The sequence below is a fragment of the Halomonas sp. DQ26W genome (genome assembly GCF_003339685.1).
Lineage (GTDB): Bacteria > Pseudomonadota > Gammaproteobacteria > Pseudomonadales > Halomonadaceae > Halomonas.
This window is the reverse complement of record NZ_QPKI01000001.1, coordinates 173015-229669: the sequence shown is the minus strand read 5'-3', so window position 1 is coordinate 229669 and position 56655 is coordinate 173015. Positions and strand designations below refer to the sequence as shown.

At 63.8% G+C, this 56655-nt stretch carries 55 protein-coding genes and 1 tRNA gene (2 of these 56 only partly in view); 40 read left to right on the top strand and 16 right to left on the bottom strand.

All coding sequences use genetic code 11. The features are described from left to right. Positions 1 to 420, bottom strand: partial view of a hypothetical protein gene (locus DU490_RS01040; protein WP_114572506.1) — the 5' portion only. It extends 15 nt beyond the left edge of the window; 420 of the gene's 435 nt are visible here — the first part of the coding sequence; it begins with the start codon at positions 418 to 420; its stop codon lies beyond the left edge, outside the window. Between the two features lie 37 nt (positions 421 to 457). Here DU490_RS01040 and DU490_RS01035 point away from each other — a divergent pair, with 37 nt between their 5' ends. Beyond that, positions 458 to 1651, top strand: a complete 1194-nt coding sequence (locus DU490_RS01035) for a MalY/PatB family protein (protein ID WP_114572477.1) — start codon at positions 458 to 460, stop codon at positions 1649 to 1651. Between the two features lie 81 nt (positions 1652 to 1732). Here the strand turns inward: DU490_RS01035 and DU490_RS01030 are convergent, their stop codons facing one another. Further along, positions 1733 to 2659: a tetratricopeptide repeat protein gene (locus tag DU490_RS01030; protein WP_114572505.1), complete on the bottom strand. Its 927-nt coding sequence runs from the start codon at positions 2657 to 2659 to the stop codon at positions 1733 to 1735. Between the two features lie 207 nt (positions 2660 to 2866). Between DU490_RS01030 and DU490_RS01025 the strand changes: the two genes are divergently transcribed. From DU490_RS01025 to DU490_RS01010, 4 genes are all read left to right on the top strand, one after another. Next, entirely contained in the window at positions 2867 to 3535 is a 669-nt protein-coding gene (locus DU490_RS01025; RefSeq protein WP_114572476.1) for a VWA domain-containing protein, read from the top strand. A gap of 55 nt (positions 3536 to 3590) precedes the next feature. Further along, positions 3591 to 4553, top strand: coding sequence for a kinase (locus DU490_RS01020; protein ID WP_258801087.1), 963 nt, complete (start codon positions 3591 to 3593; stop codon positions 4551 to 4553). Next, on the top strand, positions 4543 to 5436 hold the full coding sequence (locus DU490_RS01015; RefSeq protein WP_114572475.1) for a PP2C family serine/threonine-protein phosphatase: 894 nt from the start codon (positions 4543 to 4545) through the stop codon (positions 5434 to 5436). The genes DU490_RS01020 and DU490_RS01015 overlap by 11 nt, the downstream gene beginning before the upstream one ends. 355 nt (positions 5437 to 5791) lie before the next feature. After that, positions 5792 to 6835 (top strand): patatin-like phospholipase family protein, encoded by a 1044-nt coding sequence (locus tag DU490_RS01010; RefSeq protein ID WP_114572474.1) that lies wholly within the window; start codon positions 5792 to 5794, stop codon positions 6833 to 6835. Positions 6836 to 6884: 49 nt separating this feature from the next. Here DU490_RS01010 and DU490_RS01005 read toward each other — a convergent pair. Next, positions 6885 to 6961, bottom strand: a tRNA-Met gene (locus DU490_RS01005). A gap of 199 nt (positions 6962 to 7160) precedes the next feature. Here DU490_RS01005 and phbB point away from each other — a divergent pair. Next, positions 7161 to 7907 (top strand): acetoacetyl-CoA reductase, encoded by a 747-nt coding sequence (gene phbB, locus DU490_RS01000; RefSeq protein WP_114572473.1) that lies wholly within the window; start codon positions 7161 to 7163, stop codon positions 7905 to 7907. Between the two features lie 103 nt (positions 7908 to 8010). Here phbB and DU490_RS00995 read toward each other — a convergent pair whose 3' ends face one another. After that, a complete protein-coding gene (locus DU490_RS00995) occupies positions 8011 to 10791 on the bottom strand; it encodes a DUF349 domain-containing protein (RefSeq protein WP_114572472.1) in 2781 nt (926 codons plus the stop codon). 255 nt (positions 10792 to 11046) lie between these two features. Between DU490_RS00995 and minC the strand changes: the two genes are divergently transcribed. The 4 genes from minC (at position 11047) to sbcB (ending at position 14533) form a co-directional block, all read left to right on the top strand. After that, entirely contained in the window at positions 11047 to 11790 is a 744-nt protein-coding gene (minC, locus tag DU490_RS00990; RefSeq protein WP_114572471.1) for a septum site-determining protein MinC, read from the top strand. A 61-nt stretch (positions 11791 to 11851) separates the two neighbouring features. After that, the gene (gene minD, locus DU490_RS00985) at positions 11852 to 12670 is read left to right on the top strand and encodes a septum site-determining protein MinD (RefSeq protein ID WP_114572470.1); all 819 of its coding nucleotides are present in this window, start codon (positions 11852 to 11854) and stop codon (positions 12668 to 12670) included. Then, positions 12667 to 12921, top strand: a complete 255-nt coding sequence (minE, locus tag DU490_RS00980; protein ID WP_043512823.1) for a cell division topological specificity factor MinE — start codon at positions 12667 to 12669, stop codon at positions 12919 to 12921. Before minD ends, minE begins: the two co-directional genes overlap by 4 nt. A gap of 121 nt (positions 12922 to 13042) precedes the next feature. Then, positions 13043 to 14533, top strand: coding sequence for an exodeoxyribonuclease I (gene sbcB / locus DU490_RS00975; RefSeq protein WP_114572469.1), 1491 nt, complete (start codon positions 13043 to 13045; stop codon positions 14531 to 14533). 81 nt (positions 14534 to 14614) lie between these two features. Here sbcB and DU490_RS00970 read toward each other — a convergent pair whose 3' ends face one another. Together DU490_RS00970 and DU490_RS00965 are read right to left on the bottom strand one after the other, a co-directional pair. Further along, positions 14615 to 17485 (bottom strand): insulinase family protein, encoded by a 2871-nt coding sequence (locus tag DU490_RS00970; protein WP_181869917.1) that lies wholly within the window; start codon positions 17483 to 17485, stop codon positions 14615 to 14617. Continuing rightward, positions 17485 to 18168, bottom strand: coding sequence for an SOS response-associated peptidase (locus DU490_RS00965; RefSeq protein ID WP_114572467.1), 684 nt, complete (start codon positions 18166 to 18168; stop codon positions 17485 to 17487). Before DU490_RS00965 ends, DU490_RS00970 begins: the two co-directional genes overlap by 1 nt. A gap of 168 nt (positions 18169 to 18336) precedes the next feature. Between DU490_RS00965 and DU490_RS00960 the strand changes: the two genes are divergently transcribed. Together DU490_RS00960 and DU490_RS00955 are read left to right on the top strand one after the other, a co-directional pair. Next, positions 18337 to 18954, top strand: a complete 618-nt coding sequence (locus DU490_RS00960) for a TetR/AcrR family transcriptional regulator (RefSeq protein WP_114572466.1) — start codon at positions 18337 to 18339, stop codon at positions 18952 to 18954. A 32-nt stretch (positions 18955 to 18986) separates the two neighbouring features. Further along, positions 18987 to 19700 (top strand): 1-acyl-sn-glycerol-3-phosphate acyltransferase, encoded by a 714-nt coding sequence (locus DU490_RS00955; protein ID WP_114572503.1) that lies wholly within the window; start codon positions 18987 to 18989, stop codon positions 19698 to 19700. Here DU490_RS00955 and DU490_RS00950 read toward each other — a convergent pair whose 3' ends face one another. Both DU490_RS00950 and DU490_RS00945 read right to left on the bottom strand, forming a co-directional pair. Beyond that, the gene (locus tag DU490_RS00950) at positions 19701 to 20990 is read right to left on the bottom strand and encodes an HlyC/CorC family transporter (protein ID WP_114572465.1); all 1290 of its coding nucleotides are present in this window, start codon (positions 20988 to 20990) and stop codon (positions 19701 to 19703) included. It abuts the gene before it with no gap. 74 nt (positions 20991 to 21064) lie between these two features. After that, positions 21065 to 21865, bottom strand: a complete 801-nt coding sequence (locus DU490_RS00945; protein WP_114572464.1) for an inner membrane protein YpjD — start codon at positions 21863 to 21865, stop codon at positions 21065 to 21067. A 317-nt stretch (positions 21866 to 22182) separates the two neighbouring features. On the opposite strand from DU490_RS00945, the gene ffh reads away from it, so the two are divergent. The 11 genes from ffh to DU490_RS00890 all read left to right on the top strand — a co-directional run bounded on the left by ffh (position 22183) and on the right by DU490_RS00890 (position 33425). After that, positions 22183 to 23601 carry a signal recognition particle protein gene (gene ffh, locus DU490_RS00940; RefSeq protein ID WP_114572463.1) on the top strand — a complete coding sequence of 473 codons (1419 nt, stop codon included), beginning with the start codon at positions 22183 to 22185 and terminating at the stop codon, positions 23599 to 23601. Positions 23602 to 23858: 257 nt separating this feature from the next. Next, positions 23859 to 24107 carry a 30S ribosomal protein S16 gene (gene rpsP / locus DU490_RS00935; RefSeq protein WP_066451671.1) on the top strand — a complete coding sequence of 83 codons (249 nt, stop codon included), beginning with the start codon at positions 23859 to 23861 and terminating at the stop codon, positions 24105 to 24107. Between the two features lie 23 nt (positions 24108 to 24130). Next, entirely contained in the window at positions 24131 to 24688 is a 558-nt protein-coding gene (rimM, locus tag DU490_RS00930) for a ribosome maturation factor RimM (protein ID WP_114572462.1), read from the top strand. 29 nt (positions 24689 to 24717) lie between these two features. Then, a complete protein-coding gene (trmD, locus tag DU490_RS00925) occupies positions 24718 to 25479 on the top strand; it encodes a tRNA (guanosine(37)-N1)-methyltransferase TrmD (RefSeq protein WP_114572502.1) in 762 nt (253 codons plus the stop codon). 160 nt (positions 25480 to 25639) lie between these two features. After that, entirely contained in the window at positions 25640 to 25996 is a 357-nt protein-coding gene (gene rplS / locus DU490_RS00920) for a 50S ribosomal protein L19 (RefSeq protein ID WP_114572461.1), read from the top strand. Positions 25997 to 26153: 157 nt separating this feature from the next. Continuing rightward, positions 26154 to 27056 (top strand): site-specific tyrosine recombinase XerD, encoded by a 903-nt coding sequence (gene xerD / locus DU490_RS00915; protein ID WP_114572460.1) that lies wholly within the window; start codon positions 26154 to 26156, stop codon positions 27054 to 27056. 3 nt (positions 27057 to 27059) lie between these two features. Next, on the top strand, positions 27060 to 27815 hold the full coding sequence (locus tag DU490_RS00910) for a DsbC family protein (protein WP_114572459.1): 756 nt from the start codon (positions 27060 to 27062) through the stop codon (positions 27813 to 27815). Positions 27816 to 27865: 50 nt separating this feature from the next. Next, on the top strand, positions 27866 to 29182 hold the full coding sequence (locus tag DU490_RS00905; RefSeq protein WP_114572458.1) for a homoserine dehydrogenase: 1317 nt from the start codon (positions 27866 to 27868) through the stop codon (positions 29180 to 29182). 5 nt (positions 29183 to 29187) lie between these two features. Beyond that, positions 29188 to 30576 (top strand): threonine synthase, encoded by a 1389-nt coding sequence (gene thrC, locus DU490_RS00900; RefSeq protein ID WP_114572457.1) that lies wholly within the window; start codon positions 29188 to 29190, stop codon positions 30574 to 30576. 314 nt (positions 30577 to 30890) lie between these two features. Continuing rightward, positions 30891 to 32699, top strand: coding sequence for a DHH family phosphoesterase (locus DU490_RS00895; protein ID WP_114572456.1), 1809 nt, complete (start codon positions 30891 to 30893; stop codon positions 32697 to 32699). A 108-nt stretch (positions 32700 to 32807) separates the two neighbouring features. After that, positions 32808 to 33425, top strand: a complete 618-nt coding sequence (locus tag DU490_RS00890) for a YitT family protein (protein WP_114572455.1) — start codon at positions 32808 to 32810, stop codon at positions 33423 to 33425. Here the strand turns inward: DU490_RS00890 and DU490_RS00885 are convergent. After that, positions 33422 to 33841, bottom strand: a complete 420-nt coding sequence (locus DU490_RS00885) for a VOC family protein (protein ID WP_114572454.1) — start codon at positions 33839 to 33841, stop codon at positions 33422 to 33424. The genes DU490_RS00890 and DU490_RS00885 overlap by 4 nt on opposite strands. A 361-nt stretch (positions 33842 to 34202) precedes the next feature. On the opposite strand from DU490_RS00885, the gene DU490_RS00880 reads away from it, so the two are divergent. The 8 genes from DU490_RS00880 to DU490_RS00845 all read left to right on the top strand — a co-directional run bounded on the left by DU490_RS00880 (position 34203) and on the right by DU490_RS00845 (position 42374). Then, on the top strand, positions 34203 to 35534 hold the full coding sequence (locus tag DU490_RS00880; protein ID WP_114572453.1) for an OmpP1/FadL family transporter: 1332 nt from the start codon (positions 34203 to 34205) through the stop codon (positions 35532 to 35534). Between the two features lie 239 nt (positions 35535 to 35773). Beyond that, a protein-coding gene (gene prfB, locus DU490_RS00875) for a peptide chain release factor 2 (protein WP_114572452.1) occupies positions 35774 to 36872 on the top strand; the annotation gives its coding sequence in 2 pieces (ribosomal slippage) (positions 35774 to 35848 and positions 35850 to 36872; 1098 coding nt in all). Positions 36873 to 36944: 72 nt separating this feature from the next. Next, the gene (gene lysS, locus DU490_RS00870; RefSeq protein WP_114572451.1) at positions 36945 to 38495 is read left to right on the top strand and encodes a lysine--tRNA ligase; all 1551 of its coding nucleotides are present in this window, start codon (positions 36945 to 36947) and stop codon (positions 38493 to 38495) included. Positions 38496 to 38757: 262 nt separating this feature from the next. Next, complete coding sequence (locus tag DU490_RS00865) at positions 38758 to 39144, top strand: hypothetical protein (protein ID WP_114572450.1); 387 nt, start codon at positions 38758 to 38760, stop codon at positions 39142 to 39144. 81 nt (positions 39145 to 39225) lie between these two features. Further along, a complete protein-coding gene (locus DU490_RS00860; protein WP_114572449.1) occupies positions 39226 to 40635 on the top strand; it encodes an MFS transporter in 1410 nt (469 codons plus the stop codon). 35 nt (positions 40636 to 40670) lie between these two features. Next, the gene (locus tag DU490_RS00855) at positions 40671 to 40979 is read left to right on the top strand and encodes a BolA family transcriptional regulator (protein ID WP_114572448.1); all 309 of its coding nucleotides are present in this window, start codon (positions 40671 to 40673) and stop codon (positions 40977 to 40979) included. After that, a complete protein-coding gene (locus DU490_RS00850) occupies positions 40976 to 41830 on the top strand; it encodes a hypothetical protein (protein ID WP_181869916.1) in 855 nt (284 codons plus the stop codon). The genes DU490_RS00855 and DU490_RS00850 overlap by 4 nt, the downstream gene beginning before the upstream one ends. Then, on the top strand, positions 41823 to 42374 hold the full coding sequence (locus DU490_RS00845) for a GNAT family N-acetyltransferase (protein WP_114572447.1): 552 nt from the start codon (positions 41823 to 41825) through the stop codon (positions 42372 to 42374). The genes DU490_RS00850 and DU490_RS00845 overlap by 8 nt, the downstream gene beginning before the upstream one ends. Before the next feature lie 6 nt (positions 42375 to 42380). Here DU490_RS00845 and DU490_RS00840 read toward each other — a convergent pair whose 3' ends face one another. Then, complete coding sequence (locus DU490_RS00840) at positions 42381 to 42572, bottom strand: cell division protein ZapB (RefSeq protein WP_114572446.1); 192 nt, start codon at positions 42570 to 42572, stop codon at positions 42381 to 42383. Between the two features lie 120 nt (positions 42573 to 42692). Further along, on the bottom strand, positions 42693 to 43331 hold the full coding sequence (gene rsmD, locus DU490_RS00835) for a 16S rRNA (guanine(966)-N(2))-methyltransferase RsmD (RefSeq protein ID WP_114572445.1): 639 nt from the start codon (positions 43329 to 43331) through the stop codon (positions 42693 to 42695). 88 nt (positions 43332 to 43419) lie between these two features. On the opposite strand from rsmD, the gene ftsY reads away from it, so the two are divergent. The 4 genes from ftsY to rpoH all read left to right on the top strand — a co-directional run bounded on the left by ftsY (position 43420) and on the right by rpoH (position 47445). Further along, positions 43420 to 44745 (top strand): signal recognition particle-docking protein FtsY, encoded by a 1326-nt coding sequence (gene ftsY / locus DU490_RS00830; protein WP_114572444.1) that lies wholly within the window; start codon positions 43420 to 43422, stop codon positions 44743 to 44745. Continuing rightward, positions 44742 to 45410, top strand: coding sequence for a cell division ATP-binding protein FtsE (gene ftsE / locus DU490_RS00825; RefSeq protein WP_114572443.1), 669 nt, complete (start codon positions 44742 to 44744; stop codon positions 45408 to 45410). Before ftsY ends, ftsE begins: the two co-directional genes overlap by 4 nt. After that, a complete protein-coding gene (gene ftsX / locus DU490_RS00820) occupies positions 45407 to 46384 on the top strand; it encodes a permease-like cell division protein FtsX (RefSeq protein ID WP_114572442.1) in 978 nt (325 codons plus the stop codon). The genes ftsE and ftsX overlap by 4 nt, the downstream gene beginning before the upstream one ends. A 194-nt stretch (positions 46385 to 46578) precedes the next feature. Then, on the top strand, positions 46579 to 47445 hold the full coding sequence (rpoH, locus tag DU490_RS00815; protein WP_114572441.1) for an RNA polymerase sigma factor RpoH: 867 nt from the start codon (positions 46579 to 46581) through the stop codon (positions 47443 to 47445). An 85-nt stretch (positions 47446 to 47530) separates the two neighbouring features. Here the strand turns inward: rpoH and slmA are convergent, their stop codons facing one another. From slmA to coaBC, 5 genes are all read right to left on the bottom strand, one after another. Continuing rightward, positions 47531 to 48142, bottom strand: coding sequence for a nucleoid occlusion factor SlmA (gene slmA, locus DU490_RS00810; RefSeq protein ID WP_114572440.1), 612 nt, complete (start codon positions 48140 to 48142; stop codon positions 47531 to 47533). A 76-nt stretch (positions 48143 to 48218) separates the two neighbouring features. Continuing rightward, positions 48219 to 49139 carry an acetylglutamate kinase gene (gene argB, locus DU490_RS00805; protein ID WP_114572439.1) on the bottom strand — a complete coding sequence of 307 codons (921 nt, stop codon included), beginning with the start codon at positions 49137 to 49139 and terminating at the stop codon, positions 48219 to 48221. Between the two features lie 31 nt (positions 49140 to 49170). Continuing rightward, complete coding sequence (locus tag DU490_RS00800; RefSeq protein ID WP_114572438.1) at positions 49171 to 50556, bottom strand: phosphomannomutase/phosphoglucomutase; 1386 nt, start codon at positions 50554 to 50556, stop codon at positions 49171 to 49173. 118 nt (positions 50557 to 50674) lie between these two features. Further along, positions 50675 to 51169 (bottom strand): dUTP diphosphatase, encoded by a 495-nt coding sequence (dut, locus tag DU490_RS00795; protein WP_114572437.1) that lies wholly within the window; start codon positions 51167 to 51169, stop codon positions 50675 to 50677. Between the two features lie 46 nt (positions 51170 to 51215). Next, positions 51216 to 52541 carry a bifunctional phosphopantothenoylcysteine decarboxylase/phosphopantothenate--cysteine ligase CoaBC gene (gene coaBC / locus DU490_RS00790; protein WP_114572436.1) on the bottom strand — a complete coding sequence of 442 codons (1326 nt, stop codon included), beginning with the start codon at positions 52539 to 52541 and terminating at the stop codon, positions 51216 to 51218. 129 nt (positions 52542 to 52670) lie between these two features. Between coaBC and radC the strand changes: the two genes are divergently transcribed. The 5 genes from radC to DU490_RS00765 form a co-directional block, all read left to right on the top strand. After that, a complete protein-coding gene (radC, locus tag DU490_RS00785; RefSeq protein ID WP_114572435.1) occupies positions 52671 to 53345 on the top strand; it encodes a RadC family protein in 675 nt (224 codons plus the stop codon). 647 nt (positions 53346 to 53992) lie between these two features. Further along, on the top strand, positions 53993 to 54229 hold the full coding sequence (rpmB, locus tag DU490_RS00780) for a 50S ribosomal protein L28 (protein ID WP_066451038.1): 237 nt from the start codon (positions 53993 to 53995) through the stop codon (positions 54227 to 54229). 27 nt (positions 54230 to 54256) lie between these two features. Continuing rightward, positions 54257 to 54412: a 50S ribosomal protein L33 gene (rpmG, locus tag DU490_RS00775; RefSeq protein WP_021819788.1), complete on the top strand. Its 156-nt coding sequence runs from the start codon at positions 54257 to 54259 to the stop codon at positions 54410 to 54412. Positions 54413 to 54625: 213 nt separating this feature from the next. Then, complete coding sequence (gene mutM / locus DU490_RS00770; protein ID WP_114572434.1) at positions 54626 to 55477, top strand: bifunctional DNA-formamidopyrimidine glycosylase/DNA-(apurinic or apyrimidinic site) lyase; 852 nt, start codon at positions 54626 to 54628, stop codon at positions 55475 to 55477. Positions 55478 to 55559: 82 nt separating this feature from the next. Beyond that, a protein-coding gene (locus DU490_RS00765; RefSeq protein ID WP_309485725.1) for a class I SAM-dependent rRNA methyltransferase crosses the window boundary here: on the top strand, positions 55560 to 56655 show its 5' portion. It continues 107 nt past the right edge of the window; 1096 of the gene's 1203 nt are visible here — the first part of the coding sequence; its start codon is at positions 55560 to 55562; its stop codon lies beyond the right edge, outside the window.

Here is a 56655-nt window from a genome sequence, read left to right as displayed (position 1 = left end):
GCCCTGGCGATCGGCCCAGGCGGCGCCGACTGCATGGGTGAGTTTGTCATGAAGGTGCGCCGGCAGTGCGGCCCGAGAGGCTTCCACGTCGTCGAAGGTACGATTGAGCAGCCAGCAGTAGGCCCAGGCGCAGGCCTCGTCGTCACTGTGCGGTACGGGGCGCGCCGGCATCTGCATCAGCAGGAACGCTGCGGTACGCGCCGCCCAGAGCGGGATGAAATCGCCGGCCTCGGGTTGGCTCCAGGTCGCCAGCGTGTCGCCGTCGGGCGTCTCATCGGGCTGGCCCAGCTTCGCCACCCGGGCGGTTTCTGCAAGGATCAGTGCGAGCCTGTCCGGATCGCCGCTTCCCAGCCTGCGCCACTGTTCGAGCAGGGCGGGCATGCCGCGACGTACCTTGGCATAGAAGCCGCTTTGCGGCATGGTTTCGTTCATCGTCGCTGCTTCCCGAGGAAAGAACATGGAGTTCGATTTTGCCACGCCCGTCGAGCGTCGCCACCCCGAACAGGGAAAGAGACCGTCACAAAAGTGGCCTTCGCAGAAATGGCACCGCTATGACGACAGGGTGCTACCGCTGTGGGTGGCCGATATGGACTTTCACTCACCGCCAGCGGTCATCGAGGCGCTGCGGTCGCGCGTCGATCATGGCGTCTACGGCTATGGCATGGTACCCGACTCGCTACGCCAGACTCTATGCCAGTGGAGCGCCAGGGAGTACGGCTGGGCGATCGAACCCGAGTGGCAGCTGTGGCTCCCCGGCGCGGTGCCGGCCCTGCACCTGGCCAGCCTGGCATTGACCGAGCCGGGCGATGGGGTATTGACCATCACGCCGATCTATCCGCCCTTCCTCAAGCTGGCCGAGCGTACGGGACGGCTGTCCCAGCGCGCCGAGATGGCGCCCCCCGAGGCGCCGGGCGGGCAATGGCGCTTCGACACCGAAGCCCTGGAGGCGGCGATCACCCCACAGACTCGCTTGCTGTTGTGGTGCCATCCCCACAACCCCACCGGGCGGGTCTGGCGTCATGAGGAACTGGCCACCCTGGCGGAACTGGTGGAGCGCCACGACCTGCTGCTGGTCTCCGATGAGCTGCACTGCGACCTGCTGTTGGATGAGGGCGCCGAGCATCGTCCGCTGGCGACCTCCTTTCCCGAACTGGCTGCCCGCACGATCACCCTCTGGGCGCCCTCCAAGACCTTCAACCTCGCTGGCTTGACCACCGCCTGTGCCGTGATTGAGGACGCAGCGCTGCGACATCGCTTTGCTGCCGCCCTTCGCGGCCTGATGCCGGACGGTAACGTGCTCGGCCTGGTGGCCGCCGAGGCTGCCTATGCCCATGGCAATCCGTGGCGCCGGGCATTGATCGAGGTGCTGCGCGAGCATCGCCTTACCCTTGTCGAGCGGGTGGCCGCCTGGCCTGGCGTTGGCCTGAGTACACCCCAATCCACCTACCTGGCGTGGCTTGACCTGCGTGACGCCGAAGGGCTGGCAGGGCTAACGGGTTCACCTCAGAAGCTGCTGCTCGAGGAGGCCGGGGTGGCCCTCTCCGATGGCAGCGATTTCGGCTGGCCGGGGTTCGTGCGCCTCAACTTCGGCACCACCGCCGCTCAGCTCGATGAGGCCCTGACACGGCTGGATGGTGTGTTGAAGAGATGAGCCGAAAAAGAGGCGGCCCTTGGCGGGGGCCGCCTCCTGAATCGATCAATCGCGCACCAATGACGCTCGAAAACGTCGGGCTCAATAGAGCAGGGTGAAGAGCTGGCGGCGATAGGCCACGGTCAGGGGATGGTCGGCACCCAGGGCATCGAAGACCCGCAGCAGGGTCCTTCGGGCAGCATCGTCACCATAGGCGCGGTCCGCTTGCATCAGCTTCAGCAATGCTTCCAGGCCGGTCTCGTATTGGCCATCGGCCACCTGCCTCAGTGCGCGCTTGAACAGAGCTTCGCTGTCGTCGCGCCCAGCCAGGGCCTCCAGCTCCTCGCTGGTAGGCGCCTCCTCCCTGAATTCGACGCTGGCACGTACCCCTCTGGCCGGCGCGGCTTCGCGCTCCTCGGGTGGCAAGTTGTCGAGCAGCGCCAGGGCCTCCTCACTGCGCTCCTGGGCTACCATGGCCCGAGCCAGCTCCACCTGGTAGGCGTAATGCTCGGGATGTTGTTGCACCAGTGCCTCGTAGAGGGTGCAAGCCGTCTCGGCGTCGCCCTGGGCAAGGGCCTCGGCGGCCTGTTCCTCGGGACTCACCGGGGCGTCTTCCGGAGCGGGGAAATAGCGTTCCAGCCACTCGCGGATCTCCTTTTCGGGCAGCGCACCCTGGAAGTGGTCGACCAGGCCGCCCTGGCTGATCAGCTTGGCGTCAGGGACCGAACGCACGCCTAGCTGGGCGGCGATGTCCTGATTGTCTTCGATATTGAGCTTGGCCAGGATGAAGGTGCCGCTGTACTCCCGAGTGAGCTTTTCCAGGATGGGCATCAGCGCCTTGCAGGGCTCGCACCAGGGGGCCCAGCATTCGAGCAGTACCGGCACCTGGGTGGAGAACTCCAGCACCTGCTGGATGTTGTTGCGATCGACATCGATGATCAGTTGCTCATCGCTCGGGGCCGCTTCAGGTGACGGGACGGGCTCCGGGGGTGTCAGGGGAGCACCGCTGCGGGGATCGACAATGGACATGGGCACGGGCCTTTCATAAGTTGAATTTGTCCGATAGATGCGGGTGACGAGCCCAGGATTCAAGGGTAGGGTGCGAATCATGGCATGTCGATTCAGCCTGGCGTTGGCGAACTTGCCAAGCTGGCGGGGCATCCCGGCATGCGCTGTGGTAGTCTCGGATTCGTCTGGCCGGAACGGTGCCAGGCGTCACGATACGAGGAGCCGTCGATGGCGACATACCAACTCAACAGCAGTAGCGACCTGATCGAGAACCCCTCTCCTCGCTGTGCCTGCATGCTGGTGCTGGATACCTCTGCCTCGATGTTCGGCCAGCCGATACGTGAGCTGAATTCGGGTGTTCAGGCCTTCATCTCCGCGATCAAGGAGGATGACATGGCGGCCTGCTCGGTCGAGCTTGGCGTCATCACGGCGGGGGGCAAGGTCACCGAGCAGTTACCGTTCACCACCGCCATGAATATCTCCCAGTGTCGTCGCTTCGTCGCATCCGGGCTTACCCCCCTGGGGGCGGCCATGGACCTGGCACTGGACCGGCTGGAGGAGCGCACGGCAGCCTACCGCAAGGCGGGTGTCGCCTATTACCAGCCCTGGCTGGTGGTAATCAGTGACGGCGTGCCCACCGACCAGTGGCAGGCAGCGTCGGCCAGGGCTCGTTCCCTGGCGCAGCAGCGCAAGATGGTGGTGATGCCGGTGGGGGTCGAGGAGGCCGACCTTGATGCGCTCGGCGCGTTCTCCACGCGCCCGGCCAAGCGGCTCGACGGCCTGAAGTTTCGCGAGTTCTTCCTCTGGCTGTCGGCCAGCATGAGTCGTGTCTCGGCCTCGGCGTCTACCACCGAACAGGTCCGGCTGCCGCCGACCGACAGCTGGGACAGTATCTAGGTATGCTCCGTGGCGTCGATGGGAGGGGGATCTAGTGGCATTGCGGGCTAGGGTCGTGACCGACTCGCTTGGCAAGACGCGCCGGCTCGGCAAGCGCCTGGAGCGCGGCGGGGAAGGGGAAATATTCGCCCTGCAGGAACGCCCCGACGTGATCGTCAAGTGGTACTACCCCGAGGTGCTCGATAAGCGCGGGGACGAGCTGCGCCGCAAGGTGGAGGCGATGCGCGAGCTTCGCGATGCGCACATGACCCGCGATGTCTGCTGGCCCTTGATCCGCGTCTTCGACGACGAGCACCGCTGGATCGGCTTCGCCATGTACCGGGCGCGGGGAGTCAGGATGGGCTTCCTGGCCCATGCCTTGCTCTATCAGCGTTACTTTCCCGGACTGGATCGTCGGCACATCGTCGGCTATCTGCTTCGCTTCATCGAGGTCGTCCAGCAGCTGCATCGCGCCGGGGTCTGCATCGGCGACTACAACCTCAACAATATCTTTTGTGTCCCCTCGACCCAGGAAGTCACGCTGATCGACTGTGACAGCTATCAGCTGCGCATGGGCGGCACCTTCTACCCCTGCCCGGTGGGCAGCCCGGACATGACCCCCAAGGAGCATCAGGGGGTGGCTTTTCGCGATATCGTGCGCTCGCCTCGCAGTGAGGCGTTCTCGCTCGCCATCGTGCTCTTCAAATGCCTGATGCTGGGTCGCCACCCCTACGACATCGTCGGCGGCGACGACCCGGTCCGCAATCTCCGGCGTGGCAACTTCGCCTACGGTCGTGGTCAGCGCGATGTGCCCCAGGGGGCCTGGTACGCCCTCTGGCGCGAGCTGCCCGAGTCGATTCGCGACATGTTCGTCACCACCTTTACCGTGGGCGCCAACGCACCGAGCCGTCGCGCGACAACCGCGCAGTGGCATGCCGCGCTGACGGATTATCGTCAGCGACTGGAAGACGGCAAATGCTCCCGCGAACTCACCAGACCCAGTGCACAGCAGACAACGCAGGTACTGCATGCCCGATGAGTTGAACCACGCCGAACCGGAGCGGCAGGAGGGGGCCTGGGCGGCTCTGGCCACGGCGGTGCCGGGGCTGGCGCACCTGGAGGCGGCTGTGCCGCTGCCCTGCCAGGACGCCGCCGCTGCTGCCGGTGGTCGACGCCCCGTAGTGATAGTGGCCGATGGCGCCGGCAGCTCGCCGGCCTCCGACCGTGGCGCCCAGGTCGTGGTCACGGCCATGCTGCGCCTGCTGGATACCCTGGAGGCCCAGGTGGGGCAGTTGCTGGACAGCGTGGCGCCCCCCGAGTCGGCGGACGGCCAGGCGTTCGCGAGGATGCTGGTCAAGCACGCCCAGGGAGTGTTGCAGGACCAGGCGACTGTTCAACGACGCCCGGCTCGCGACCTGCGCTGTACCCTACTGCTCGTTGTCGTGGGCCATTCTCGATTGCTGTGGCTCAAGGTCGGTGATGGTGCCCTCGTGGTGGAGCAAGCCGTACCGGCCGAGACCAGCGTAGATGCGGGCGAGCCCGGCCTGATGCCCGGCCTGATGCCCGATCTGAGCACGCTGGGCGAGCCCGGCAAGGGAGAATTCGCCAACCAGACCGTTTTCGTCGACGAGAAGCTGGCACCCGAGCAGGTGCAATGGGGCTGCCGAGGAGTCACGCAGGTGACCGGCGTGGTGGCCATGAGCGACGGCGCCGCCGAGAAGTTGGTCTCGCTCGACGGCGATAGGGTATCGGGCCAGCTCAGCCACTGGCTCGACGACCTGCGCAGGAGCCGGTTGCGTCAGCGTGACCTAGTCCGGCTCTTCTACAGCGATACCTTCTGTCGCGGCACCAACGGCGACGACCGCAGCATCGCGCTCGCCTCCCGCGACCTGCCGCCCTACGAGATAGTCCAGCCAGGCTGACAGTAACCCCTTCAGCGCTTCTCAAGATCTCTTGCTCGCGTCTACAGCTGGAGCAGCCGGCTGCCGTTGACGCTGGGCGGCTGTGTACGTCACCGAACAGAAGGTTCTTTCGCCCTGTTTTATGCTGCGGAAAGCTCATGCTTCCAGGCATTTCCATGACTTTCTTGTCGGCCTCGACGCCCAGGTCATCCACCCAGCGATTCATGACATTGAAGAAGCCACGCCCCCAAGTGGTTGACACGATGGCGTCTCATCCCCGGCAGCCTTGTACACGGCATCCACATCAGTGCGTCTAATGGCTCCAGCGCCTTCATTACGCTTGCCGGCCCACTCACTACCCAATAGGACCGATCACATGACACAGAAACCCAAGCTCATTAACCTCGCCCTGCAGGGTGGAGGTGCGCACGGGGCATTCACGTGGGGGGTTCTGGATCGGATTCTCGAGGACGGGCGGTTGCAGATCGCCGGGATCTCGGGCACATCGGCGGGAGCGATGAACGCGGTGGCGCTGGCCGATGGATTCACCCGCGATGGCCCTGAGGGCGGACGCGCGGCCCTCGAGCACTTCTGGCGACGCATGGGCGAGGGAGCGAAGAACAGCCCGCTGAAACGCACGCCCTACGACGTTCTAACGGGCCGCTGGGGGCTGCAGAACAACCCCATGTATCACGCCATGGATGCACTCTCCCGAGTGGCTTCGCCCTATCAGCTTAATCCTATGAACATCAATCCATTGCGTGATCTGGTAGAAAAGAGCATCGATTTTGACAGGGTGCGACAATGCACAGCGTTCAAACTGTACATTTCGGCCACCAACGTGGAGAGCGGCAATGTCAAGGTTTTCCCGCGCGAGGAGATAACGTTGGATATGTTGATGGCCTCGGCCTGTCTTCCGCATATCTATCAGGCGGTCGAGATCGACGGCGTGCCCTACTGGGATGGCGGCTACATGGGTAATCCGTCGCTGTTTCCCTTTCACGGCGAGACCGGTACCAACGATATCGTGGTGATCCAGATCAATCCGATCGAGCGCAAGGGCGCGCCGAAGAACTCCCAGGACATACAGAACCGGATGAACGAGATCAGTTTCAACAGCAGTCTGCTCAAGGAACTGCGCGGGATCGACTTCGTTGACCGGCTGATCCGTCAGGGCAAGCTATCGGCCGATGAATACCGTCAGGTTCGGGTGCATGTCGTAGAAAACCAGGCCGAACTGATACCGCTGGGCGCTTCATCGAAGATGAATGCCGAATGGAAGTTTCTTACCAAGCTGCGCGATCTCGGCCGTGACACGGCCACGCGCTGGCTGGAGGAGAATTTTTCCGCTATCGGTGAGCGTTCGAGTGTCGACCTTCGTCAAATTTTCCAAGGCATCGGCGCCCAGCACCAGGGTTAGGTTCGAGCGAAAAAAAACCGAGGCTTGTGGCCTCGGTTTTTCTCGAATTTGGTAGCGGGGACCGGATTTGAACCGATGACCTTCGGGTTATGAGCCCGACGAGCTACCAGACTGCTCCACCCCGCATCAACGTGGTGCGAATACTACGCTTTTTCTCCGCCATGTCAAGGGGCGACGGATGCTCGTGTACATGCGACTCAGGGTCCATAATCATAATGGATGCTTGAAGGGGAGAGCCGTTCGGGTAGCATCCTGTTACGGCTGGCCTGCTGCTTCAGGTCAAGCTATTTTGCATAAGCATGCGTCATGATCAGGGAGGTGGAATATGACCCAAACAGCACCCGTTGCCTGGGTTACTGGTGGAACCGGTGGTATCGGCTCGGCGATATGCCGCGCTCTCGCCACAGCGGGCTACCAAGTCATTGCCGGTTATCATAATCCGGAGAAGGCAAAGACCTGGCTCGAGGCCCAGAAGGCTGATGGTTTCAATAATATCGCCCTTTCGGGCGTCGATCTGACCAGCTTCGAAGCCTGTGAGGCCGGGATCAAGGAAATCGAGGAGAATTACGGTCCCGTCAGCGTACTGGTCAACTGTGCCGGGATCACCCGAGACGGCACCCTGAAGAAGATGACCGCCGAGCAGTGGCATGAGGTCATCGACACCAATCTCAACAGCGTTTTCAACACGTGCCGTAGTGTCATCGGGAATATGCTCGACCAGAAATACGGCCGTATCGTCAACATCTCCTCGATCAATGGTCGCAAGGGTCAGTTTGGCCAGGTCAACTACTCCGCCGCCAAGGCGGGCATGCACGGTCTCACCATGGCGCTGGCCCAGGAGACCGCCACCAAGGGGATCACCGTCAATACCGTATCACCGGGCTACATCGCCACCGACATGATCATGAATATCCCGGAGAACGTTCGCGAGGCAATACGCGAAACCATTCCGGTCAAGCGCTACGGCACGCCAGAAGAGATCGCGCGTCTGGTCGTTTTCCTGGCCGACAAGGGGTCGGGCTTCATTACCGGGGCCAATATTGATATCAACGGTGGCCAGTTCATGGGCTGATACCCACACCGGTATTCCATCCAGCTGCGGGAGGCCATGCCTCCCGTTTGCGTGTCTGGCTGTGTGAAAGCGTCGCTGTTTGGCAGGCGGCGGCACCGTTCGCTCAAGGGGGTGGCAAGTGAGTCAGTCGTGTCAGCAGTGCATCGAGTTCACCGACTTCACGCGCCCATTGGTCCGGCGATACAGGGCCGGTGGCGAGCAGGTTGCGTAGCACGGTACGAACTTCCTCGGCGCGGCTGAGCTCACGGCTCAGCCCTTCATTGAGCCGTTCGACCTGTATGGCTAGGCGCAGCGGCTCGTCATGCTGGCTGACGCGACCCATTGCCAGTAGCGAAAGGTGAACGCGCAACCGTGCTAGCTGCTCGGCCACGTCGGCGTCGGAGGGGGGGTGAAGGCGTGCCGCATTACGTTGCTCATGGGCGGTGCGCATGTCCTCCGACAGCGAGAAGCTATCATCGGTGGCCACGTTCTCGGCGGTGCCCTGTTCGAGCAATTGTACGTCGGCCTTGAGGTGGGCATCGAGCAGCGGGCGGTAGGCCTGCCAGCGCTGGATCTCCTCGGCCACGGCCAGGCGATTGAGTCGTTCCCGCCGGGCACGCACGATACCGCTCCAGCGCCGTCGCATTCCTTCCGTGCGCCGCCCTGAGGGTAGCGGCTCCAGAGCCGCTGCCTCATCGATAGCCTGCTCCAGGGTTGCGCTCTCCGCATGACGGCTTGGTTGCCAGGCGTCCAGCCGATCGATCAGCACCTGCATCTTTTCCAGGCGTTGGCGGGCCCGTTGAGAGCGGTCATCCCGCTGGGCCTCGCGGACGGCAAATATCTGGTCGCAAATCTCGCGAAATTCCCGCCACAGCGTTTGCTCCTCACCACGTGGTGCGCGGCCAAGCTCACGCCAGCGCTGCTGCAGCATCTTGGCCTCTTCGGCGCGGGTGGCTGCCGGCAGCTGTCGTTCGAGCAGGGCGCGCGCTTCGTTGACCAGTTCCCGCTTGGTGTCGGCCACTTCCCGGGCTCGCTGATCGATCAGGCCCTGAAGCGCGTAGCGAATGCGGCCGAATCGCCGCCCGATAGCTTCTGACTGCTTCCTGGGGACCGGGGAATAGCGACGCCACTCTTCCCGGGCGTGATCGCGGATACGGCGCAGGGCATCAGGGTCGGCGTTAGTCGCAGGGGCTTCGAGCAGCTCCTCCAGTTGTTCGCAGAGTGCCGTACGGGCTTCGAGATTGCGGGCGCGCTCGGCGTTGAGTCTGTCGCGCCAGGGTATTAGGCGCTCGTGAATACGGTCCGATGCCGCGCGAAACTGTTCCGAGAGTTGCCGGTTGGTGGCGGCATCGCCGAGCATCTTCCAGTCTCGCACCAGCTGCCGGTGCTGGCGGTCGAGCTCTGCGTCTGTCAGCGACGGTGCCTCGGCCAGACGATCAATGGCCTGGCAAAGCTGCTCGCGCTTGGGGCCAGCAACGAAGCCGCGCCAGTCGCGCAGTTCGGCAAGCCTGGCACCCAGGCGCTTGAGGGTGGGCCGGTGGGGGCGGAGCCTGTCACCAGGGAGCGATTCGGCCCGGTGCCTGAGGCTTTGATGTAGGCGGCTGGCGCCCTTGAAGGCGCCCCTGTCCAGCAACTGCTCGAGTAGTATGAGGTCGGCGGCGAACTGTTCCAGCCGTGCATCGAGATCGCCTTCCGTCTTCTCCTCTCCGGAGAGTTCGCGGCGGGCGCGGGCGAGCAGCGGCGTGGGGGGCAGGGATTCGGGCCACTGGCAGGCCTCGATGCTGGTCGCCAGGCGCTCTGCGTCTCGCTCCGACAGGGCCGCTTCGATTTCTGGTACCTGTGCGACCAGCCGTTCCCAGGCGGTGAGAACCCGGTCATAGTTGGCTAGCACGGTGTCATAGCGCTGGCGTAGCACTACATCGGTGACATGCAGGTCCGAGAGCATCTGCCAGCGGTTGGCCAGCAGCAATTTCTGCGAGCGCAGGCTGGCGATATCCTGCTCAGTGAGAAGGTCTCCATTGGGCAAGCCGGCAAGGCTCTCTTCCAGCGCTTCGAGCAGCGATTCGCGGGCCTCGGTTGCCAGCTCGCGGCGGCGGTCCGCCTGAGCGTGCGCGTGCTCGCGTGCCTCGTGGTCGGACAGGACCTTGCGACAGCGCTGGCAGGCGTCCTGATAGCGTCGCTCCTGGCTGGCATCGGCAAGGCCGGGCATTGTCTCCCATTCCCGGCTCAGGTGCCGGTATCGGCCAGCATATAGTGGTTCCCAGGGGGCCCGGCCGTGAGCTTCCAGTTTAGCCAGCAACGCTTCGCGGTTCTCGCGTTCGACGGTCAGGGAAGCGGCATCCGCTTTCAGGCGATTCAGGCGCTCCCTGGCCTGCCGCATGACCTGGCGGTCACGGCGTGCCTTCTGGGCCAGTTGCTGCAGGCCGGTTACGCTGGAGACCCGCGATGCGGCAGCGTGCCGGACGGCAGCAATCCCGTTCTCGCAGGCCTGGTAGATGAGGTCCTCTTCCGCATCGAGGCGTGCCAAGGCAGCCAGCCTCAGCTGCTGGTTGTCGCCCTGCAGGGCCACAGCTGAGAGCAAGCCGCGGTCGTCAAGGCTCTCCAGCAGTGACAGTCGCCTGGCCAGCTCCACACCTCCGGCCTCGCCGGTGAGTACCTCGATCAGGCGGTGATGCAGTTCCGGATTGTAGGGTTGTTCGCCGAGCAGATGAAGCAGGGTGTCGGGCGCATCGATTCGCTCCAGGGCCTTCCCGCGGACGTGTGGGTCGCCGTCAAGGCAGAGGCGCTCCAACGCCTGTCGCTGGTCCGGGTGCGACGGGTCGAGTTTGTCGACGGCCAGGCGTCTGACCTGGGCGTCGCTGTGTTGCCAGCGAGGGGCAAATAAGCGTCGAAGAAATCCGGGCATGGGTCATCCTGAACGTGAATTGCGCAAGGCTCAGCGCCTGCGCGAGCCGAATTATTGCTATCGAGCCGGCATCTTTCGTCTAATGTATGTATCTAAGCACGCGCCGCGGCTTGGGAAAAGCCTGAGCCCTGTCGAGTGTGACCAAACGACGACTCTGTCATCCCAGCCCGGCTGGCCGTATGATCAGTTGCAGGGTCGCAGGGAGTCGCTTAGCTTTAGACCCACGACCCGACAACACCCGAGTGGAGTCCGGCAATGAGCCTCAAAGTGGACAGGGCAAGCATGGCATTTACCTTCAAGGGAGGCATGCTGCCGATGACGGTCATGGAACTGGCCAGCGCAGATCCGGAACGCATCCGAGAACAGCTTTCCGGCAAGCTAAGCCAGTCGCCTGCCTTCTTTCAGCATACCCCCGTGGTTCTCAGTGTAGAGAAACTCGATGAGCCTCACCTGGCACTGGAGCGCATCTGTGCCGTCTGCCGGGCACACAAACTGCTACCGGTGGCGGTGCGTGGTGGCCCCGACCCGGTCAAACAGTCGGCCTGGGCGCTGGGCTTGGGCTGGTTTCCGCCCAACGACGGCGCCCGTGCACGCACGCTTGAGGGCGTGTCCACGGTCGAACCGTCACCCGCCGTGGCAGAACCTTCGCCGGAGCCGGCCAGTACGGCCAGTGGCGGCCGTATCTACCGGGGCACGGTACGCTCCGGGCAGCAGGTTACCGCTCCGGATGGCGACCTGGTGGTGATCGGTGCCGTCAATGCCGGTGCCGAGGTGCTGGCCGCGGGCAGCGTGCATGTCTATGGGGCTCTGCGCGGCCGTGCCCTGGCCGGTATTCATGGCGATACCATGGCCGGTATCTTCTGTCGCGAACTGCGCGCCGAACTGCTGTCGGTCGCCGGCAACTACAAGCGTATGGAGGATATCGATCCTCAACTGCTGGGGACTTCGGTCCAGGTCAAGCTCTGCGATGCCCAGTTGGGGATAACCTCACTCGCCTGACTGGCACGCCGGTATCTCATTGACGCTCCGTTTTTCACCGTTATCCATAGGGAAACACAACTTGGCCAAGATTATCGTAGTGACCTCAGGCAAGGGTGGGGTCGGAAAGACAACCAGTGCAGCGGCCATCGCCACCGGCCTGGCCCTGCGAGGCAACAAGACTGTCGTCATCGATTTCGACGTGGGGCTGCGCAACCTGGATCTGATCATGGGCTGTGAGCGTCGCGTAGTGTACGACCTGGTCAACGTCATCCAGGGGGAGGCGGGCCTCAATCAGGCGCTTATCCGCGACAAACGCGTCGACAACCTGCATATCCTGCCGGCCTCCCAGACCCGTGACAAGGACGCCCTGACCTCAGAAGGCGTGGAGAAGATACTCGAGACCCTGAGCAAGGATTTCGACTATATCCTCTGCGATTCACCCGCCGGCATCGAGCGGGGTGCTCAGTTGGCCATGTATTACGCCGACGAAGCGATCGTGGTGACCAACCCCGAAGTGTCGTCGGTGCGTGACTCCGATCGTATTCTGGGCCTGCTGGCCTCCAAGACCCGCCGGGCCGAGCGTGGCGAGGATCCGATCAAGGAGCACCTGCTGATCACTCGCTACAATGCCGCTCGCGTCGACGATGGCGACATGCTCAACCTCGACGATATCCGCGAGATTCTGGCTATCGACCTGTTAGGCCTGATCCCGGAATCGGAAGCGGTACTGCGTGCCTCCAACCAGGGGGTGCCGGTCACCCATGACGACAACAGCGATGCGGGACAGGCCTATACCGATACCGTGGCCCGCTTGCTCGGCGAGGATGTCCCGCTGCGCTTCCACGAGTACCAAAAGAAGAGCCTGTTGAGCCGCATGTTCGGAGGAGGTCGCCGGTGAAGTTGCTCGAATTCCTGAAGCGCGAACGCAAGAAGTCCGCGTCGGTCGCCAAGGAGCGGCTGCAGATCATCGTCGCCCACCAGCGCAGCCAGCGCGGCCAGCCGGATTACATGCCGATGCTGGAGAAGGAGCTGCTGGAAGTGATTCGGCGCTACGTCCAGGTGGATGACGATGCCATCAACATCAGCCTGGACAGCGAGGACAACTGCTCGGTGCTGGAGCTCAACGTCACCCTGCCGCGCAGTTCCTAGTCAAGGGGCTGATTGGCCCGATCGTTTTTGAATAGCCGAGTTGAGGCACTGGGCTGAGGCCTCGGCAAGGCTATGCTAGGCTGTGCCATTCAGCGACGCAGAGTCAGGAGACACCGCGCCCATGGCGAAGCCCGATGCCGCCCCGACGACCTACTTGTGGCACGACTACGAGACCTTTGGCGCCGACCCGCGTCGCGACCGACCCTCGCAGTTTGCCGCCATTCGCACCGACGCGGACTTCAACGAGATCGGCGAGCCCGTCGAGCTGTTCTGCAAGCCGGCCGATGATTACCTGCCGCACCCCCAGGCCTGCCTGATTACCGGAATCACTCCACAGCAGGCACGCCGTCGCGGGCTGCCGGAAGCCGAATTCGCCGGCCGCATCCATGCGCTGATGAGCGAGCCCGGCACCTGTGCCTTGGGCTACAACAGCCTGCGTTTCGATGACGAAATCAGCCGTTGTCTCTTCTACCGCAACTTTCTCGATCCCTACTCCCGGGAATGGCAGAACGGTAACTCCCGGTGGGATCTGATTGATGCGGTGCGTGCCTTCCACGCCCTGCGCCCGACTGGTATCGAATGGCCGCGTCGCGAGGATGGTAGCCCCAGCTTCCGGCTCGAGGATCTGACCGCTGCCAATGGGATCGCCCACGAAGGCGCCCATGACGCCGTCGCCGACGTTCGCGCTACCATTGCCCTGGCGAAACGGCTCAGATGCTGCAATTCCCGTCTCTTCGATCATCTGCTTGAGCTGCGCAAAAAGCGTGAAGTGGCACGTCGTCTCGACGTGCCCGGTCGCAAGCCGGTATTGCATATCTCACGCCGCTATCCGGCGAGCCGCGGCTGCAGCGCGCTGGTGATACCGCTCGCCGATCACCCCACCAACTCCAATGGGGTGATCGTCTACGACCTCTCGGTCGATCCAGAGCCTCTGCTGACGCTGAGCGCCGAGCAGATTCGACAGCGCATCTTCGTCAGTAACGATGACTTGGCCGAGGGCGAGGCGCGTATCCCGCTCAAGGTGATTCACATAAACCGTAGCCCGGTGATCCTGCCGGCCGCGGCCTTGAAGGACGTGGAAGGTCCTCGGCAGAGGGAGTATGGCGATATCGTCGAGCGCCTGGGGCTGGATCTGGCCGCCTGTCGCGCCCACTGGAAGCGCCTGGCCGGCAGCGCCGACGCGGCGAGCAAGGCCGTGGAGGCCTTCGCCGCCCCCCCTCCCGAGGGGCCGCATGATCCGGACCTGATGATCTACTCCGGGGGGTTCTTCTCGCCTGCCGACCGCCAACAGATGCAGCGCGTTCGTGATACCGCGCCCTGGGATCTGGTGGATGCACGCTTTGCCTTTCAGGACGCGCGGCTCGAGGAGATGCTGTTTCGCTACCGGGCTCGCAGCTATCCGGACACCCTGTCCAGTGAAGAGCTGGTTCGCTGGGAAGCCTACCGCTGGGAGCGCATGAACGACTCGGCGGTGGCTGGATTCACCCTGAAGGACTTCGCTCGCGAGATAGAGCGGCTCAATCAGGTGGTGCTGAGTGATCGCGAACGCCAGGTGCTGGAGGAGTTGGTGATGCATGTGGAGGCTATGATGCCGCCGCAGGCCTTCGACTAGACCGCCCCCGACTCGATACAGCAGCGCCCGGCCAATGCCGGGCGCTGTGGTTTGCATGGTGAGAAACCGTGGTAATGCCAGTCAGTCGTCGGCCTCGGGCATGGGCTCCAGGTGTCGTGTCAGGTCGGCCACGTCGCTGGCTTCGTCGCCTGGATCGTAGCTGATGGTGACGGTTGCAGATTCACGCACTTCGGGCCAGGCCCGGCGCAAATCGTCGGCGCTGACATTGAGTACTCGTGCGGCGAGGCGCTCGCGCCGGTCGAAGTCGGTATCGCCATAGGAGAGCGCGCGCCAGAGCCGGTTGGTCCGCCCGGAGAGACTGGTATCGCGCTGCAGCAGGTTGTCGTGGACCGCCTGTCGGTATGCCGTGAGGCCGTCTTCTTCCAGTGTGCCCAGCCGCTCCCCGAAGGCCTCCAGGAAGGCGTCGATATGTTCCAGGATCGCGTCGCTGGGGGTGTCCGGCGACTGCACCAGCAGGCTAAGTCCGGGTGCGTCGAGCAGCGGCGAGTAGCCGGCACTGACGACGTAGCCGAGTTGCTCCTCGGTGCGCAGACGCTGAAAGAAGGGTGTGTCGATCAGCTGGCCGAGCACGGCGAGTTGCGCCTGGCTCTCGAGCGAGCGGTCGCTGCCCTGCAGGTAACGCAGTACCAGCGACTCCTCGCGTGAGGTCACCGGATGCAGCGTCGGCAGACCCGCCGCGATGCGCAGCGGTGCCAGGTCGGGAATTGTCTCCTTCGCTGCACGCGGCTGCAGCAGCTCGGCGATCTGGCGCCCCTCACGTGTGGCCAGCTCCTGGTCGAGGTTGCCCACAACCAAGGCTTCCATGTACAGGTCGGAGAGGAAGGTGTCACGAAAGTCGCGCAATGTCTGGAGATCAAGCTCCCGGCTGGCTTCCAGCAGGTCATCGGTGGGCCACTGGGGGCGTATCAGGGCCTCGGTCAGCGTGCGCTGGGCCTGGCGGAAGAGAGCAGCCTGGGGGGCGTTGCGCCACTCCCGCTGAAGACGATAGAGCGCACGCTCGAAGCTGGATTCGTTGATCTCTCCCTGCTGGAGCTGCGTGAGGGTACGCTGCATGACGCGTTCCTGGCGGTCGCGCCAACCAGAAAAGGAGAGGGTGATGCCGCGGGCATGAGCATAGGCCTCGGCATGGTGGCCGGCCAGGCGTGCCGCATAGAAATCCTCGTTGAGGCTGTCGTCCAGCCAACCTGCCAGCAGATGTGCCAGGGCCGCTTGCCGCGGACCCGAGTCGGCATCCGGATGCTGCAGGCTGATGCGCCACTCCGCCTTAGGGGTGTTGAACGTGGCGTCGGCCATGTGCCAGAGGGCGAGGCTCGGCTCGTCCAGCAGTTTAGAGGGATGTTCGTGCTGTTCGACGAGCAGCGTCAGGTCTTCGGCGATGAATGGGTTGGGCTCAGGCAGGGCCAATCCAGCCAGAGCCTCCACCGCCGTCGGGCTGGTGTCGCTGACCTCACGCCAGGGTGCATTGAACCAGGGCGAGGTCTGTTCCCCTTCGACATCGGGTGCACTGTAGAGACGCAGCAGCCGGTCGGGGCGTAGCTCGTCGAGATAGCGCTCGACCAACTCGCGGTCGAAGCCGTCCATTCGGTAGGCAGCATACTGCACATCTTCCACGGGGAAGCGGGCCAGGTTCATGGCCAGTCGCATGGCGCCCTGCAGCGGCGAGCCATGCTGCTGAAAACGGAACTGCTGTTCGGCCAGTCGTGCCTGCTCGTCGTAACGCCACGCATCGAGGCCTGAGTCACGTATCTGGTCGATGGCGGCAAACAAAGTTGCCTCGATTTCGTCGAGCCGCTCGGCGCCGCCAGGCGTCAGGCTGATGCTGACGGTGAACAGGGCGTCGCGCTCATCGCTGCGACCAACTCCGGCGGAGAGTCCATCGGCCAGCCCGGCATCGCGCAGCACCGCCAGCAGGCTGCCCTCTCCCTCGTGGCCCAGCAGGTGGCCAAGATAGTCGGCGGGCTTGTGCTCGTAGTACTGAGTCGGATCGGGCACCGGGAACATGAAGCGGACATGGTGGCTGTCCCTGACCGACTGCATTTCCAGCCGCCGGGGCAGACCCTCTTCCAGGACCAGCGACTCCTCGATCACCGGGCGCTCCAGCCCCCGGTCGGCGATATCGGCGAAGCGCTCAATGACCATGGTCTCCAGTTCATCCAGCGAGAGCGGTGCGACCAGGGCCAGGTGCATGACGTTGGCGTCGTAGTAGCGTTCGTAGAAGTCGATCACCCGTTGGCGCAGCGTGGCCTCTCCCTCGGGCGGGTCGAGTGTCTCGCGGCTGCCGACGGAGAACCTGACGCTAGGGTTGTCAGGGTTGAGCACCTGGTTGAGCACATCGATTGCGCGTCGCCCATCGTCGCGGATGCGTGCCATGTATTCCGAGTGTACGATATTGCGCTCGCTCTCCAACTGGTCGGGATTGAACAGCGGTGTCAGGAAGAATTGGCTGAAACGATCCAATGCGCCGGTCAGGGCCTCGGGCTCGATTTCGAAGAAGTAGTTGGTGTCCTGGGATGCGGTGAAGGCGTTGTGGCTCCCGCCATGGCGGCGCAGATAGCCCTGGTAGGCATCCGCTTCGGGAAAGGGTTCGGTGCCGAGGAACAGCATGTGCTCCAGAAAGTGGGCCAGCCCGGCCAGGTCGTCCGGGTCCTGGGTGCTGCCTACGCCCACATTCATCGAAGCGGCCGCGCGGTCTGCGTCGGGGTCGCTCACCAGCAGGGCGGAGAGACCGTTTTTCAGCGACAATACCCGGTAGCCCCGCGTGTCGTGAGGGCTGACCTGGGGAGTGACGACGTCGGTGGCCTCGGTGTCGGGGCTCTGCTCGGCAGGCTGGGCGGCGACGGTTGTGGACAACAGCGCACCCGTCAGCAGCAGTCCGGCCAGCGAAGCTGCCCGGTGTCGTAGTTCCTGGTGGTAGGTAGCAAGACTGGACATCATATCTCCTGATCACTCCAGCGCAGCATGGGCCCGGTGGGATGCGCGCAGGTTGGGTCCTGGTTCTTGGGATCGTTCACTCGTCTAGATACCGGAAAAGCGCCCAACAGTTCCCTTGGGGAGGGGCGAAGCAGGGCCTTGGCTGTCGAGAGTGGCGTCTGTGGGTCGAGCCAGTATGCGCTATCTTCGGCGGCGATCACCGCAGGAAGCCTGTCGCTGAGAGGCGCCAGGAGGCCATCTACGGGCACGGTGATCAAGGCCATGGAATCGGCATGTTCGCTGAGACTGGTATGGTAACGACACCACACGCCGGCCAGCATCATGGGGCCGCGGTCGACACGGGTGATCAGGTAGGGCTGCTTGAAACGCGGTTGAGGCTTCCAGACATAGACGCCACCCACCGGGACCAGGGTGCGTCGTGCGGCGAATGCCTCACGGAACATGCGGCGCGACTCCAGCGATTCGGCGCGCGCGCAGTGGGGGGCGTGGTCGAGCACGGTCAACCATGGGGGTGTCAGGCCCCAGAAGACCGGCGACAGGCGGATGGTGCCGCCCTCAAGGCGAATGTGGGATACCGGCCGTCGCGGTGACAGATTGGCCGTGGTGATCAGTGGGGCGTCATGGCACAGGTCCGGCAGTAGTCGAGCAAGATCGAGGGGGGGAATGAACAATCGACCGGCCATGGTATCTCCGCGAGTCGGGCAGTCAGGATAGCCAAGTCGAGCGAGGCTGAAAAGGGCTTGACGTGTAATGGTCGAAAACAGTGTTCGATGTGCGCTATCCTAAGTCACCCGAAGCATGGCAGCTTCTACGCCATGCTCACGAGCAGACCACCGCCTTGCGAGGAATTCATGGCCCGTCCCCGACAGCATGCGCCCGAGGCGCTACATGCCCAAGTCATGGCGGCAAGCGAAGCCTGGTTGCAGGGCAATCCCGTGCATACGCTGTCACTGCGCGCTCTGGCGCGTGAGGTCGGTTGTGCGCCAAGCACGCTGCTCAAGCTTTACGGCAGTTTCGGCAACCTGTTGCAGCATGTGAACATCGAGACCCTGGCGCGACTGCGCACGGTGATCGAGCCCTTGACCGAAGGCACCTCTCCTGAGCGGCAGCTTAACGCTTTGGCACTCGCCTACTGGCAGTTCGCCCAGCGTGAGCCCTATCGATGGCAGCTGCTGTTCGATTACCCGCTGGCCCAGGAGGGCGAGCTCGACCAGCGTCAATCCGACATGATCGAAGCCCTGTTCCTGCGGGTCGAGGAGAGCCTCAAGGAATATCAGCCGGAACTGGGAGACCTGGAGGCGCGGCGGCTGGGGCGCACCCTGTGGGGCAGTGTTCACGGCTTGGTGCAGCTTGGCCTCAATGAGCGGCTGGGTTACTGGCAGGGGCAGCAGCTAGAAGTCGGTGAGCTGCTCGACCAACTGCTGGTGACCATTCTTGCAGGTCTCAAGAACAGGTCCAATATCACGTGAAACTGGCCTTCCTCGGGCTCTTTGGCACCTTGATGGCGGCGGGTGCCTGGCGTGTCGCCCGCACGCCAAGACCGGTCATTCGTCGGCTGATCTATCTGCTGATTCACTGTCTCTATCGCTTGCGCTTTCGCGGGCGGCGCTTCATACCGGCCAAGGGTCCGGCGGTGGTGGTCTGCAATCATGTCAGCTTCATGGATGCGCTGGTGGTCGGAGGTTCCAGTCCTCGCCCGCTGCGCTTTCTAATGGACAAGCCGATCTACGACTCCCCCAGGCTGAACTGGCTGTTCCGTCTGGTAGGTGCGATTCCGGTGGACTCCGATCGGCATGATCCAGGCGGCGTGCGTCGGGCGCTGGAAGAGGTCAGCCGGGCGCTTCGCAACGGCGAAGTCGTCATGCTGTTTCCCGAAGGTCGGCTGACACCGGACGGCAACATGCACGCCTTTCGACGCGGGCTGGAGACGATCCTTGCGCGCGATCCGGTGCCGGTTATTCCGGCGGGCCTGGCGGGTCTTTGGGGGTCTTGGACTTCCCACTGCGATGGGCGGGCCCTGTCCAAGTGTCCCCGACGTTTCCGCGCCCGAGTGGCGCTCTACTTCGGCGAGCCGGTGCCACCTCGCTTGGCACGGCGCGACAGGATGGAGGCCCAGGTGCGGGCGCTCAAGGCCGAGGCCGACGGCTGGGCCTGCTCTGTTAGTGAGGGCTCTGTCAGTAAGGACTCAGGCTACAAGCGCTCGCGCGAGAGCTGATCATTCCTGCTGCCGGCGGACCGCACGCGAGGGTTGTGGCCAGCAACGTGCCGCGGTGATCAGGTTGTCCTGCACGTCGATGATTTCCATGCGAATGAGACCGATCTGCAGGCAGGCGGGTCCGTCGGGAAAGGATTCCAGGTGCTCGAGGATCAGGCCGTTCAAGGTCTTGGGTCCGTCGGTAGGTAGTTGCCAGCCGAGCATCCGGTTGATGTCGCGGATGTTGGCGGTGCCGTCGATGACGTGGCTGCCATCGTCCTGACGATGGATGTCCTGGTCCTGTCCCGCCACGTCGGTGGTGAATTCGCCGACGATCTCCTCGAGAATGTCCTCCAGCGTTACCAGTCCTTCCACGTCGCCATATTCGTCCACCACGATGCCGATCCGTCGCTTCTGCTTCTGGAAGTTGAGCAGTTGCGTGTGCAGCGGCGTCGACTCTGGAATGAAGTAGGGCTCCCGCGCCTCCTGGACGATGGAGGCCTTGGTCACCTCGTCCCGGGACAGGAAGCGGGCGGCGTTGCGCAGATGCAGCATGCCGATGATGTTGTTGATGTCGCCCTTGTAGATGGGCAGGCGCGTGTGCTGGCTGGTGCGGATCTGGGTCAGGATCGCCGTGAGTTCGTCGTCCAGGTCGATCCCCACCACTTCGTGGCGCGGCACCAGGATGTCGTTCACCGTGACGTTTTCCAGGTCGAGAATCGACAGCAGCATGGCTTGGTGACGATGGGGGATCAGAGTGCCCGCTTCGTGGACCACGGTGCGAAGCTCGTCACGGGTCAGGCTCTCACCGCCCCCTTCGATGCTCTTGACCCCCAGCAGCCTGAGCAGGCTGTTGGAAATGACGTTGACCAGCCAGACCAGTGGATAGAGCAGCTTGAGCAGTGGCTCCAGGGCGCGTGAAGCGGGGTAAGCGATGCGTTCCGGCTTCACTGCGGCATAGGTCTTGGGTGTGACTTCGGCAAAGATCAGGATGGTGATGGTGAGTAACGAGGTGGCAACGGCCGGCCCGGTGACTTCACCGAAGTAGTGGATGGCGATGATGGTGGCGATGGAGGCCGCCAGGTTGTTGACGAAGTTGTTGCCGATCAGGATCACGCCGATGAGTCGATCCGGGCGAGCCAGCAGGCGGATCACGCGGCGGGCACGGCTGTCTCCGCTGTTGGCCTCGTGGTTCAGCCGGTAGCGGTTGATCGACATCATGCCGGTCTCGGAACTGGAGAAGAAGGCAGAAAGACAGACGAGTAGGAAAAGCAGGCCGAACAGCAATCCCAAAGGGAAGTCGTCGCTCAAGTCGAAGGGTCCTCGCTGACGTGTCAGCCACGTTTGTAGGGATTCGGCCTTACAGTGTCAAGGCGACCTACGATTCAAGTGCGATTTAGAATGACCTCCAGCACGAACTTGCTACCAAAATAGGCCAGCAGCAGCACCGAGTATCCACCCAGCATCCAGCGCATGGCCCGCATGCCGCGCCAGCCCAGGATATGATGGCTGATCAGCAGGATGGCGAAGATCACCCAGGCAGCCAGGGAGAGGATAGTCTTGTGCGCCAAGTGCTGGGCAAACATGCTCTCAACGAAGATAAAGCCGCTGACGATTGCTAGGGTCAGCAGGATCATGCCGGACCAGATCAGCTCGAAGAGCACCCGTTCCATGGTGGTCAGCGGCGGTAGTACCTGCACCACCCCACGGGTGTGGTGGTGCCGCAGCGCCTTGTTCTGCAGGCCCAGCAGCACCGCCTGGAAGGCGGCAACGGCGAGCACGGCGAAGGCTAGTGCCGAGCTGATGGCATGCAGGGCGATGCCCGGCGTCATGCCCTCGGTGCGCTCAGGGCTGGGCAGCCCGACCGCCAGCAGCAGGGCCAGGCCGGACAGAGGGAAGATGCCCACCGCCACGTTGAGCACCGGCTTGGCCATGCTGACGGCCAGCAGCAGGATCACCATGATCGCTGTCAGGAACACCGCGCTGGTCGACAGTCCCGGCATCAGGCCGGGGGTCTGGTCGATCAGCTTGAGTGCGACGGGAAGGTGGAAGAGCAGGCCCAGCAAGCCGAGGGCGCGGACCAGCGCGGGGCGCTGCGGAACGCGTCGCAGCAGAGTGAGTCCCTGCCAGGAGGCAGCGCCCAGATAGAGGATGAAGGCCATGATGGCCAGAGGAAGCGCCTGCATCAGTTGCCATCCGTGCGCCGTTGCCGGCGTCAAAGCATCTCGAAGGTGAAAAAGGAATTTGTTGACGTCACTATACCCAATTCGCGCATCGCCGCACAGCCATGGCGGCGGCTCCATGGAGACTGGCGGCCACAAGGCGTATAATTTGTCGTCAATAACTCTCGACCGCTATTTTCAACGACTGTTTTACAGTATTGCGGGCAATGCGGGATGCTTGGCGAGCGTGACCGATCGTCGCACGATGGAATTCCAAGCGACGGCCGGGTGGGTTGCCAACCTTGCCAGTATCCCTGCCAGTATCGTAGCCGGAGTGGCCCATGTTCCAGAATCTCAGCGAGCGTTTATCGCAGACGCTCAAGTCCATCAAGGGTCAGGCACGCCTGACTGAGGACAATGTCAAGGACACCTTGCGCGAGGTGCGCCGCGCCCTGCTCGAGGCCGATGTCGCCCTGCCGGTGGTAAAGGGCTTCATCGAGCGAGTGCGCGAGCGTGCCGTGGGGCAGGAAGTGTCGAAGAGCCTCTCCCCGGGCCAGCAGTTCGTAAAGATCGTCCAGCAGGAGCTGGAAGCGACCATGGGCGAGGCCAACGAGGGGCTTTTGCTCAAGGGCTCGCCCGCCGTAGTCCTGATGGCGGGCCTCCAGGGCGCGGGCAAGACCACCTCTGTGGCCAAGCTGGCGCGATACCTGCGTGAGCGTGAGAAGAAAAAGGTGCTGGTGGTCTCTGCCGACGTCTACCGCCCGGCGGCCATCGACCAGCTCGAGACGCTGGCCTCCGAGGTAGGGGTCGACTTTTTCCCGTCTCGCTCCGACCAGAAGCCGGTGGACATCGCCGAGGCGGCGCTCAGGCACGCCAAGATACAGTTCCATGACGTGGTTATCGTCGATACCGCCGGCCGGTTGGCCATCGACGAGGCGATGATGGCCGAGATCGCCGAGCTGCACCGTGCCTGCCAGCCGCAGGAAACCCTGTTCGTGGTCGACGCCATGACCGGCCAGGATGCCGCCAATACGGCGAAGGCGTTCCACGAGGCGCTGCCGCTGACCGGTGTGATCTTGACAAAGGCAGATGGCGACGCCCGCGGCGGTGCCGCACTCTCAGTGCGTCATATTACCGGCAAACCGATCAAGTTCATGGGCGTGGGCGAGAAGGTCGACGCTCTGGAACCCTTTCATCCGGACCGGGTGGCCTCGCGTATTCTCGGCATGGGCGACGTGCTGTCGCTGATCGAGGAGGCCGAGCGCACCGTCGACAAGGACAAGGCCGAGCGTCTGGCCAAGAAGGTCAAAAAAGGGGATGGTTTCGATCTCGAGGACTTCCGTGACCAGCTCCAGCAGCTCAAGAAGATGGGTGGCATGGGGGGGCTGCTCGGCAAGTTGCCCGGGATGGGCCAGATGGCCGAGATGGCGCAGGGTCCCGGCCCGGAGAAGGAGCTGGGCAAGCTGGAAGCGTTGATCAACTCCATGACGCCCAAGGAGCGCCAGCGCCCCGAGATTATCAACGGTTCGCGCAAGCGGCGTATCGCTGCCGGTGCCGGCCTGCAGGTGCCTGACCTCAATCGCCTGCTCAAGCAGCACAAGCAGATGCAGAAGATGATGAAGAAGGCGGGCAAGAAGGGCGGCATGCAAAAAATGATGCGCGGCATGTCGGGCATGATGGGTGGCGGTGGTCCCGGCGGCATGGGCGGCATGGGTGGCCCCGGCGGCATGGGTGGTCCGGGCGGATTTCCCCGCCGTTGAGCCGGTGTTGGCCGCTGGCGGTAAAAGGATTGTCGGTCGGGCTTTCCAAGGCGGGCTGATTTCCGTAGAATGCTGCGTCTTCATGGCAGGACCGGGCATCAGTCCGCCTGCACGCTTGATAAGCAACAGTGACCGAATGACGCGGGGGTGGGTCTCATGGCCCGCTTTCCGAGCAGGATGCCGACGTTTCCGGCCATTAGTCGGAGTCGGCACGCATCGGTATTAAACGTAACCTCAACTGAAGGACAGTTAACGCCATGGTTACCATTCGTCTGGCACGTGGTGGCGCCAAGAAGCGTCCCTTCTATCACCTGACCGTGACCGATTCGCGCAACGCTCGCGATGGCCGCTTCATCGAACGTCTCGGTTTCTTCAACCCCATCGCCCGTGGCGGTGAAGAGCGTCTGCGCGTCGATCTGGATCGCGTCACTCACTGGCAGAGCCAGGGTGCACAGCTGTCCGATCGCGTGGCCGAACTGGTCAAGGAAGCCCGCAAGCAGGCCTGAGCCTGCCGCTTTCCGGTGACGTCATGAGTGAGCAAGCCGAACGCATCGAATTGAATGACCATGTGGTGCTGGGCAAGCTGACCAGTCCCTATGGCGTCAAGGGGTGGCTCAAGGTCTACTCCCATACCAACCCGATGGACGGCATCCTGGAGTACCCCGAGTGGGTGTTGCGGCAGGACATCGCTTTGACCCGTCATCGCTTGTTGCAGGGTCGCCGGCACGGCAAGGGTCTGGTCGCACTGCTGGAAGGCGTCGACGGCCGTGAGGATGCTGAGCACCTGGCCGGCGCCGAGATCCTGCTGCCCAAGTCGGCACTGCCTGGTCTGCCCCGTGGCGACTATTACTGGCATCAACTGGAAGGGTTGCTGGTAGTGACCCGGGAAGGTGAGGTGCTAGGGCACGTTCACTACCTCTTCGAGACCGGGGCCAACGACGTTCTGGTGGTCAAAGGTGACCCGGAAGGCGAGCCGACAAGCATCGACGACCGTGAGCGTCTGCTTCCCTACTTGCCCGACGAGGTGATCGTCAAAGTGGACCTGGCGGCCGCGGTCATGACCGTGGATTGGGATCCGGCATTTTGACGGCCGAGACCATTTACAAGGGCTCGGCGATGTGGGTTGGGGTGGTGTCGCTGTTTCCCGAGATGTTCGATGCCATTACCCGGCATGGCGTAACGGGGCGGGCGGTCAGCCAGGGTCGTGTGGCGCTGGAGTTCTTCAATCCCCGCGACCATGCCATCGATCGCCATCGCACCGTGGATGATCGCCCCTACGGTGGTGGCCCCGGCATGCTGATGAAGGTCGACACACTGCGTGCGGCCATCCATGCTGCCTGCGACCGGGCCGTTGCGGCAATCGGTCAGCGGCCTCGGGTGATCTACCTGTCGCCCCAGGGGCGCCGGCTGGATCAGCAAGGTGCGCATGAGCTGGCCTCCGGTCCACCTCTGGTGGTGGTGGCCGGGCGCTATGAAGGAATCGATGAGCGGGTGGTCGAGAGCGACATCGATGAAGAGTGGTCCATCGGTGACTATGTGCTCAGCGGCGGCGAGCTGCCGGCCATGGTGCTGATCGACGCCGCGGCCAGGTTGGTTCCCGGCGTGCTGGGGCATCAGGACTCCGCGGTGGAGGATTCCTTCAACGAAGGGTTGCTGGACTGCCCGCACTACACGCGTCCGGAAGTGATCGATGGCCGGCGGGTACCGGATGTCCTGCTCAGCGGGCATCACGGTGAGATCCGGCGCTGGCGGCTCAAGCAGTCGCTGGGGCGGACCTGGCTGAGGCGGCCAGATCTGCTCGAGGGCAGGACGTTGAGCCGCGAGCAGCAGGCGCTGCTCGAGGAGTTCATCGAAGAATACGCGCTGGCCAACAGGTAGCTGTCTACCAGGTTGTCAGGGCGGAGGTGCAGGGCACCGGCTTCTAGTGAGCCGTGGGCCTGCGTCACCCATTACCTCCCGCGCTCTCGAGTCAGGCTCGAGCGCCGGGATCACGCTTCGCCACCGAGACGGTGAAGCCATGTTATCGAGGAGTCATGTCATGAGTAGCAAGAACAAGGTGATCCAGGCGCTTGAGACCGAGCAGATGGGCAAGCAGGTGCCGGACTTCGCTCCGGGCGACACCATCGTCGTTCAGGTCAAGGTCAAGGAAGGCAGCCGTGAGCGTTTGCAGGCCTTCGAAGGCGTAGTAATCGGCAAGCGTAACCGTGGCCTGAACTCCGCCTTCACCGTGCGCAAGATTTCTCATGGTGTCGGCGTCGAGCGTACCTTCCAGACCTACAGCCCGCTGGTCGAGTCCATCAGCGTCAAGCGTCGCGGCGATGTGCGCCAGGCCAAGCTCTACTACCTCCGTGAGCGCAGCGGCAAGTCAGCCCGCATCAAGGAAAAGCTGGGCTGAGCTGGGAACCTGGACGATCGGTCGAATCCGACAGGCTCCTGGCCGACTGAAGGCGCACCCGCGCGGGTGCGCCACCTGCGAAACCCCGTCACCGCTCGCGCGGGACGGGGTTTCGTTGCATTGGGGCCAAGCGCCGGTACCACCGGGGGGAGCCTGCATGCCGCACATCGATGAATCTCATGTGCTGATTGATACCTTTCTCGATGCACTGTGGCTAGAGCGTGGGGCGAGCGACCACACGCTGACGGCATACCGCCATGACCTGGAGGCCTGGGTCGTGCGCCTGGAGGAAACGGGGGGATCCCTGCTCAATCCGGGCGATGCGACGCTGCCCGCCTGGCTCGATGAGCGGCGGGCGGCCGGCTATCGCCTGCGCAGCAATGCGCGCCTGCTGTCCAGCCTGCGAAGCTTCTATCGCTGGGCGCTGGCCGAGTCACGTACCGAACATGACCCGCTGGCGGAAGTGCGTCTGCCAAGGGTGCGGCCGAACCTGCCTGACACCCTGGAAGAGGCGGAGGTGGAGCGACTGCTGGCGGCACCCGACCTCACCACGGACCTGGGCCTGCGCGATCGGGCCATGCTCGAGGTGCTCTACGGCTGCGGCCTGAGGGTCTCGGAGCTGGTGGGGTTGACCGTGGAAGCGGTCAATCTGCGGCAGGGCGTGGTTCGTGTGCGCGGGAAAGGGGACAAAGACCGGCTGGTCCCGCTGGGGGAAGAAGCCGTACACTGGCTGTCACGCTATCTGCGCACGGCCCGCGGCGCGCTGATGGCCGATGTGACGCGGCCGGCACTGTTTCCCGGCAGGGGAGACGGTTGTTTGACCCGCCAGGCATTCTGGCATCGCATCAAGGCCCATGCCCGGACCGCCGAGATCGGACGTCCACTGTCGCCCCATACGCTTCGACACGCCTTTGCGACGCATTTGTTGAATCATGGGGCCAATCTACGTGTCGTACAGCTGCTGCTCGGTCACAGTGACCTGTCGACCACTCAAATCTATACCCATGTCGCGCAGGCTCGACTCGAAGCCCTGCACGCCGACCACCATCCTCGAGGCTGACTCATGAACGCTCTATCCCGCCGCATTGCCAGCAACTTTTTCGCCCTGACGTTAACGCTGACCGCCCTGACCCTGTCCACCAGCGCTTTGGCAAGCGAAGTCGACCGATTGGCTGAACGCCTTCAGGTCGGTGGCCAGCCCATGCCGGTGGCCAGTATTCGCGACACGCCCATAGACGGCATCTACCAGGTGCGCCTGGAGACCGGTGAAGCCTTTTACAGCGATGTGGAGGGGCAGTACTTCCTGGTGGGCGACCTCTACGAGAACAGTGGGCAGGGCCTGGTCAACCTGACCGAGCAGTCCCGCAATGACGAGCGAGCGGCGCGCCTGGCCGGCGTGGCCGACGCAGACCGGGTCATTTTTCGCGACACGACCGAGAGCCGGGTGGAGATCGTGGTCTTTACCGATACCACCTGCCCCTACTGCCGTCAGTTCCACGACGAAGTGCCCGACCTCAACGCGATGGGAATCGAGGTGCACTACCTGGCCTTTCCGCGTACCGGCATGAACGGTGAGGGCGCGCGTCAGCTGCAACAGATATGGTGTGCGGACAATCGCAGCGAGGCGATGACGTCGGTCAAGCGTGAGGAAGCCTTTTCGGGGACCGTCGACTGCGACAATCCGGTCGAGGCACAGTATCATCTGGGCATGGAAGTCGGCGTAAAGGGCACACCGGCCATCGTGCTGCCCGATGGCCGCATGGTGCCGGGCTATGTGCCCGCCGAACGCCTGGCCGCTATGCTCGGCCTCGACGGCTGACAGGCACTGACACATTCAGCGACATTGAAACACAACAAGGGAGCGTGACATTGAAACCGGTGAGAGTGGGAATCTGTGGTCTGGGTACCGTAGGTGGCGGTACCTTCAACGTGCTGACGCGCAATGCCGATGAGATCGCGCGGCGTGCGGGTCGCCCGATTGTCGTCGAGCAGGTGGCGCATCGCAGCCTGAACCCGGAGTGTGACCTCACCGGTACCAAGACCACCACGGATGTCTTCGAGGTGGCTCGCAATCCCGACATCGATGTGGTGGTCGAACTGGTGGGAGGCTACGAGCTAGCTCGCGAACTGGTGCTCGCCGCCATCGCAAATGGCAAGCATGTGGTCACCGCCAACAAGGCATTGATCGCCGTGCACGGCAATGAGATCTTCAAGGCAGCCCACGAGCAGGGCGTCATCGTCGCCTTCGAGGGCGCCGTGGCGGGTGGCGTTCCGGTGATCAAGTCGCTGCGCGAGGGCCTGGGAGCCAACCGCATCGAATGGGTGGCCGGCATCATCAACGGCACCGGCAACTACATCCTGACGCACATGCGCAGCGAAGGGCGCGCCTTCGAGGACGTGCTGGCCGAGGCCCAGGCGCTGGGCTACGCCGAGGCGGACCCGACCTTCGACGTCGAAGGTATCGACGCCGCCCATAAGCTGACCATCCTCGCCTCCATCGCCTACGGGGTGCCGCTGCAGTTCGAGAAGGCCTACACCGAAGGTATCTCACGGGTCACCTTCGATGACGTGGAACAGGCCGACTTCCTCGGCTATACCATCAAGCACCTGGGCATCTCAAAGCGGACCGATGCCGGCCTCGAGTTGCGCGTGCATCCGACGCTAATCCCCAAGGAGCGGCTGCTGGCCAACGTGCACGGGGTCAAGAACGCCATCGCCATCATGGGCGATGCCGTGGGGCCGACACTCTACTACGGGGCCGGTGCAGGGGCTGAGCCAACCGCGTCGGCGGTGGTCGCCGACCTGCTCGACGTGGCCCGTGACATCGCCACCGACCATCACTATCGAGTGCCCTACCTGGCCTTCATCGGCATCGGGGACGACGACGGCAGCATGCCGATCCTGCCCATGGAGGATATCGTCACCGCTTATTACCTGCGCCTGTTGGCGGTCGATCGTCCCGGCGTGCTGGCGCGGGTGGCGACCATTCTTGCCGAGCAGGGTATCTCCATCGAAGCACTGGTACAGAAAGAGGCCACCGAAGGGGAATTGGTGCCGATCATTCTGCTGACCCATCGCACCCGCGAGAAGAACATGAACGAGGCGATCCGTCATATCGAATCCATGGCCGACATCGCCGGGCCGGTAACACGGATCCGTGTGGAATCGCTGGACGAGCAGGAATAATCGCCATGCGCTATATCAGCACCCGCGGGCAGGCGCCTGCGCTCTCCTTCGAAGAGGTCGTGCTCACCGGCATGGCCAACGACGGCGGCCTCTACGTGCCGGAAACCGTGCCTCAGCTCTCACGGGAGACGCTGGCCGAAATGGCCGGGCTCTCCTACGCCGAGATCGCCTTTCGCGTCATGAAGCCGTTCGTCAACGGTGAGATCGACGACGAGACGTTCCGGGGCATCGTCCACGATGCCTATGCCACCTTCAGCCATGATGCCGTGGTTCCGCTCAACCAACTCGATGCCAATCACTTCCTGCTCGAGCTATTCCATGGGCCCACGCTGGCCTTCAAGGACGTCGCCCTGCAGCTGCTCGGTCGGTTGCTCGACCACTTCCTGGCCAAGCGCGGCGAGCGTGCGGTGATCATGGGCGCCACCTCCGGCGACACCGGCTCGGCGGCCATCGAGGGCTGTCGTCACTGCGACAACCTCGACATCTTCATCCTGCACCCGCACAACCGGGTCTCCGAGGTGCAGCGTCGCCAGATGACCTCGGTGCTGGCCGACAACGTCTTCAACATCGCCATCGAGGGCAACTTCGACGACGCCCAGGCCATGGTCAAGGCCAGCTTCGCCGACCAGGGCTTCCTGAACGGCACCCGGCTGGTCGCGGTGAACTCGATCAACTGGGCGCGGATCATGGCCCAAATCGTCTACTACGTGGCCTCTGCCGTGGCGCTGGGTGCGCCCCATCGCCAGGTAAGCTTCTGCGTGCCGTCAGCCAACTTCGGCAACGTTTTTGCCGGCTATATGGCCTATCGCATGGGGCTGCCGGTCAAGCAGTTCATCATCGCCACCAACGCCAACGACATCCTGCACCGCACGCTGACCGCCAACGACTTCTCCAAGCAGGAGCTCAAGGCGACCCTGGCGCCCTCCATGGACATCGTGGTGTCGTCCAACTTCGAGCGGCTGCTGTTCGAGGCCTACGAGCGTGATGGCGACGCCGTGCGAGGCCTGCTCGAGCGTTTCCAGTCCGAGCCCACCGCGCTGGCCGAGGCGCCGTTGGCCAGGCTGCGCAAGCTGTTCGCCAGCCACAGCGTCGACGACACCACCATCCTCGAGGTGATCCGCGAGGCGCATCATCGCACCAAGGAGGTTCTCGATCCGCACACCGCCACCGGCTACCGTGCCGCCGAGCGGGCCCGGGCCGATGCCGAAACGCCGATGATCACCCTGGCCACGGCCCATCCGGCCAAGTTCGCCGAGGCGGTGGTCAAGGCCGGCTTCCCCGGGGTGCCGCTGCCGCCGCATATGGACGACCTGCTGGAGCGGGAGGAGCGCTACACGGTGCTGCCGGCGGAGCTGGCCGAGGTGCAGAAGTTCGTGGTGGAAAACCGCCGGTAAAGACGTTCGTTGGCCGTCGCTGATTGGCTCGGGGCTGTTCCGGCGACAGGTCTTCGAGGAGGCGCTGTGAACCCATCCCTGGGCGCTACATTTGCCATCCCTGGCAAATGACCTCCTCTACGACCTGTCCCCGGCGTCCCTCGCCATGGATGCCAGCCCCGAGTGGTGCTGCAGCGCCTCCTCGGTGGTACGGCACTCCGGGACCTGTCCCCGGCGCCCCTCGCATCTGTCTGCGCCCGTAGCCTGCCGGGCAGGCGTTTGATCACTTGGCCTCGTCTCGTTTTCTGTCTCATACCGAACCACAGGAGCCACGCTTGGACGTGATTGCGCCCCCCGACCTGCATGCCCGACTCAGGCCACGGCTGCTGCCTCGGCCGCGCAACCAGGCGCTGTATGCCCGCGCCCAGGCCGAAGGCCTGACCGAACTGCAGGCCCGCGTGCTGGCCGGTCGCCTGGCCGGATACGAGGGTGAGCTGGCGCCCCTGACCCAGCCCAGCCTGCGCTATCTCGAGCACCCGGAGCGCCTCGCCGACGGCCGCCGTGCCGCGGAGCGAATCGCCCAGGCCGTGGTTGAAGGCGAGCATATCGGTATCCTTACCGACTACGATGTCGATGGCATCACCTCCCACGTGGTCATCCGACGCACCCTGGTCGAGCTGTTCGGTGTGCCCGAGGCGCGCCTGCACAGCCTGATCGGTCACCGTATCTTTGATGGTTATGGCATCAGCCTGCCGCTGGTGGAGCGCACGCTGTCGCTGAAACCGCGGCCGAGCCTGGTCATCACCGCCGACTGTGGTAGCTCCGACGAGCCGCGCATCGCCCGGCTCAAGGCGGCCGGCATCGACGTGGTGGTCAGCGACCATCACGCCCTGCCGGTGGAGGGGCCACCGGCTTCGGCCCATGCCGTCGTCAACCCGACGCGAGACGACTGCGACTATCCCGATGCCACCATCGCCGGCTGCATGGTGGCCTGGCTGGTCATGTCCCTGGCGCGCCAGGTGCTGATCGAGTGGGGTGCGCTGCCCAGCGCCACGCCCAAGCTCTCGCCCTGGCTCTCCTACGTGGCACTGGGTACCGTGGCGGACTGCGTCTCCCTGGGGGCGAGCCCGGCCAATCGCGCAGTGGTCAGCCATGGATTGACGCTGATCAATCGCATGGAGGCGGCCTGCTGGCGCGCCATGGCCGCTCGGCTGGGAGAGGACAGCACACCCTTTACCGCCGAGACGCTGGCCTTCCAGATGGGGCCACGGATCAACGCCCGCTCGCGTCTCGACGACCCCTATGAGGCACTGCACTTCATGCTCGCAGAGGAGGACGGTGCGGCGCAGCGTCATCTCGAGGTGCTGGACCAGGACAATCAGTCGCGCAAGGCAATCGAGGCCGACATGGCCGAACAGGCGCGCCTGCTGGCGGTGCCGCAGCTTGATGCCAATCAGCCGGCCATCGTAGTATTCCTCGAGGGCGGCCACGCTGGGGTGCAGGGCATCGTCGCCTCGCGCCTGGTTCAGGCCTATGGTCGGCCCGCCCTGGTGATGACCCCGGCGGCGGCCTCCGGCATGCTCACCGGCTCCGGACGCTCCATTGAGGCGCTGCACCTGCGTGATGCCTTGCAGCGTACCTTCGAGCTGGCCCCCGATTCGCTACCCCGCTTTGGCGGGCATCGTGGCGCAGCGGGGGTCGGCGTGCCGGTCGACCACTTCGACGCATTCCGTACGGCTTTCCTGGAGGCGGTGGCCGAGCAGTTGGGAGGGATCGCGCTCTTTCCCCATGTGCTCACCGACGGTAAACTGCTGCCCGCCCAGTTCGATCTGTCGACGCTGGACGAGCTGGAGAGGCTGGCCCCCTACGGACGGGAATTTGACGCCCCCCTGTTCGAAGGAGAGTTCCTGGTAGAAGCGCTACGTCCGGTGGGGGCCGACGGCAGCCACCTGATGATGACCCTCTCGGCGGGGGTGGTGAGCCTGCGGGCGATCTGGTTCCGCGCCCTGACCCCCGGCGAGCTACCGGCCTTCGGCCTGGGTGATCGGCTGCGCTGCGCCTATCGGCTCAGCCGCAACCGTTGGAAGGGGCGAGAGTCGCTGCAGTTGATGGTCGAGTATGCCGAGGCGGACGAGAGCGTCTGAAGGCGAGCTGGATCAACGTGCTCTCCCGACCCATCCGGTAAACGTCCTCTCCCGATAGCTGCTCACCGCGGTGGCTCGCGGAACTCGATGTTTCACAAGGAATGCTGCATGGATCCGCAAGATCTATCGACCGATCCTCATCGCCCCTACGAGGATGTCATGGCGATGCTGGTGGGCACGCTGTTCGTGGCGCTGGGGGTGGCCTTCTATACCCAAGCCCTACTGCTCACCGGCAGCACCGCCGGCATGGCCTTCCTGCTGCAGTACGCCACCGGCTGGCGCTTCGGTATATGGTTTTTCCTGATCAATCTACCGTTTTACTACCTGGCCGTGAAACGCATGGGCTGGTCGTTCACGCTGCGCACCTTCGTCGCCATCGGTCTCGTATCGCTGTTCTCCGAGCTGACCGGACAGTGGATCACGATCGAAAGCCTCAACCCGCTCTATGCCACCCTGATGGGGGGAAGCCTGATCGGCATCGGCATGCTGGTGCTGTTTCGTCACCGCACCAGCCTGGGAGGCATCAATATCCTGGCGCTCTACCTGCAGGGGCGCTACGGGCTGCGCGCCGGCTATGTGCAGCTCGCTATCGACGGGTTAATCATGCTTGCCGCCCTGATGGTGCTGCCGGCCGACCGAGTAGGGCTCTCGGTACTGGGGGCCGTGGCGCTCAACCTGATTATTGCCTTGAATCATAAACCCGGCCGCTATATGGGCGTTTCCTAATAATTAGGCCAGACGCCTGGCGTCGCCAGCTCGACCAGATGTCCATCGGGGTCGCGAAAGTAGATGCTTTCGCCACCGCGGGGCCAGTGGGTGCGTCCCTCGATGATCACGCCATGGTCATAGAGCTGGGCCTCCCACTTAGGCAGCGCCTCTGCTGAAATGGCGAAGGCCAGGTGGAGCCGCCCCTTGCCGTCGTGGGGCGGTATGGTGCCCATGTTATTTGGTAGCACCACGGTCTCCAGGGTTTCGCCCTGGCCGAACAGCAGTAGCACTGAGCCGGCGCCGGCATCGTAGGCGGTGAAGCGATGGTCGGCGTTGAACGCTTCGAGTCCCATCACGCCTTCGAAGAAGGCGCGTGCCCTGTCCATATCCTCCACGTAGAGCGCGGTTTCCAGGACGCCGTCGAGTCGGGGCATGCTTTTCTCCCTATTGCCGTGTTCCTTTCAGCCTAGCACCGCGTGGCTTGGCATTCACCGCCGCCGCTGACCTGGGGCGCGCCTCGGCGTGGCTCCTTGTCCTTGGTGCTGGCGGCGAGTGGCTTCTCTAGGGCATCGGCCCGGCATCGCGGATGCAGTTACCTGTATTGGCTAGAGCAATGAAAGTTCGAGGATTTAACAAGCAATTAGTCTAAAGTATGAAGCGTATAGACATTAAAACGAACGTTTGGCCTTGATCCTTGGCCCGCTTTGGGCGAAAACTGTGTTGTTAGCAGAGCATCCCGGCGAGGGTGCATTACATAACCAGCTCCAGCTCGCATCTGGAGGAGGACATCGAGACATGCATAACAAGTTCAACAAGCTTACCTGGGCCGTGGCGGTTGCCGCCGCGGCCTTCGCCAGCCAGGCCAGCGCCGGTGGTTACCAGATCAACGAACAGAGCGTCAGCGGCCAGGGCTATGGCCACGCCGGGCGCAGCTCCAACGTCAACGACGCCACCATCGTCTTCGGCAACCCGGCGGGCATGTCCTTCCTCGACCGGGCGCAGTTGACCGCGGGTGGGACCTATCTGAACGTCAATAGCCGGATTCGCAATGCCGAGGCGAGTCGAACAATCGTCAATGCTGGCCTCACAGTTGAAACTGAGGGCAGCTCTGAAGGGGATATGGTGCCGGGGACTCTGATCCCCTTTGCCTTCTATGCGCATCCCGTCAATGAGCAGCTGGCCTTTGGCTTTGGTGTCTACGCCCCGTTTGGCTCCAAGACGGATTATGAAGATGGTTTCGTTGGCCGCAACCTAGGCAACTATACCGAGCTGCGAGTGATGAGCGCTCAGCCGACAGTTTCCTATCGCTTTAACGACCAATGGGCCGTGGGTGCCGGCATTACCTATAACCGGGTAGATGGTGAACTGCACCGGCAGGTGCCAACACCCTTGGCGCCAAATGATCCGGCTTCTGATTTAGATTCTCGTGTGGAAGGTGACGACGATGCCTGGGGATATAATTTAGGCGTCATCTTCCAGCCGGTTCCTGAAACCACGTTGGGCCTTACGTATCGCTCGAAAGTCGACTACACCCTTACTGGTAGCTACAGGGCAACCGATCCCGATGGGTCTGTGGCTATCAATCCTAGTACACTCGAGCCGCTGGAGGACAACGCACGCTTGAATCTGGTAACGCCAGAAACCATCAACTTCTCCGTGACCCAGCAGATGAGCGACCGCTTGAAGCTGATGGCGGGTGCCTCCTGGGTTCGCTGGAGTCGCTTCGATGAAATCCATGTGACCAATGATGCGGGCGACACGATCACTCGGGAAAATCAGGATTACTCGAATGCCTGGGCCTATGGCGTGGGCGGCGAGTACCAGCTCAATCCGCAGCTGGCGCTGCGTGCCGGTGTGACCCTGGACTTCACGCCTACTAGCGATGAATTTCGCAGCGCACGAATCCCCTCCGATGATCGCCGTATCTTCTCGATTGGCGCCGGCTGGACGCCCATGGACAATCTGACGGTCGACCTTGCTTACTCCTATCTGACTGAGCGCAGTACGCAAGTTGATCAAACACGGACGGATCATGCTGACACTGGAGCAGAAACTGAGTTGGCTTACACCGCGGACTACAAGAACGAGGCCCATGGCTTCGGCGCGCAGCTGACCTATCGCTTCTGAGTCAGTCGAGTGTTTGACTTGAAGTAAGCGTTCGTTCAAGGCCCGGCAGCTGCCGGGCCTTTCAGGTTAAGTTTCCAAGGCCGCTCCGTCTACTAAGCATGCCGCTGGCACCTGCTCTGCAAGGATGCGCCCTAACGGCAAGTTCGCTACAATAAGCGCCTTTTCCGTGCCGTGCGCCCTCAGGCTCATATCCACCAGGCGGCGGCCGTTTTTCTCATGCGATTCAGGCGAGCGAGCCCATGCTGGAAACCAACCCGATTCACAACCTCATCAAGGACCTGTCCGAGCGGACAGACGTCCTGAGGGGGTATCTTTGACTATGCCGAACGCAAGGATCGGTTAGAGGAAGTCACCCGCGAGCTGGAAGACCCCGCCGTCTGGAACGACCCGGACTACGCCCAGAAACTCGGCAAGGAACGCGCCTCGCTGGAGCAGATCGTCCAGACCATCGACGAGCTTGACCAGGGCCTGGCGGACAGCCGCGACCTGCTCGAACTGGCTGAGATGGAAGCGGACGAGGACACCGTGGCCGAGGTCGAGAAGGAGCTGAGCGGTCTTAACGCCAGCCTCGAGAAGCTCGAGTTTCGGCGCATGTTCTCCGGCGAGATGGATGAGAACAACGCCTACCTGGATATCCAGGCCGGCTCCGGTGGCACCGAGGCTCAGGACTGGGCCAACATGCTGCTGCGCATGTACCTTCGCTGGTGTGAGCACCATGGTTTCAAGGCCGAGATCACCGAGGTGTCGGCTGGCGACGTGGCGGGCATCAAGTCGGCTTCGTTACATGTGCAGGGCGACTACGCCTTTGGCTGGCTGCGTACCGAGACCGGCGTGCATCGCCTGGTGCGCAAGAGCCCCTTCGACTCCGGCGGTCGTCGTCACACCTCCTTCGCCTCGGTGTTCCTGTCGCCGGAAGTGGACGACAGCTTCGAGGTCGAGATCAATCCGGCGGATCTGCGCACCGACACCTATCGTTCCAGCGGCGCGGGTGGCCAGCACGTCAATACCACCGACTCGGCCGTGCGTATCACCCACGAGCCCACCGGTATCGTGGTGGCCTGCCAGAGCCAACGCAGCCAGCACGCCAACCGCGACTTCGCCATGAAGCAGCTCAAGGCGAAGCTGTGGGAACACGAGATGCAGAAGCGCAACGCCGCCAAGCAGGAGGCCGAGGATTCCAAGGCCGATATCGGCTGGGGTAGCCAGATACGCTCCTATGTCCTCGACGACCAGCGCATCAAGGATCTGCGCACCGGCGTGCAGACCAGCAATTGCGACAAGGTGCTGGATGGCGATCTGGACCAGTTTATCGTCGCCAGCCTCAAGCAGGGCCTATAGCCTGCTGCGCTCGACGATACGGCGCCAGACGCGTCTTTGATACCGCACACGATATTGCCAACAGGTAGTGATATGGCCAACGAGAGCTCTTCACCGGATAGCCCGCAGCACGACGAGAACCGCCTGATCGCCGAGCGACGCGCCAAGCTGGCCGATCGCCGCAAGCTGGCCGGCTTGCGCGGCGAGAGTGCCTTCCCCAACGACTTCCGCCGTGACAGCCAGGCCGCCGAGCTGATCGCCGAACTCGGCGACAAGGACAAGGAGGCGCTGGAGGCGCTGGGGCGCGAGGCCGCCGTGGCCGGGCGCATCATGCGCAAGCGCGGCCCCTTCCTGGTCATTCAGGACACTACGGGGCAGATCCAGCTCTATATCGACAAGAAGGGGCTTCCGGTGGACGTGCTGGAAGACATCAAGGGCTGGGATATCGGCGACATCGTGGCCGGCCGTGGTCCGGTACACAAGTCTGGCAAGGGTGATCTCTACGTGATGCTGGCCGAGGCCAGGCTGTTGACCAAGAGCCTGCGTCCTTTGCCCGACAAGTTCCATGGCCTGACCGACATGGAGGCGCGCTACCGCCAGCGCTACGTCGACCTGATCATGAACCCCGACTCGCGCAGGGTGTTCGAGACCCGGGCCGGGGTGATCAGCGCCATGCGCCGCTTCTTCGAGGAGCGAGGCTTCATGGAGGTGGAAACTCCCATGCTGCAGCCGATTCCCGGCGGCGCCGCCGCGCGTCCCTTCATCACCCACCACAACGCGCTGGACATCGACATGTACCTGCGCATCGCGCCGGAGCTCTACCTCAAGCGCCTGGTGGTGGGCGGCTTCGAGCGGGTCTTCGAGATCAATCGCAACTTCCGTAACGAGGGGCTATCCACACGGCACAACCCTGAGTTCACCATGATCGAGTTCTATCAGGCCCATGCGAACCACAACGACCTGATGGACCTCACCGAGGAGATGCTGCGCAGCGTGGCCCAACAGGTGCTGGGCACCACCACCGTGGTCAACACCGTGCGAAATAGCGAGGGCGAGGTGCTCGAGTCCTTCGAGTATGACTTCGGCAGCCCGCTGAAGCGGATCACGGTGTTCGACGCCATCCTCGAAGTCAACCCCGACATCCACGCCGAGGCACTGGCCGACGCTTCCGCCGCGCGCCAGATCGCCGAGCGGTTGGACATCGACGTCAAGGATGGCTGGGGGCTCGGCAAGATTCAGATCGAGATCTTCGAGAAGACCGTCGAGCACCGCCTGAAGCAGCCGACCTTCATCACCGAATATCCCACCGAGGTAAGCCCGCTGGCGCGGCGCAAGGACAGCGATCCCTTCGTCACCGAGCGCTTCGAGTTCTTCGTCGGTGGGCGCGAGATCGCCAACGGCTTCTCGGAGCTCAACGACGCCGAGGATCAGGCCGAGCGCTTCCGCGAGCAAGCGGCGGAGAAGGAGGCCGGCGACCTGGAGGCGATGTACTATGATGCCGACTACGTGCGTGCGCTGGAGTACGGCATGCCGCCCACCGCCGGCGAAGGCATCGGCATCGACCGCCTGGTGATGCTGTTCACCGACAGCGCCTCGATCCGGGATGTGCTGCTGTTCCCGGCCATGCGCCCTGAAGGTGATTGAAGGGCTCCGGCAAGTCCCGGTTGGCTCCTGGCGCTGATGCAAGCAGTAAACATGGCCGGTCGCGGGCCGCCGGGGGCAGGGCTACGAGGAGGCGCTGTGAACCCATCCATGGGCGCTACATTTGCCATCCCTGGCAAATGACCTCCTCTTCGCCCTGCCCCCGGCTCTGGTCGGTAGTGGCATTGAGCGAAAAGCAGAAGTATTGGTAAGCAGCGGCAGTAGCACCCATAATGATCACCGTTTCGACGTCGAGGAGACCGTGATGAAACTGCTCAACCGCTCCGCCCTGAGCGTCAGACCCACCCGGCATTTCGTGGAATGGATCAATGCGCTGGAACCCACGGTGGGGGACGACGACCTCACCCTGGCCGACGTCGAACGCGAAAGTACCGTCTACCTGATTCCCGAGATGGACACGCCCGAGGCGCTGGAAGCCTTCGTCCGTGAACGCTACCTCGAGATCCTCGAGACTGAGCTGCGGGCCTGGGAAGAGGACGAGCGGCAGTGGCCCGAGTCCGTTAACTGGGAACTGTTCCAGCGTTTTCTGCAGGTCGAGCACAGTTACCTGGCCATCGATCTGGACAATGAAGCGGCGCTGGAAATCTCCGAAGTTGACGATTCACTGTTGTTGGAAACCGATCAAGATTGAGCACTGGCCCTGTGGCTGGCGCATGGTGAAACCGGCTGCGGCCGGTTTTCTCGTTATTGACGCCGCAGTGATGGAAAGAGGATGAGCCGACTCTTCGAAACTCGACCTGGCGATGATGGGTTGCCTGGCCCCGAGCGGCGCCTGGCGGTCCTGGCGCTGGTTCTCGGTACGCTGATGGCGGTGGTGGATACCACCATGATCAACCTGGCACTGCCTTCGATTGCGCGCGACCTGGAGATATCGGCCGCGCGTGCCGTCTGGGTTTCCAACCTCTACCAGATCGTCTGCGCTGCCTTCCTGCTGGTGTTCGCCTCCTTCAGCGAGATGGTCAGCCGTCGTCGTCTGTACGTAGCGGGCCTGGCTCTGTTCGTGGTGGCCTCGTTGGGCGCCGCCCTGTCCCGAAGTCTCGAGCTGCTGCTGATGTTTCGTGCGCTGCAGGGGCTGGGTGCCGCCGCGACGCTCTCCATCGGCCCCTCGCTCTATCGATCCATCTTCCCCACCCGGCTGCTGGGCTCCGCGCTCGGCTTGAGTGCGCTGATCGTGGCCGGTGGCTATGCCTCCGGTCCGGCACTGGGCGGCTTGGTGTTGTCGGTGGCCAACTGGCCCTGGCTCTTTGCCCTGCATATTCCGCTGGGCCTCTGTTCGCTGTGGTTGGCGTGGCGGGCGCTACCTCGGGAGCCGGGCAGGCGGGGCGGTTTCGATGGTCGCGGAGCGCTGGGCTCCGTGATCATGCTTGGCAGTTTCTTCCTGGCCCTTGACGCCCTGGGGCACAATGCGCCGGCCTGGCAGTGGCTGGGCTGGCTTGCGGTGAGCCTGGCGGCCGGCTACCTGTTCCTGCGTCGTCAGCGCCACGCCAGTCATCCCCTGCTTCCGCCGAGACTTTTCAAGGAGCCTCGCTTCAGCCTTGCGGTGACTGCATCGGGACTCGCCTTCGTCGGTCAGGGGCTGGCCTTCGTGGCGCTGTCGTTCCTCTACCAGCAGGAGATGGGCTTCACGCCACTGCAGACGGCCTGGCTGTTCACTCCCTGGCCGCTAGCCATCATGCTGGTGGGCCCCTTTGCCGGTCGACTGGCAGACAAAGTCAACCCCAGCATCCTGGCCAATGCCGGGCTGTTACTACTGCTGTCGGGCCTGGCCTCGCTGGCGATGCTGAAGAGTGATGCCGGTGTGGTGGATAGCCTGTGGCGTACGGCACTTTGCGGTCTGGGCTTCGGCCTGTTCCAACCACCCAACAATCGCGAGATGATGACCAGTGCTCCCCGGGAGCTGAGCACCGCCGCCTCGGGAGTGTTGAGCACCACGCGAACCGTGGGGCAGTCGCTCGGCGTGGCACTGGTAGGCACCTTCCTGGCCGCGAACGCGCCGGTGCAGGCCACGCTTTGGGTGGGCTGCGCGACCTGCATCCTGGCGCTGGCCGCCAGCCTTGCTCGAATGCCGCTTGCCGGCGCCGCCCAGGCGAGCCCGCGGCAGACGTCGTCACCGCCTAGATAGTACAATGCTTTCTCATCCTTCTCGGTGGAGCCCACATGAGTATCCAGGCCGATATCGAAGCGAAGCTGCAGGCCCTAGAGCCCACGTTTCTGGCGGTGGAGAACGAGAGCCACCGGCACGCAGTTCCGGCGAATTCCGAGACCCACTTCAAGGTCACGCTGGTATCAGAACAGTTCCAGGGGCTGATGCCAGTCAAGCGCCATCAGCGGCTCTATGCGGAACTGTCCGATGAACTTGCCGGGCCGGTGCATGCCCTGGCACTGCATTTGTATACTCCGGCCGAGTGGGCGGTTCGCGGCGGTGCTAGGCCCGACTCTCCCAACTGTCGCGGCGGCAGCGCGTGACACCCGAGCCGCAGCGCCTGCAGTATCTGGAAGCCATGGGTCTGACCGCCTGGGTGGCCCGATATCGGCTGCCCAACGCCCGGCCTTCCGAAGCGTGCGAGTGGGCGCTGCCTGTGCCGCCCGCCGCGACACCGCCCGCTGAGCGCCTTCATGCGTTGCTGGAGGACGCCGAGCCGCAAGCGGCGAAGCAGCCTGCCAGCATAGCTTCTCCACCGCCCTCGCTGCGGGCCGCGCAGCCCGGCCGAGCCCGGCTGTTGCTGAGTGGCGACGGCATGGAAGCTGGCGTCGGCACGGATGCGGACGCTTCAGCAGCCGCCCCACCCAGTGAGGCGACGGCTAACCAGGTGCCGCTGCGCTTTTCCTTGCAGGTGGCGTGCCTGGACGACCGGTGGTTGCTGCTGATGCCGGGGAACGAGCCGCCAGCGGAAGTGCATCTGAACCTTCTCCTCAATCTGTTACGCGCTGCCGGTATCTTCCCGGCACGCCCCCCCCGCTTCCAAGGCTTCCGCTGGCCTCCGGTGGAGGGGCTTCCAGCGGAGTCGCCGCTTGAAGAAGCGAGGGAGGGGGTGCAGGCCTTTATCGCGGGGGCGGATCGGCATGGCTGGGCGCCGGAGCGTGTGCTGCTTTTCGGTAGCGACGAGACACTTGACCGGGTATTGAATCTAAAAGGCGCGCATTGCGAACTGCTGGACCTGCCTGGTTGGCAGGGGCCTGGGCTCGATGTGCTGGTCAGCAGCGGCGAGGCCAAGCGCGCCCTGTTGCCATCGCTGGTAACCTGGCGTAAGGCTTGGCACGGTGAGCGGGAAGCGCCGTCTTTAAGTGCAACTGGCGGAGCCCCGAACGATGACTGAAGGAGTGTTCCGCCGCCTGGGCATAGCCGATCTGACTCGCCTGGTAGTGCTGGAGCAGGCCAGGCCCCGTCCCTGGACCCGTAGCCAGCTCGAAAAAATCCTGACTGATGAAACAGTCTGCGTCCTGGGTGTCGAAGTAGAGGGGCAACTCGCTGGACATGCCGTTGCGGCTCGCCTGCCCTTCGAAACAGAACTCCAGGCCATGCTGGTGGCGCCGGCCATGCGTCGACGCGGCCTGGCGACAAGCCTGCTGACGGTAGTGATCGATCAGGCGCTGCGCTGGGAAAGCGAGCGACTGCTGCTGGAGGTGAGGGCAAGCAATTCAGGCGCCATTGCCCTGTATCGCAAGGCGGGCTTCGATGAGGATGGCAGGCGTCGAGGCTACTATCCTGGTCTTGAAACCTCTGCCTCTGCCTCTGCACCCGCGGCCGAACCGCGAGCCGGCGGGGGCGTCGCTAAGTTGACAGGGGCTGGGCCAGGAGTGGCGTCTAGCGCCGGCGCGGGACGGGAGGATGCGTTGCTGATGTCGCGCCGGCTATTGTAGGCTAGCTCAGCCGTTGCTCGTTTCCACCTCATCGAATTTGCCCAGCAGGGCGGTGAGCCGACGCTCCCACTCCTCGCGTTCCTGCTTGAGTCGGTTGTTCTCCTCGCGCAGTTCCTCGGCTTCCATCTTCAGCAACTCCAGTGTCTCGACGGCGCTGGCGACTTTCTGTTCGAGCCGATTGAAGAGTTCGGTGCTCATTCTGTTCTCCTGAAAAGACGTCCTGTGCGGCGAACCCATGTCCGTCGCTGATCTCCGACGCGCAGCGTAACGCCGCTGGCTGTGGCTCGGCAAGCGTTGCCGAAAGGCAACGCTGAAGCGTCAACTGCGGGCGGTCGTCAGCCGTCGATAAAGCCGCCCGGTGCTATCCCCGGCGCGCACCTCGCGGTGCAGTTGCCAGCTATCCGGCACCTGGGGGTCGAGCTCCGATTCGGTTTCCAGATAGATGTAGGCTGCTTCCGCCAGCCAGCCACGCTCCAGCCGCTCGCAGCAGGGCTGGGCCAACTGTTGGCGAAAGGGTGGGTCGAGAAACACCAGTGTAAATGGCGTGCTGGCGTCGGCGGGCGGTGTGTCGAGAAAGGCGAGTGCATCGTCGGTGACCACGCGGCCGCGCTGTTCGGCCCCCAGGGTAACGACGTTGGTGCGCAGCGCCTGGGCCACGCGGACATCGCGCTCGACAAACAGTGTCTCACGGGCGCCACGGGAGAGCGCTTCCAGGCCCAGCGCCCCGGTGCCGGCGAAGAGGTCCAGCACCCGCGCACCGGGGGTGGTCATCACCAGCCAGTTGAACAGCGTCTCCCGTACCCGGTCGGGGGTCGGGCGTAAGCCGGGGCTGTCCAGCACCGGCAATAGGCGGCGGCGAAACTCGCCGCCGATGAGGCGAAGGCGACCGCCGCTCTTGTCCTGGCGGGTATCGCAGGTGGAGCGGCGGGGACGGGGAGGTGGACGGCGGCGTGTCATGGCCGAATTGTACCTGTCGACTTGTCCACAGTCATGGTGCGCGGTGGTAGGATGTAGCGATCATTCACCCGTGAGGCTGAATTCCCCCATGTTCGGTATTTTCAAGCGCAAGAAGCAGCAAGAAGAGCAGTCCCGGCCAACGCAGTCGGAGCACCTGGCCGAGGAAGAGGCATCGGCAACTCCAGCCCCGACGGCTGAGGAAGCCTCCCCCGAGTCAGCTTCTTCGGGGCCGGCCCCTTCGGAGCCGGCAATCATTGAAGGACAGCGGCCCGAGGAGGTCGCCATGGCCGGCCCTGCCGCTGACGAGGCGCTTGCCCACACAGAAGCGGTCGAGGAAGTCAGCCGAGACGAGGAGAATGCCGCGCTACGCGACGAAGCGCTGGCACCTGTCACGGCCGAGCCCGCTGCAGCGGCCGAGCCCGAGCCGGGCCGCACGCCTTTGCAGGAAAAACCGGCTGCCGAGAAAAAGGGCTGGTTCGCACGTATTCGCTCAGGCCTGGGCAAGACCCGCGCCAATCTTACCGATGGTATCGCCGGGCTCTTCTTGGGAAAGAAACAGATCGACGACGAGTTGATCGAGGATCTCGAGACCCAGCTGTTGATGGCCGATGTCGGTATCGAGGCCACCACCGAGATCATCGACCGGCTCACCGAACGCGTCTCGCGCAAGGAGCTCAAGGATCCCCAGGCACTTTACCGGGCCCTGCAGGACGAGTTGACCGTGATGCTTGACGTGGTGGCACAGCCGCTGGCATTGCCACCCAAGGGTGAGGGCCCCTTCGTGATCCTGGTGGTGGGGGTCAACGGTGTGGGCAAAACCACTACCATCGGCAAGCTGACCCAGCGTTTTCAGCGCGAGGGCAGAAGCGTGATGCTGGCTGCCGGCGATACCTTTCGTGCCGCCGCGGTGGAGCAGCTCAAGGTGTGGGGCGAGCGCAACAGTGTGCCGGTGATCGCCCAGCACACCGGGGCCGACAGCGCATCGGTGATCTTTGACGCCGTCGCCGCGGCCAAGGCGCGTAAGGTTGACGTGCTGATCGCCGATACGGCCGGCCGGTTGCACAACAAGGGCCACTTGATGGAGGAGCTCAAGAAGGTGCACCGGGTCATGGGCAAGCTGGACGACACGGCGCCCCACGAGGTGATGCTGGTGCTCGATGCCGGCACCGGCCAGAACGCGCTTTCCCAGGCCGCTACCTTCAACGAGGCCGTGCCGGTGACCGGGATTACCCTGACAAAGCTCGACGGGACCGCCAAGGGCGGCATCATCTTCGCCCTGGCCAAACAGCTAGGTACGCCTATCCGCTACATCGGCGTGGGCGAGAACCTGGACGATCTGCGCCCCTTTGCGGCCCGGGACTTCGTTGACGCCCTCTTTGACCAGGACAACGATAGCGACGCTGCTTCCGCATGATCGTCTTCGAACACGTGGGGAAGCGTTACGGCGGGCGTTTCGACGCCCTGGCCAATCTCGACTTCCGCGTGGAACGGGGCGAGATGGTCTTTCTCACCGGCCACTCCGGGGCCGGCAAGAGTTCGTTGCTGCGCCTGATCATGCGCCTGGAGCGGCCGACCCGGGGCCGGGTTCTGGTGGCCGGCCACGATATTGCCCGGCTGCACGCCAGCCAGGTGCCGTTCTACCGTCGCCAGATCGGCGTGGTCTTCCAAGACCACCAACTGCTGCTGGACCGCTCCATCTATCACAACGTGGCACTGCCGCTCGAAATTCGCGGCGTCGAACCCCGTGAGGCCGCACGCCGGGTGCGGGCGGCGTTGGGCAAGGTCGGCCTGCTGCATCGCGAGAAGGCGTTGCCCATCGAGCTTTCCGGCGGAGAGCAGCAGCGGGTGGGTATCGCCCGAGCGGTGGTCAACAAACCGTCGCTGTTGCTGGCTGATGAGCCTACCGGCAACCTCGATCCGCAGCTTTCCGCTGACATCATGGCGCTGTTCGAGGACTTCAACCGCATCGGCACCACGGTGGTGATCGCCAGCCACGACCTGGCGTTGATCACCCGGCTGCGGCATCGAATGTTGCGGCTGCGGGATGGTCGGCTGGTAGCTGACGAGGAAGCCGCATGAGCCGCGACGCCGCCCGTCTGCCACCACGCGGGGCGCGCAGCCAGGGGCCGCGTACCGGCAGTCGGCTGCGCGCCTGGGGGCGCCATCATCGCGCCATGTGTCTGGACAGCGCCCGGCGGCTATTCAAGCATCCGGTGGGCAGCCTGCTGACCATGCTGGCCATCGCCATCGCCCTGGTGTTGCCGGCGGCCCTGTGGCTTACGCTGGACAGCGCTCGGCTGCTCGACGCCGAGCTGGAAGAGAGTGCTACCCTGACGGTCTATCTGGCACACCAGGTCAACGAAGCCCAGGCCGGCCGCATCGACGAAGCCATCGGTGCCCACGAGGGGGTGGCGCGTACGCGCCTGATCACCGCGGCCGAGGGGATGGCCGAGTTCCAGCAGGCGCTGGGCCTGGCCGATGCGCTGGGTCGTCTCGACGACAATCCACTGCCGGCAAGCGTGGTGGTGACACCGTTGGACCCGACGCCGGAGGCGGTCAGGGAGCTGGCCGAGTCCTTGCAGGAGATGACCGGGGTGGATGAAGTGCGCCTCGACCTGGCCTGGCTCGAGCGGCTGCGCCACCTGGCCGAACTCGGCAGTCGCGTGGCCCTGGCGCTGGGCGTGCTGTTCGGGCTCGGCGTGCTGCTGGTGGTGGGCAACACCATTCGACTGGCGGTGGAGAGTCGTCGCCGGGAAATCGAGGTGGTGATGCTGATCGGCGCGACCCACGCCTTCGTGCGCCGCCCCTTTCTGTATAGCGGTGCCTGGTACGGCCTGGGAGGTGGCCTGCTCGCCTGGGGGCTCCTGGGCCTCGGCAGCGAGTGGCTGGCAGCCCCTGTCAGCGCCCTGGCGGCCAGCTATGGTGCCACCTTCCGGCTACCCCAGTTGGGTGTCGCGGGCTCGGCAACGCTGCTGATCTGCAGTACACTATTGGGCTGGCTGGGTGCCTGGATCGCTGTGAGCCGCCACCTCGCGGAGGTTCGGCCGCGGTAAAGAGCGGAGGTTCGGCCGCGGTAAAGAGCGGAGGTTCGGCTGTGATAAACGTTTGTGTATTGACTTGCTGGCACAGACAGGCCCGCGGAATCTGCCACGCTAGCCAATAAATACGGAACATTCTGTGGTCGTGGTCGTCCAACATGGCGATCACGAACAGTACGCACCAAGGTTTCGAAGGAGACAACCTGCATATGAGCACCAGTCTTCTACCGGTGGGACAGCTATCGCCGGGTCATGACCTCAACGGGTATATCCAGGCGGTAAACGGCATTCCGATGCTGACCGCCGATGAGGAGCGCGAACTCGCCTTTCGTCTGTATGACGAGGGCGACCTAGAAGCGGCGCGCCGTCTGGTGTTGTCTCATCTGCGCTTCGTCGTGCATATCGCGCGAAGTTATTCAGGTTACGGCCTGCCCCAGGCCGATCTCATCCAGGAAGGCAATGTCGGCTTGATGAAGGCGGTCAAGCGCTTCGACCCGAACCAGGGCGTACGGCTGGTCTCCTTTGCGGTGCACTGGATCAAGGCGGAAATCCACGAGTTCGTGCTGCGCAACTGGCGGATCGTCAAAATTGCCACCACCAAGGCCCAGCGCAAGTTGTTCTTCAACCTGCGCAGCGCCAAGAAGCGCCTGGCCTGGCTGAACAATGACGAAGTCGACGCCATTGCCAAGGATTTGGACGTCAAGCCGGAGGTCGTGCGCGAGATGGAAGGCCGTCTTTCAGCACACGATGCTGGCTTCGATGCCTCACCCAGCGACGATGAAGAGTCCACTTACCAGTCACCTGCACACTACCTGGACGATGCCGGCTCCGATCCGGCCACCCAGATCGAGGACAGCGACTGGGAGGGCGATGCCAGTCGCCGGCTGAAGCTTGCCCTCGAGGCGCTGGACGAGCGCTCCCGCGACATCCTGCAGCGCCGCTGGCTGGCCGAGAGAAAGGCCACCCTGCACGACTTGGCCGACGTATACGGCGTCTCTGCCGAGCGCATTCGTCAGCTCGAGAAGAACGCCATGAAGAAGATCCGCCTGCAACTGGGTGACACACTGGCCGCTTGAGTCGCGTCGGTCTTGCGTGCATCGACGTCGAAGCCCCGGTCACTGACCGGGGCTTCGCGCATCTGGGCTGCGTGGGGGGGTGGCGTCAGGCGCTCTGTCGAGCCTGGCGCATCAGCTGCGCCGAGAGCAGGGCCCACTGGTCCTCCCAGTGTTCGGTGGGCAGGCGCCGGAAGTCGCTGCGGACATACTGGGAGATGCGCCCCTCCACCTGGGCGATCAGCAGGTTGGCCGTCGCCGACACCGGAAGGGTGGGGCGACAGCCTTCGCGCAGCTCGGACTCTCGCAGCACCTGCTTGAGCTGGGTCTCCAGGCGCTCGAAGAGCTGGTGAATGCGCAGGCGCAGCCGGGCGGTCTCGCCGGTCAGCACGTCGCCGCCGAGCAGCCGCGACAGCCCCGGGTTCTTCTCGGCGAAGGCGAGCAGCAGGGTGAGGATCTGGCCGCAACGCGGCACGGCGTCGGGGACTTCCTCGAGAATGCGGGTAATGCGTTCGAACAGCGTCTCTTCGATAAAGGCGATGAGCCCCTCGAACATACGCGCCTTGCTCGGAAAGTGGCGGTAGAGCGCCGCCTCGGACACGCCCACCTGGCGCGCCAGCGCCGCAATGGTGATGCGCTTGCCACTGTCTTCCTCCAGCATCAGCGCGAGTGCCTGCAGAATCTGCTCGCGGCGGCTGGGTGGGGGAGTTGCCTGCGTCATGTCGGTATCTTTTTTTGGTTGTATTGCGGTACTGAAGGCGTGTCCGCCACGGCACGGTGCCGCGCGGACATCGCGTTCAGCCGGCGTCGTTGCCGTGGCGTTCGGTGTCGGTGATCAGGGTGCCGACACCGGCATTGGTGAATATCTCCAGTAGCGTGGCGTGGGGTACACGACCATCGATGATATGGGCGCTCGCCACGCCACCCTTGACCGCATCCAGGGCGCAGCGAATCTTCGGCAGCATGCCGCCATGGATGGTGCCGTCGGCGATTAGTGCGTCTACCTGAACGGTGGTTAGGCCGGTGAGGACTTCGCCTTCGGCATTCATTAGCCCGGCGACGTTGGTCAGCAGCATCAGCTTCTCGGCGCCCAGTGCCTCGGCGACCTTGCCGGCCACCAGGTCAGCGTTGATGTTGTAGCTGTGTCCTTCGGCATCGACGCCGATGGGAGCGATCACCGGGATGAAGTCGCGCTCGGCGAGCATCTCGATCAGGTCGGTGGAGATATGCTCGACTTCGCCTACATGGCCGATATCAATGATCTCGGGAGCGGTCATCTCGGGAGTCTGGTGCTCCACCTTGAGCTTGCGGGCCCGGATCTGGGAGCCATCCTTGCCGGTCAGGCCGATTGCCTTGCCGCCGCACTGATTGATCAGGTTGACGATGCCCTTGTTGACCAGGCCGCCCAGCACCATCTCCACCACGTCCATGGTCTCGGAATCGGTGACCCGCATGCCATTGACGAACCGTGACTCGATCTTCAGCTTGGTCAGCAGATCGCCGATCTGCGGGCCGCCGCCGTGGACCACCACCGGATTGATGCCGACCTCCTTCATCAACACGATGTTGCGGGCGAAGGAGTCGATCAGGGTGTCCTCGGTCATGGCGTTGCCGCCGTACTTGACGACAACGGTCTTGCCGGTAAAACGCTGGATGTAGGGAAGTGCTTCGGAAAGCACTTCCACTACCAGTCGCGGGTCACGAGTCGTTTCGGTCATGGTCCTTCCTTAAATGAACGAAGCGCTACCTTCAGCTCGGCAGCGTCAGCGCCGGGTCGACCTGCCTGAGGGCGTCGGCGAAGCGATTGCGAATGCGTTCGAGCGCCGCGTCGCTCTTTCCCTCGAAGCGCAGGACCAGCACCGGCGTGGTATTGGAGGCACGGCAGAGGCCCCAGCCATCGGTGTAATCGACACGAATGCCGTCCAGGGTGGTCTTGACGCCATCGTCGCCGAAGTCACCTTCGCGGGCCAGCTTCTCCACCAGATCGAACTTGGTTTCGTCGGTCACCTGGATGTTGATCTCCGGCGTGCCGATATCCTGGGGATAGCGCGCGAAGAAGGCGTCGGCGTCCTGATCCTGCTTGGAGAGGATTTCCAGCAGCCGGGCAGCACCGTACATGCCGTCGTCGAAGCCGTACCAGCGCTCCTGGAAGAAGATGTGTCCGCTCATCTCGCCGGCCAGCAGGGCGCCCGTCTCCTTCATGCGCGCCTTGATCAGCGAATGGCCGGTGCGCCACATCTCCGGCTCGCCCCCGGCATCGTCGATGACTCGAGCTAGATTTCCGGTGCACTTGACGTCGAAGATTACCTTGGCGCCCGGGTTGCGCGAGAGCATGTCCTCGGCGAAGGCCATCATCAGGTGGTCGGGATAGATCAGCTGACCGGTGGGTGTGACCACGCCGAGTCGGTCACCGTCGCCATCGAAGGCCAGGCCGATATCGGCACTGCTTGCCTTCACCTCGCGGATCAGGTCCTGGAGATTCTCGAGCTTGCCCGGGTCCGGGTGGTGGTTGGGGAAGGTGCCGTCGATCTCGGCGAACAGGGGGATGGTATCGGCGCCGAGCTGTTCGATCAGCTTCGGACCCAGCTCGCCGGCCACGCCGTTGCCGCAGTCCACCACTGCCTTGATCGGACGCGCGAGCTTGATATCACCGAGAATGCGCTCCAGGTAGGCTTCGCGCAGGTCATCCTGGCTCACACTGCCTTCGCCATCGGTTAGGTCGCCGGACTCGATGCGCCGATAGAGTGCGGTGATCGCCTCGCCTGAGAGGGTCTCGCCGCCCAGCACGATCTTGAAGCCGTTGTAGTCAGGCGGGTTGTGGCTACCAGTAACCATGACGCCCGATGCGGTACCTTCGAGCACATGGGTGGCATAGTAGAGAACCGGTGTGGGCACCATGCCGATATCGATGACGTTGCGGCCGGCAGCGGTCAGGCCACGGGTCAGCGCCTCGCACAGCCGGGGGCCGGAAAGGCGCCCGTCCCGCGCCACCACCACGCTGGATTCATCGCGGGCGGCGGCCTCTGAGCCGATGGCACGGCCGATCAGCTCGACGGTCTCCTCGGTCAGGGTGTCATCGACGATGCCGCGAATGTCGTAGGCGCGAAAAATCGATGCGGGTACGGTCTGATTCATAACTGGGCTCATGTCGATTCCTTGGCAATCAATGATGAATGAATGTGAATGCCCAGGTTGCGATCCGTTGCCGTCCGCTCCCGATCCCTGGGTAATGCCGACATGCGTGGCCCGAACGTCAGTGACGTCCCGAACTGCCGAAACCGCCTTCTCCGCGAAGGCTGGTCTCGAAACTGTCGACCACCTGCAGCTCGGCCTGGATCACCGGCACCAGTACATATTGGGCCAGGCGCTCGAATGGCTCCAGTACGAAGGTCGTGCTGCCGCGATTCCAGGTCGAGATCATCAGCTCGCCCTGGTAGTCGGAGTCGATCAGCCCCACCAGGTTGCCGAGTACGATGCCGTGCTTGTGACCCAGCCCGGAGCGCGGCAGGATCATGCCGGCGAGATTGGGGTCGCCGATGTGAATGGCGAGACCGGTGCGCACCAGTTCGCACTGGCCGGGTTCGAGGGTCAGCGGCGCATCGAGCAGCGCACGCAGGTCCATGCCCGCGGAGCCCAGTGTGGCGTAGCGGGGCATGTAGTCGTGCAGGCGCTCGTCGAGCAGCTTGACCGCAAGCCTGGGCCTGTCGGTCGGTGGGGTGACGGGCGGTGTGGGCTGAGTCTCGGGCATGGTGGTTCCGTTGTGTGCGGCTACATTCGGTTTGCGATTGTCGCGCTCAGTGCGTCGGGCCGTCGGGCAGGCAGCTCAGGGCCCGCCACAGGATGGCGTCGGCCAGCCGTGTCTTGGCCTGGGGCGGCAGGCTTTCGCCGCCTTCGCCTACGCCATCCCGCCACAGCAGCAGGACGGCATTGTCATCGGCACCGAAGCCGAGGCCTTCGGCAGAGACATCATTGGCGACGATCATGTCCAGTTGCTTGCGCGTCAGCTTGTCCCGGGCGTAGGCCTCCAGGTCGCGGGTCTCGGCGGCGAAGCCCACCACGAAGGGGCGGCGGCTGGCCGGATCTCGCTTGAGGGCGACATCGGCAATGATATCCGGATTCTTGATCAGCTTCAGCGTCAGGCCGTCCTCGCCTTCCTGCTTCTTGATCTTGTGCTCGGCGACCGCATCGACGCGGTAGTCGGCCACTGCGGCACAGCCGATGAAGATGTCGCATGCGGCGACCAGGCCCCGACAGGCTTCCTGCATCTCCAGCGCCGTCTCCACGTCGATACGCTCGACCCCCTCGGGTGTTGTCTGGGTCACCGGGCCGCTCACCAGGGTGACCCGGGCGCCCAGTCGAGCGGCGGAAGCGGCCAGGGCATAGCCCATCTTGCCGGAACTGTGGTTGGAGAGGTAGCGCACGGGGTCCAGCGGCTCGCGGGTGGGGCCGGCGGTAATCACGATATGCAGGCCCTGGGCGTCGGTTGCCGGCCTGGGCGTGGCTTCGGGCGCAATGGAGGTCGCAGCTTCGGGCGTAATGGAGGGCGCGGCTTCGGGCGCCATAGGCAGAGACAGCAGCGTACCGAGAATCGCCTCCGGCTCCAGCATGCGCCCCGGGCCCACGTCGCCGCAGGCTTGGTCGCCGCTGTCGGGCCCCAGCAGGCGCCAGCCATCCTGCTGCAGGCGTTCGGCGTTGCGCTGGGTGGCCACGTGGTGCCACATGGCCTGGTTCATGGCCGGCGCCATGACCTTCTTGGCCTCGCTGGCCAGGCACAGGGTCGTAAGCAAGTCGTCCGCCATGCCCGCGGCCAGACGCGCCATCAGGTCGGCGGTGGCCGGGGCAATGAGCACGATATCCGCCCAGCGAGCGAGTTCGATATGGCCCATGCCGGCCTCGGCTTCGGGGTCCAGCAGCGAGGTGCGTACCGGTTGCCCGGTCAGCGCCTGAAGCGTCAACGGGGTGATGAAGGCCTGTGCTCCATCGGTCATGACTACGCGCACCTCGCAGCCTGCCTGCTTGAGCAGGCGGGCGAGCTGGGCGCTCTTGTAGGCGGCGATGCCGGCGCTGATACCGAGCAGGATGCGTCGGCCGGCCAGCCTGTTGCCCGAAAGCGTTGACATGGCTGCTTCCTGAACTGAAATCCGACCGTCTACCATACCATCGAGAAGGGTTCGACGCAGCCTGGGTAATCTTTTGTGTTGTGTCTATAATGCCTTGTTATCAAGGATACATGACGGGGGAGGGCAGGGATGTCGATTCGTGACTGGCCCGAGGGTGAGCGCCCGCGGGAGAAACTGCTGGCGCTGGGCGCCGAGGCGCTGTCGGATGCCGAACTGCTGGCCATCTTCCTGAGGGTGGGCGTGGCAGGTCGCTCGGCCGTTGACCTGGCCCGCGACCTGCTCATGGCGTTTGGCGGTTTGCGCCAACTGCTGGAGGCCGGCCAGTCGCGCTTCTGCGCTGAGCGGGGGCTGGGTATGGCCAAGTTTGTACAGCTGCAGGCGACCCTGGAGCTCTCCAAGCGGCACCTGGCCAGCCAACTGGCACGCGGCGACGCCCTGACCTCACCTAGCTTGGTGCGAGCCTATCTGTCCGCGCAGCTGCGCCACCTGGGTCACGAGGAGTTCGCGGCGCTTTTCCTCGACACCCAGCACCGGGTCATCCACTTCGAGTCGTTGTTTCGCGGCACCCTCGACAGCGCCTCGGTCTATCCTCGAGAGGTGGCGCGACGTGCTCTGGAGCTCGGCGCTGGTGCCATCATCTTCGCTCACAACCATCCTTCCGGCGTGGCCGAGCCCAGCGATGCCGATCGCCGCATCACTCATCGTCTGCGCGAAGCGCTGGGGCTGTTCGAGATCCGGGTGCTGGATCACTTCGTGGTTGGCGACGGTGAAGTGGTCTCCTTCGCAGAAAGAGGGTGGCTTTAACTCTTCCTGATTACGACTCAGCAGGCGCCTGGTGGAGGCCGCCGCGTTGGCGGTGATCGTTGGCGTCGGCAACACCGCCGGGAGGCCTGCGGCCTCCAGTCGTGAGCTGAAGCTTCCTCCTACAGCGGCGTGGCAACGTTGGTGGAGAAAGCCGCTGTTGGAGCGCTCGGTTCGGCGCTCCGACTCCGCATCGCGACTGGCGCCGATAGGCGCCTCGGCGGAGGCTGAAAGGTTGGTTGTTGTCGCGAATACCGGCAACACCGCCGGGAGGCTTGCGCCTCCAGTCGTGAGCTGAAGCTTCCTCCTACATCGGCGTGGCAACGTTGGTGGAGAAAGTCGCTAAGGGAGGTCGATTTATAACGTCTTGACCATCCGAGCTCTTTCAGTGTGGCTCAAGATTGGCCCGATGGCTGATCGAGGTGGGTAACTCTTTGTCGCCGGCAAAGCCCCAGGGCATGAAAGCTTGCGGGAGTAGGGGGCAGGGAGTGTAGAATACGCGGCTGCTATTGCCTGACGGGGTGTACTCTGCTATAAAGTGCAGCCTTTGAATTCCCTTGGGTCAAATGACAACGGGCTCGTTCCCGGTTTGCCCGACAGGTTTTGAACACTCAGGTGGAAATCACCTGGCCAAGCGGTTGGAGGCTCCCATGTCCAAAGTATGTCAGGTTACCGGCAAGCGCCCGGTGACTGGTAACAACGTTTCACACTCCCAGCGCAAGACCCGTCGTCGCTTCTTGCCGAACCTGCACTCACACCGCTTCTGGGTGGAGTCAGAGAATCGCTTCGTGAAGCTGCGCGTCTCTTCCAAGGGTATGCGTATCATCGACAAGAAAGGTATCGACGCTGTGCTCGTCGATCTGCGCAAGCGCGGCGAAGCCGTCTAAGCGATACAGTCCAGGGGGAGAGCAGTCATGCGTGACAAGATCAGAATGGTGTCCAGTGCCGGTACCGGCCACTTCTACACCACCGACAAGAACAAGCGGAACACGCCGGACAAGCTGGAAATGAAGAAATTCGATCCGGTCGTCCGCAAGCACGTGATGTACAAGGAAGCCAAGATCAAGTAAACCTTGGTCGTCTTCCGCAGGTGTTCAAACCTGTTCTCCTGAACCCGGCTCATGCCGGGTTCAGGCGTTAGTGAAGCACTGCGCAGTTGGCTGCACGGGTGAATCGCTGCGAGCGCCTTGCGCTTCATCCCGTTCGCCAATCTGCGCAGCGTTTCTCAATGTGAGCAGTGTTGGTTTATAGAGCCACTGTGTGACTGCTGGACGAGCGTCGACATGCCCGAGCTTCCCGAAGTCGAGACAACCCGCCGCGGTATCGCCCCTCATGTAGAGGGCCGCGAGATCGTGGAGGTGGTCGTGCGTCAGGGACGGCTGCGCGTGCCGGTCCCCGGCGACTTCGTCGAGCGCCTGGTCGGCGCTCGCATCGGCCCCCTGGCTCGCCGCGCCAAGTATCTTCTGATACCGCTGCGGGCCGCCGAGGGCGGTAAACTCGGCGAGGTCTCATCGAGCGCGACCCTGCTCTGGCACCTGGGCATGTCGGGCAGCCTGCGCATCGCACGGCTGGGCGAGTTGCCAAGGAAGCATGACCATATCGACCTGGTCGTCGATGGTGGGGTTATCCTGCGTTATCACGATCCGCGTCGCTTCGGTTTCGTCGACTGGCTCGTTGGCGGGGTCGAGTGCGACCCGCGCCTGGTTCGCCTGGGCCCCGAGCCGCTATCCGAGACCTTTGACGGGGAGCGGCTCTATCGTTTGTCCCGCGGCCGACGCTTGGCGGTGAAGCCCTTTCTGATGGACAACGCCGTAGTGGTGGGGGTGGGTAATATCTACGCGGCCGAAGCCCTCTTTCTTGCCGGTATCGACCCGCGCCGTGCCGCCGGGCGGATTTCGCTCGAGCGCTATGAGCGGCTGGTGGCGGCAATTCGCGAGGTGCTGGCGGCGGCGATTACCCAGGGCGGCACCACCCTGCGTGATTTCGTCAGCGGCACCGGCGAGCCCGGTTATTTCAAGCAGCGGTTAAACGTCTACGGTCGCCACGGCCAGGCCTGCCGACGCTGCGGTGGCGAACTGCGCCTGGTGAACCTTGGGCAGCGCGCCAGTGTTTTCTGTATCGAGTGTCAGCACTGATCGACGGCCACCGTCGACCAGTGCTCAATTTTCTGAACTTCCGGGCGCTGCCAGGCATCGCCCGCACTTGCCGAGAAGCCTGATGACGACCAACGTGACCCAGAACCTGCGCCTGAAGAAGAACGCCGACCGCCGCCTGAAGGCAGGTCACCTTTGGCTCTATTCCAATGAGATCGACATCGAGACAACGCCGCTGAAAGGCATGGAGCCGGGCGCCCAGGTGGTTGTCGAAGCCGCCAACGGCAAGGCGATGGGAGTGGCCTACGTCAACCCCAACTCGCTGATCAGCGCTCGGGTCGTCTCTCGTGACCCCGCCATGCGACTCGACCGCTCGTTACTCGTACATCGTTTCAACCAGGCGCTGGCGCTGCGCGAGCGGCTCTACGACAAGCCCTTCTACCGGCTGATACATGGCGAGGGCGACCTGCTGCCTGGGCTGGTCATCGACCGCTTCGACGACGTCCTGGTGGTTCAGCTCAACACTCTTGGTATGGAGCGGCTCGGTGAAGAAGTCATCGCCGCGCTGGACAAGGTGCTCTCTCCGCGGGTCATCGTGTTCAAGAACGACTCCTCGGGCCGTCGCCAGGAGCAGCTGGAACGTCAAGTCGAAGTGGTCAAGGGCGAACTCTCCGGCCCGGTGTTGATGGAGGAGAACGGGGTACGTTTCCAGGTGCCGGTACTCGACGGCCAAAAGACCGGCTGGTTCTATGACCACCGCGCCAACCGCGCCTGGCTCAATGGCCTGGTGGCCGGCAAGAGGGTACTCGACGTGTTCAGCTATATAGGCGGCTGGGGTGTGCAGGCGGCGGCGAATGGGGCCAGCGAAGTCCTCTGCATCGACAGCTCCGCGCAGGCGCTGGAGAACGTCGCCGAAAACGCAGCTCTCAACGGTCTGCACGAGCAGGTGGCAGTGGGCGAGGGCGACGCCTTCGAGGCCCTGGCCGCGCTCAAGGCGGATGGCGAGCAGTTCGACGTCGTCGTCATCGATCCGCCGGCCTTTATCCGCAAGCGCAAGGATATTCCCAACGGCGAGCGGGCCTACGCCAAGCTCAATCGAGAGGCGATGCGTCTGCTGGGCCGCGATGGCCTGCTGCTCTCGGCCTCCTGCTCCATGCACCTGGCGCCCGAGCGGCTGATGGAAGTCGTTCGGGGTGCGGTTCGTCATCAGGATCGTCATG

Coding starts and splice junctions, on each gene's coding strand:
- phbB (WP_114572473.1), top strand. CDS start 7,161: ATGACCCAAACAGCACCCGTTGCCTGGGTTACTGGTGGAACCGGTGGT.
- DU490_RS00955 (WP_114572503.1), top strand. CDS start 18,987: ATGGCGGCGGGTGCCTGGCGTGTCGCCCGCACGCCAAGACCGGTCATT.
- DU490_RS01035 (WP_114572477.1), top strand. CDS start 458: ATGGAGTTCGATTTTGCCACGCCCGTCGAGCGTCGCCACCCCGAACAG.
- thrC (WP_114572457.1), top strand. CDS start 29,188: ATGCGCTATATCAGCACCCGCGGGCAGGCGCCTGCGCTCTCCTTCGAA.
- DU490_RS00965 (WP_114572467.1), bottom strand. CDS start 18,168: ATGGCCGGTCGATTGTTCATTCCCCCCCTCGATCTTGCTCGACTACTG.
- DU490_RS00960 (WP_114572466.1), top strand. CDS start 18,337: ATGGCCCGTCCCCGACAGCATGCGCCCGAGGCGCTACATGCCCAAGTC.
- DU490_RS01030 (WP_114572505.1), bottom strand. CDS start 2,659: ATGTCCATTGTCGATCCCCGCAGCGGTGCTCCCCTGACACCCCCGGAG.
- radC (WP_114572435.1), top strand. CDS start 52,671: ATGTCGATTCGTGACTGGCCCGAGGGTGAGCGCCCGCGGGAGAAACTG.
- DU490_RS00945 (WP_114572464.1), bottom strand. CDS start 21,865: ATGCAGGCGCTTCCTCTGGCCATCATGGCCTTCATCCTCTATCTGGGC.
- rpsP (WP_066451671.1), top strand. CDS start 23,859: ATGGTTACCATTCGTCTGGCACGTGGTGGCGCCAAGAAGCGTCCCTTC.
- rimM (WP_114572462.1), top strand. CDS start 24,131: ATGAGTGAGCAAGCCGAACGCATCGAATTGAATGACCATGTGGTGCTG.
- minC (WP_114572471.1), top strand. CDS start 11,047: ATGAGCCTCAAAGTGGACAGGGCAAGCATGGCATTTACCTTCAAGGGA.
- rsmD (WP_114572445.1), bottom strand. CDS start 43,331: ATGACACGCCGCCGTCCACCTCCCCGTCCCCGCCGCTCCACCTGCGAT.
- DU490_RS00845 (WP_114572447.1), top strand. CDS start 41,823: ATGACTGAAGGAGTGTTCCGCCGCCTGGGCATAGCCGATCTGACTCGC.
- DU490_RS00890 (WP_114572455.1), top strand. CDS start 32,808: ATGGATCCGCAAGATCTATCGACCGATCCTCATCGCCCCTACGAGGAT.
- xerD (WP_114572460.1), top strand. CDS start 26,154: ATGCCGCACATCGATGAATCTCATGTGCTGATTGATACCTTTCTCGAT.
- ftsX (WP_114572442.1), top strand. CDS start 45,407: ATGAGCCGCGACGCCGCCCGTCTGCCACCACGCGGGGCGCGCAGCCAG.
- mutM (WP_114572434.1), top strand. CDS start 54,626: ATGCCCGAGCTTCCCGAAGTCGAGACAACCCGCCGCGGTATCGCCCCT.
- DU490_RS00995 (WP_114572472.1), bottom strand. CDS start 10,791: ATGCCCGGATTTCTTCGACGCTTATTTGCCCCTCGCTGGCAACACAGC.
- DU490_RS00840 (WP_114572446.1), bottom strand. CDS start 42,572: ATGAGCACCGAACTCTTCAATCGGCTCGAACAGAAAGTCGCCAGCGCC.
- DU490_RS00800 (WP_114572438.1), bottom strand. CDS start 50,556: ATGAATCAGACCGTACCCGCATCGATTTTTCGCGCCTACGACATTCGC.
- DU490_RS01015 (WP_114572475.1), top strand. CDS start 4,543: ATGCCCGATGAGTTGAACCACGCCGAACCGGAGCGGCAGGAGGGGGCC.
- rplS (WP_114572461.1), top strand. CDS start 25,640: ATGAGTAGCAAGAACAAGGTGATCCAGGCGCTTGAGACCGAGCAGATG.
- ftsY (WP_114572444.1), top strand. CDS start 43,420: ATGTTCGGTATTTTCAAGCGCAAGAAGCAGCAAGAAGAGCAGTCCCGG.
- DU490_RS00885 (WP_114572454.1), bottom strand. CDS start 33,841: ATGCCCCGACTCGACGGCGTCCTGGAAACCGCGCTCTACGTGGAGGAT.
- rpmB (WP_066451038.1), top strand. CDS start 53,993: ATGTCCAAAGTATGTCAGGTTACCGGCAAGCGCCCGGTGACTGGTAAC.
- DU490_RS00880 (WP_114572453.1), top strand. CDS start 34,203: ATGCATAACAAGTTCAACAAGCTTACCTGGGCCGTGGCGGTTGCCGCC.
- ftsE (WP_114572443.1), top strand. CDS start 44,742: ATGATCGTCTTCGAACACGTGGGGAAGCGTTACGGCGGGCGTTTCGAC.
- lysS (WP_114572451.1), top strand. CDS start 36,945: ATGGCCAACGAGAGCTCTTCACCGGATAGCCCGCAGCACGACGAGAAC.
- rpmG (WP_021819788.1), top strand. CDS start 54,257: ATGCGTGACAAGATCAGAATGGTGTCCAGTGCCGGTACCGGCCACTTC.
- trmD (WP_114572502.1), top strand. CDS start 24,718: ATGTGGGTTGGGGTGGTGTCGCTGTTTCCCGAGATGTTCGATGCCATT.
- DU490_RS00910 (WP_114572459.1), top strand. CDS start 27,060: ATGAACGCTCTATCCCGCCGCATTGCCAGCAACTTTTTCGCCCTGACG.
- ffh (WP_114572463.1), top strand. CDS start 22,183: ATGTTCCAGAATCTCAGCGAGCGTTTATCGCAGACGCTCAAGTCCATC.
- DU490_RS00865 (WP_114572450.1), top strand. CDS start 38,758: ATGAAACTGCTCAACCGCTCCGCCCTGAGCGTCAGACCCACCCGGCAT.
- DU490_RS01010 (WP_114572474.1), top strand. CDS start 5,792: ATGACACAGAAACCCAAGCTCATTAACCTCGCCCTGCAGGGTGGAGGT.
- DU490_RS00855 (WP_114572448.1), top strand. CDS start 40,671: ATGAGTATCCAGGCCGATATCGAAGCGAAGCTGCAGGCCCTAGAGCCC.
- slmA (WP_114572440.1), bottom strand. CDS start 48,142: ATGACGCAGGCAACTCCCCCACCCAGCCGCCGCGAGCAGATTCTGCAG.
- rpoH (WP_114572441.1), top strand. CDS start 46,579: ATGAGCACCAGTCTTCTACCGGTGGGACAGCTATCGCCGGGTCATGAC.
- DU490_RS00970 (WP_181869917.1), bottom strand. CDS start 17,485: ATGTCCAGTCTTGCTACCTACCACCAGGAACTACGACACCGGGCAGCT.
- coaBC (WP_114572436.1), bottom strand. CDS start 52,541: ATGTCAACGCTTTCGGGCAACAGGCTGGCCGGCCGACGCATCCTGCTC.
- sbcB (WP_114572469.1), top strand. CDS start 13,043: ATGGCGAAGCCCGATGCCGCCCCGACGACCTACTTGTGGCACGACTAC.
- dut (WP_114572437.1), bottom strand. CDS start 51,169: ATGCCCGAGACTCAGCCCACACCGCCCGTCACCCCACCGACCGACAGG.
- DU490_RS01025 (WP_114572476.1), top strand. CDS start 2,867: ATGGCGACATACCAACTCAACAGCAGTAGCGACCTGATCGAGAACCCC.
- DU490_RS00860 (WP_114572449.1), top strand. CDS start 39,226: ATGAGCCGACTCTTCGAAACTCGACCTGGCGATGATGGGTTGCCTGGC.
- argB (WP_114572439.1), bottom strand. CDS start 49,139: ATGACCGAAACGACTCGTGACCCGCGACTGGTAGTGGAAGTGCTTTCC.